This window comes from Brevibacterium sp. (assembly GCF_031179145.1).
In the GTDB taxonomy this organism is placed as follows: domain Bacteria; phylum Actinomycetota; class Actinomycetes; order Actinomycetales; family Brevibacteriaceae; genus Brevibacterium.
Window position 1 is genome coordinate 1 of record NZ_JAPSIB010000006.1, and the last position, 57,671, is coordinate 57,671.

A 57,671-nucleotide genomic window follows, 5' to 3' on the forward strand; every position below is an offset into this window, starting at 1 on the left:
AATGAGGGGTGGAACAACCGCAGAGCAGGCGGAGGTCGGTAAATGAGTCAACGATCGGCTGTGGCGGAGGTTTTCATATGAGTCAACGATGTTTCCTTCCCGGAGGTATTGCAATGAGGCCACAGGGAGATCGGTCAGATCTGAGCAAGAACGGTCATGTGAACAGGTTTCCGGGAGGCCACACTGGACTCATGACGACGAACGGCCGAGATCGCCTCCGGGAGCTCCTCGACGCCGTGCTCGACGAACGTCACACGACGCTCGACGACATGGCAGACGACGCCCACGCTTCGCGCTTCCACTTCGCCCGCACGGTCTCCCGGTTCGCGGGGGAGTCACCCGTGGCGATGCGTCGCCGCGTGATGCTCGAACGTGCCGCCTGGCAGCTGCAGTGCGGGGCGAGCGTCACCGACGCCGCCTGGGCTGCCGGCTACGAATCAGCCGAAGGCTTCAGCCGCGCCTTCGTCAAGGCGTTCGGACACCCGCCGAGCGCTCAGGCGTCCGGCCACTGGCTGCCGAGCCCCAACGGCATTCACTTCCATCCGCCCACCTCACTCTGGGTGCACACCCCGGAGTCCCCGATGAATCCCCTCAGCGAGCAGCTGCTCAGGCATGACCTCGACGACACTGCTCACCTCATCCGCACCGCAGCGACTCTCGGTGCGGACGAGATCCACCACCCGGTGCTTCCCGGCACCATCGTGCTCGAATGGGACGGAGAGGAGGCGTCGATCGGTGCGGTCCTCGAAAGCCTCGTTTACACGAAGGAGGTCTGGCTGGCATCCATCGAAGGTCTCGACCTGCCGGAGCGGCAGACGCAGGCGACGCCCCGATCACTGCTTCATCGGCACGAGGAGCTGACCGGCCGGTGGCTCGTTGCAGTTCGCGACATCGATCGCCGAGGCGCCTGGGACGACCGCCTCGTCGATGCCCTCTGCGATCCGCCGGAGAGCTTCGTGATCAGCGCCGTCTTCGCCCACGTCCTCACCTTCTCCGCCTACCGGCGCCTGCTTGTGCGGCAGATGATGAGGAACCTTGGGCATCGCATCGACGACGGTGACCCGATCATCTGGCTGCGCCGACAGCGCGGTGAACATCCGGAGCCCGAGAGTGAGCATTCCGAACCCTCAGACGACCACACATCTGGACAAGGAGAAGACTCATGAGCAGAACCATCTACTACACGGCCACCACTCTCGACGGCTTCATCGCGGACCCGAACGACTCCCTCGACTGGCTCCTGCGCCAGCCGCAGGGCGAGTCCGGATCGCAGGACGAAAACGGATCGCAAAGCGAGGCCGAGCCGCAGGGCGAGACCCAGAACCAGGACACTGAACAGGGCCGAGAGGACCCTGGAGACTACGAGAGGTTCATCGCCGGCGTCGGAGCCATGGTGATGGGTTCGACCACCTACGAGTGGGTCCTCCGACACGAATCCGGTGTCTGGCCCTATCGAATGCCCACATGGGTGATGACCCACCGGGAACTGACGATGCCGACCAACGCGAACGACGAGGATCGACTGGGCATCCGGTTCGCGCAGGGAAACGTCACCGAGGTGCATGCCGAGATGCGCGGGGCCGCCGCCGGCAAGGACATCTGGGTGGTCGGCGGGGGAGATCTCGCGGGTCAATTCGCCGAGGCGGGTCTGCTCGACGAGGTCATCTCCTCGATCGCTCCGGTCACCCTGGGCGCGGGTCGACCGCTGCTGCCGCGGCGCCTCGACCTCGAACTCGTCGAGACCGGCCGGAACGGCGCCTTCCTCACGGCCCGGCACCGCGTCGTGGGTCCCTTGGCCGAAGACCGCGACTGACCCTGCAAATGTCAGAGGTCTGACCCTGCGAACGTCAGCGGTGCCGAGTGCCGTGTCTGCGAGCGTGAAGCTCAGGGCAGTCGGAGCGCACCGAGCTTGTCGGGGTTCCGGATCACCTGGATGCCGGTGACGACTCCGTCCTCGACCTCGAGCCAGGAGACGGAGTCGATGCCGTGCTTACCGCGGGCGAGGAAAGCAGGTATGCCGTTGACCTCGCAGGTTTGCCAGCGCAGCGAGGCGTTCTCGGGTTTGGCGAGCACACCGGCGATGAACCGGAGCACTTTCGCGGTGCCGGTGATCGGTTTGAGAGCGGCCTTCGCCCGTCCGCCGGCATCCGTGGTCAGCACGACGTCGGGTGCCAGCACCGGCACGACCTCCTCCAGAGGCACGGATCCTTCGGCCGCTGCCAGGAACAGGCGCGTCACTTCCCGGTGGGTGTCGGGGTCGGCGGACTGCCTCGGTGCTCGGGCCTGGACTGCACCCCGGGCGCGGCCGGCCAGTTGCCGCACCGACGCCTCGGACCGACCCAGGGCGTCGGCGACCTCGGAATACGGGAGACCGAAGGCTTCCCGGAGCACGAACGCCGCCCGCTCCAGGTCGGTGAGCGATTCGAGCACGACGAGGAGGGCCAAAGACACCTCGTCGGCGACCTCGGCGATGTGCCCCGGCTCGGACTCCGCATCCGTCGAGACGGGCTCTGGCAGCCAGGGGCCGGGATACTCCTCGCGGCGCCGGTGCTGGGTGCGGGCGATGTTCAAAGCCACACGCGTGACCGCCTTGAGCAGGTACGACCTGGGATCACGGACTTCGTTGAGGTCGACTCCTGTCCAACGCAGCCAGGTCTCCTGTACAGCGTCCTCGCTGTCCTGGACGGTGCCGAGCACCCGGTAGGCCGCGCCCAGCAGCACGCCGCGGTGCTCCTCGAACACGTCGACATGACGATCACCTCTGACCATCCGTCACACCTCAGCTCACTTCACGATTGGGTACCTCACATTCTGCCTTGAATCCCTGACTTGTGAGGCCCATGCCGGCATTCGTGCGCGAGCGGAAGTTCTCCAATGAGACCAGGCTGGCGAGCTCGACGACCTGCGCGTCGGAAAGGTCCTCCCGGAGGCGTGCGACCATCTCATCGGTGACCGTCGGCGGGGTCGCTGTCGCAGCAGCGGCGTACTCCATCACCGCTCGTTCCAGTTCCGTGTAGACGCCGCTGCTGCGCCACTGCGGGACGTCGCGGAGCTTCGCCGCGTCGACTCCCTTGTGATGGTTCTCCCAATAGCCGAAGTCCATGCACCACGAGCATCCGATCTCCTGGGCGACGGTCATCACCGCGAGAGCTTGGAGGTTCTGCGGCAGCTTCTTCCACCGCATCGCCGCCAACTCGAATCCCATGTAGGAGAAGAGGACGGGCCGATGGTGGAAGGCGGCGCGGATGGGGTCGAGGACTTTGCCGTACATTCTCTTCGACACCCAGCCGAACGCCGATTCGAGAGGACCGGACTTGTCCAGGCGGATGCGTGCACTCGAGCGGTCAGGCTGGGGAGGTCGGGTGGGGGTGTTCATGAGCGGTGTCCTTTCTCAGTGATGCGTGTTCACCATGGAGACACCGCTCACGGGGATTCTGTGACACTCTCCGCCGGAATCAGTGTGTTCAGTGTGCGGCTGTCATCCCTTCACCATCTCGGCGCTTCCGCGGTGTATTCCGGGTGGAACTTCTGCATGTATCTGGTGTCATCGCGGTTCCTGATTCCACAGTCGAGGTAGATCTGATGCAGCCGCGCCAACTTCTCACGGTCGAGTTCGACCCCGAGACCCGGTGACGTCGGTACGGGGACTCGACCGTGGGCGAAGCGGAAGGGGGAGCCGGCGATGACGTCGTCCTCCGGGTCCTTCCACGGCCAGTGAGTGTCGCACGCGTAGTCGATGTTGGGAGTGGCTCCCGCCAGATGGAGCATGGCCGCCAAGCTGATCCCCAGGTGGGAATTCGAGTGCATCGACAGGGACATCCCGAAGGTCTCGGCCAGGCCGGCGAGGAGCCCTGATCGTTTGAGACCGCCCCAGAAGTGGTGGTCGGAGAGGATGATGTCGACACTGCCCGCAGCGATCGCAGGGGGCAGCTGGTTGAATGCGACGACGCACATGTTGGTCGCCACTGGCATGGAAACTGCCCGGCGGATCTCGGCCATCGCCTCGATACCGGGAGTCGGGTCCTCGAGATACTCGAGGACCGTCTTCAGTCGTTCCGCAACTTCGATCGAGGTCTCAACGGTCCAGGCGGCGTTCGGGTCGATGCGCAGCGGAGCTCCGGGGAAGCGCTCGGCGAGTGCCTCGATGGCTGCTGCCTCCTCGTCCGGCGGGAACACTCCGCCCTTGAGTTTGAGTGCGGTGAAGCCGTAGTCCGCGACCATTTTCTCGGCCTGTTCGACGATCCCTGCTGGGGTGAGCGCCTCTCCCCAGGAGTCAGCGTCGTGGCCGGGATGCCCTGCCCATTTGTAGAACAAGTAGCCGCTGAACTCCACCGACTCGCGCACCCTGCCGCCGAGCAGCTCGGATACCGGAAGCCCGAGCAGTTTGCCCTGAATGTCGAGGCAGGCGACTTCGAATGGAGAGAAGACGCGGTCAAGGGTCGAGGACTCGGTAATCATCCCACTCATCCCGTGGCCGCCTGAACCGGTGTCAATCTTCAGTGCCTCGGAGACCTCCGACCTGGCCGCGGTGAGAAGGAACGGGTCGAGCCCGATGAGGGCGGTCGAGGCGAGCTCCAGGCGCCGGATGTGCGCGGTGTCGCCGTAGGACTCACCGAGGCCATAGATGCCGACCTCGGTGATGACCTCGATGACGGTCCGCAGAGCATACGGTTCGTGGACTCCCACTGCATTGAGGAGGGGAGGATCGGCGAAGGCCACGGGGGTGACCCGGACATCGACGATCCTCGTCCTCGCCGAGGTGAGCGGGAGAGCGGACGTTCCCTCGGATGCCGTCCGGGTATCCGCCGAAGCGGTCGGGAGCTGTTCAGCCATGGTCGTCGTCCTTCTCAGCTGATCGTCACCGATTCGGTGGTCCAGGCTCGCGCCTGATCACTCAGGGTGATGCCCAAACCCGGGCGGTCGGGGACGAGCATCCGACCGTCCTTCGTCTCCAGCTTTTCGTTGAACAGCGGGTCGAGCCAGTCGAAGTGCTCCACCCATGTCTCCCGTGGGTAGCAGGCGGCGAGGTGAAGGTGGATCTCCATGGCGAAATGGGGAGCGATGTCCAGGGCTGCTTCGTCGGCCAGCGTGAGCAGGCGCATGAACTGGGTGATGCCGCCGACGCGTGGGGCATCGGGCTGGAGGACGTCGCAGGCCCGGGCGTCGATGAGCGCCCCATGCTCGGCCACGGAGGCGAGCATCTCACCGGTGGCGATCGGAGTGTCCAGGGTGCGGGTCAGCCGGGCGTGACCTTCGACGTCGTAGGCGTCGAGCGGCTCTTCGATCCAGACCAGACCGAGGTCGTCGAACGCGCGCCCCATCCGCAGCGCGGTCGCCCGGTCCCACTGCTGATTGGCGTCGACCATCAGAGGTGCATCGCCGATGTGGTCCCGGACCGCAGTGACCCTGCGGATGTCCTCGGAGGAGTCGGGCAGACCGACTTTGATCTTGATTCCGCCGATTCCCTCGGCCAGGGACTGAGAGGCTCGGTCCTTCACCTCGGCGAGGGAGGCGTTGAGGAAACCTCCGGACGTGTTGTAGGTGCGGACGGAATCGCGATGGCTGCCGAGGAATTTCGCCAAGGGGAGGCCGGCGCGCTTGGCTTTGAGATCGTAGAGAGCGATGTCGAGCGCGGCCAGTGCCTGGGTCGCCAGACCCGACCGGCCGACGGAAGCTCCTGCCCACAGCAGTTTGGTGTAGAGCTTGGCGATGTCGTTGGGGTCCTCTCCCAGGGCCGCAGTCGCGATCTCTTTCGCATGCGCGTACTGAGCCGGCCCGCCGGCTCGCTTCGAGTAGGAGAACCCGATTCCCGAGTGGCCTTCAGCAGTCTCCACCTCTGCGAAGAGCATGGCGACCTCGGTCATCGGCTTCTGCCGGCCGGTGAAGACCTTCGCGTCCGAGATTGGCACGGACAGAGGCAGGGGGATCTGGGACAGTGTGATCGAGGTGAGCGCATCCGCGCGATAAGTCATAAGGGCTCCTGGTTCGGACCGATTCGGTCAAAGGACGACGCTCCCCATGACATAGCGGATTGCACTACTTCTCCAATGCCCTTTGGGCATCACTCAATATCGTCTTGGGCTTAGACAGGCATTGATGACCCCCATAAAGTCGCTTCGGTATCGTCAGATTCTCCAAAAAGGAAACCCTCATGGCCCAGTTCTCCCCACAGGAACTCGCCGACCATCTGAAGAATGGTCTGCTGTCGTTCCCCGCCACCGCTTTCGACGCCGAGCTCAACATCGACGAGGAGCGCTACCGCGAGCACATCGCCTGGCAGTCGAGTTACGACGTCGGCGGTCTCTTCGCGGCCGGCGGCACCGGTGAGGGCTTCAGCCTCAGCCCCGGCGAAGCTGCCCGAGTCGTGGCGCTGGCCGTCGCCGAATCCCGTCCCGAGGTTCCTGTGCTCGCCTCCGCCGGAGGCGCCACCGTACAGGCCGTGCGTAACGTCCAAGACGCCGAGGCCGCGGGCGCTGAAGGAGTTCTGGTCCTTCCTCCCTACCTCACCGAGTGCGATCAGGACGGGCTCTACCGTCATGTCGCGGCGATCTGCGAGGCAACGACCACCGGCATCATCGTCTACAACCGAGCGAACGCCGTCTACTCGGCTGAGACCGTCGCCAGGCTCGCCGACAATCATCCGAACTTCATCGGCTTCAAAGATGCGCTCGGCGACATCGAGCATCTGACGAAGGTCTACGCCAAGAACGGAGACCGTCTCTTCTACCTGGGCGGCCTGCCGACGGCCGAAACCTTCGCACTGCCGCTGCTGCAGCTGGGAATGAGCACCTATTCATCGGCGATGTTCAACTTCGTCCCCGAGTTCGCTCTCGACTTCTACTCAGACGTGCGAGCACAGAACCGCGCAGGCGTGACGGACAAGCTCAACCGGTTCGTCCTTCCCTACCTCGAGATCCGCGACCGTGTGAAGGGATACGGCGTCTCGATCGTCAAGGGCGGTCTCAAAGCGATCGGACGCGACTGCGGTCCCGTCCGTCCGCCGCTCCAAGATCTGAGCGAGCAGGACATCGCCGATCTCAAGGCCCTGATCACCTCGGCGGGTATCGTCCCTGAAACCCCGGCAGGTGCGGGCGCACTGAACACAGCGACGGCCTGAACCGACCACCTTCGACGATTGGAATCGCACGTGCAGACGATGACAGAACTCAGCGGACATTCACTGATCGCAGGAACCGAGGTCAGGGGCAATGCGGGGTCGAGTCAGGGGATCGACCCCCGGACGGACTCGGCCCTCGACCCTGCCTACTCCGCGCTCGATGCGGACCAGACCGAGAGCGCGACCCGCGCCGCAGCCGCAGCCTTTCGCAGCTATCGCGTCACTTCGCCCGAGGCCAGGAGCGCATTCCTCGACCGTATCGCCGCGAACATCGAGGCGGTCCGGGCTCCGCTGGTCGAGCGTGCCATGGCCGAGACCGGTCTGCCCGAGGCACGACTGAACGGTGAGGTCTCCCGGACAGTCGGCCAGCTGCGCCTGTTCGCCGAGGTGGTCCGCACCGGACACTTCCACGGTGCCCGGATCGATCCGGCCCGGCCCGATCGGACTCCGCTGCCGCGCCTCGACATCCGCCTGCGCAAGGTGTCTCTCGGTCCCGTCGCCGTCTTCGGTGCCAGCAACTTCCCTTTGGCGTTCTCCGTGGCAGGAGGAGACACCGCCTCGGCGCTCGCGGCCGGCTGTCCCGTGGTGGTCAAAGCCCACAACGCCCACCCGGGAACCAGTGAGATTGTCGGACGCGCCATCACCGCCGCCGTCGCTGACAGCGGGTTCGACCCCGGTGTCTTCTCTCTCGTCTACGGCTCGGGGTCGACGATCGGCCAGCAGCTCGCCGCCGATCCCCGCATCGCGGCCATCGGCTTCACCGGTTCACGATCGGCCGGCCTGGCGCTGAGCGCCACCGCCGAGAACCGACCCGTGCCGATCCCGGTTTATGCCGAGATGAGCTCGATCAACCCCGTCGTCGTGCTCCCCGGAAGCCTGAGCGCGGAAGGACTGGGAGCCGAGGTCCTCGCCTCCCAGTTCATCACCTCGCTGACGGGATCCAGCGGGCAGTTGTGCACCGCACCCGGGCTCGTCTTCGTGCCCACGGGCGAAGCAGGTGACGCGCTCCTCGAGCAGATCGCGAATCAGCTGCCCGAGCAGACAGGGCAGACCATGCTCACTTCGGGCATCGCCCGGGCGTTCGGCGAAGGTGTCGAGAAGCTGCAGTCTCAGCCGGGAGTGCAGACAGTGGCTGCCGGAGTGCCGGGAGAGGGAGCGAACGCGCCCGCTCCCATCGTCCTCACCGCCTCGGCGAAGGATCTCATGGCGAACGAGGCCCTCAGCGAAGAGATCTTCGGGGCCGCCTCCCTGGTCGTCCGCTACCGCGACGTCGAGGAGCTGCAGGCAGCCCTGGAGGGTCTCGAAGGCCAGCTCACCACCACTCTCCAGGCCACGGAATCGGACCTCGGCGTCGCTCGCGACCTCCTGCCCGTGCTCGAAGATCTGTGCGGACGCATCCTCTGGGGCGGATGGCCCACCGGCGTCGAGGTCGGACACGCAATGGTGCACGGGGGACCCTTCCCCGCCACCTCGGCTCCCGCGACCACCTCGGTGGGCAGCCTGGCCATCGAGCGCTTCCTGCGACCAGTCAGCTATCAGTCGCTCCCCGAGGCGCTGCTGCCCGAACCTGTCCGGGGCGACAATCCCTGGTCAGCGATGCAGCTCGTCGACGGCGAAGTGAAAGGATGAACGCCATGACCACGCCATCCGCCGCTGCGGGCCCCGTCATCTCCTCGGTCGAAGTGGTTCCCGTCGCCGGGCACGACTCCATGCTGATGAACCTCTCGGGCGCCCACGGTCCGTTCTTCACGCGCAACATCGCCATCATCACCGACAGCGATGGGCGCACAGGCCTCGGCGAGGTTCCCGGCGGCGAGCCCATCCGAACGACGATCGAGGACGCCTCCGACATCCTCGTCGGTCAGCCGGTGGCGCGTCTGAGGAGCCTGCTGCGGACAGTGGAATCGGCATTCCGCGATCGCGACGCCGGTGGACGCGGCACCCAGACTTTCGACCAGCGCATCGCGATCCATGCTGTCACCGCCATCGAATCCTGCCTGCTCGACCTCCACGGCCAGTTCCTCGGCGTTCCCGTGGCCGAACTCCTCGGGGCCGGCCAGCAGCGCTCGAGCGTTCCCATGCTCGGATACCTCTTCTACGTCGGGGACGCGGAATCGACCGATCTGGGATACCTGCGGGAGCCCGAGGCCGAAGACTGGGATCGTCTGCGACGCGAGAAGGCGATGGACCCCGACTCCGTCGTGGCGCTCGCCGAGGCGGCCCACGCGAAGTACGGATTCCGTGACTTCAAGCTCAAGGGCGGAGTGCTCGACGGTGATGCCGAGGTCGACACAGTCATCGCTCTCAAGGAACGGTTTCCGGATGCGCGGATCACGCTGGATCCGAACGGCGGCTGGCTGCTCGACCAGGCGATCCGCTACGGCAGACGGATGGACGGGGTCGTCGCCTACGCCGAGGATCCGTGTGGTGCTGAGGGCCGGTTCTCCGGCCGCGAGGTGATGGCCGAATTCAAACGGGCCACCGGGCTGCGGACGGCAACGAACATGATCGCGACCGACTGGCGGGAGATGCAGCACGCCGTCCGTGAGGCCGCCGTGGACATTCCGCTGGCCGACCCGCACTTCTGGACCATGGCCGGCTCGGTCCGAGTGGCGCAGATGTGCAACGACTTCGGACTGACGTGGGGTTCGCATTCGAACAATCACTTCGACATCTCTCTGGCCATGTTCACGCAAGTCGGCGCGGCTGCTCCGGGTGAGATCACGGCGCTCGACACGCATTGGATCTGGCAGGACGGGCAGGGGCTGACTCGCGAGCCGCTGCAGATCGTCGACAGCGAGATCGCCGTTCCGCAGGCGCCGGGGCTCGGGATCGAACTCGACCGTGACCGGCTCGCGGCCGCGAACCGCCTGTATCTGGAGCACGGGCTCGGCAGCCGCGACGACGCCGCGGCGATGCAGTATCTCATCGAGGGATGGACATTCGACCCCAAGCGCCCTGCGATGGTCCGGTAGTTACAGACGGCGGGTCGATGGGTCGGCCCGCCGCAGCGGATTCTCAGGGAGGAGAAGGTCGAAAATCGTTGCTGATATCGACCTTTTTCTCCCTGACATTCATCTGAGCCTGCGGGGTGTCGGGCCCGGCCTGCGGACGCGCACGGCCCGACCCTGCGGGGCGTGGCCGGCCGCCTCAGCGGTCTCCGGCTGTTCCCCTGGTTGAGGCGCGGTAGATGACCTCGGTGTCGACCACCTCGGCGAGGGTGTCGGGACTGGCATCCGCGGCGTCGAGGACCCGACTGAGCACGGACATGCATCGGCGGCCGAACTCCCGCGGCCGCAGGTCCACCGCCGTCACGGCGGGATCGGTGTAGCTGAGCACGGGCGAATCGACGGTCGCAGCGACGAGGAGGTCTTCGCCGACCCTGCGCCCGTATTCCGCGGCGGAGGTGATGACGTTGAGCGCCGAACCGTCCGCGAGGGCGAGGATCGCGTCGACCGTTCCGGTGTCGAGCAGATTGCGGGTGGCTCGGCGCGTCGTCTCCTCGAGGCCGTCGAGGCTGGCGTACTCGACGAGCGGATTCAGCTCTCGGTCCGCGCACCACTGGCGGTAGGTGGCTTCGACCGTCATCGACCAAGCCATGGGCACACTCGAGGCGATGATGCCCGGGCGGCGGGCTCCCCTGGCGACGAAATGCTCGAGGAGCTCGACAGTGGAGGCTGCGTGGTCCGACGTCACCAGTCCTGCCACCTCGGCGGAACGTTCAAGCGACTGTGGACTCGAGGGTCGGGGCAGGTCGTCGTCGGACGGTTCCGGGAGTTCCTCGCCGCTGATGACAGGCAGGCCGAGGTCGAGCAGATGACCGATCATGGGGTCTCCACGAGTCGGGTCGAGCATGATGATTCCGTCGGCCTGGAGGCGATTGAGACCTGTCGGGCGGTGAGGTATCAGGGTGACGGTGTGGCCGGACTGCTCGGCTTCGTCGATGACGCCGAACGTCGCCTCCATGTAGTAGCTGAGGGTCGACACGTCCTCGGGCAGGTACACCGCGACCATCCCGGTCCGGGAAGACCGCAGGTTCTGGGCCACCTGGTTCGGTGCGTAGCCGAGTTCCGAGGCGATCCGCAGCACCTTGGTCCGCGTGGCATCTGATACTCCGGGCCGACCGGACAGGGCGAACGATGCGGCGGCGCGAGACACCTCTGCGCGCTCGGCGACCTGTTTGAGGGTGACGCGGCGGTTCGGGGGCATGTGAATGACCGTAGCAGAGCCTCAGGCACCTGTTGCGCCGATCACTTAATCGATTTAGTATGGTCTCCGTCGTTGATCCGTGTCCAGCGCGGAAACCGCGGCACATCGTCATCGCCACTGCAGGGAATCCCCTGACCGGCTCAAAGGAGAGAACGTGTCCCAGCAATCACCCCCGCAGCTCAGGCGGGCGCTCGGCCTGGTCGGGCTGACGCTCTTCGGCCTGTCCTACATGGCCGTCGCCACGGTCTTCACCACGTACGGCATCGTCAACCAGGTGACCGAGGGCAGGCTTCCGCTGGCCTACGTCGTCGCCCTCATCACGATGCTGTTCACCGCCCTGAGCTACGCGGCCATGGTGCAGCGCTTCCCGGTCGCGGGCTCCGCGTACACCTTCGTGCAGCAGTCCTTCGGCGGCACCGCAGGATTCCTCACCGGCTGGGTGCTTCTGCTCGATTACCTCTTCATCCCGATGATCAACTTCATGATCCTCGGCCTCTATGTCGGAACCCAGTTCCCGAGCATCCCGACCCAGGTGTTCTCCCTGATCGCCATCATCCTCATCTACTTCTTCAATGTCCTGGGGATCAAACTGGCCAACAGGTTCAACATCACGACCGTGGCGGTCTCCGTGGCGACCGTAGTGGTCTTCGGGATCCTCGCCCTGAAGATGGCGATCAGCGACCCGAACGCGCCGGGACTGCTCGAGCCCTTCACCGTCGGAGCGCCGGGATTCAGCCCGATCCTCACCGGTGCGGGCATCCTCGCACTGTCCTTCCTCGGCTTCGACGCGGTGTCGACCCTGTCGGAGGAAGCACGCCAGCCGAAGCGGGACATCCCACGTGCCATCATCCTCACCACCCTCATCGGCGGCGGCATCTTCATCCTCATCTCCTGGGTCGGGGCGCTGGCCTACCACCCCGAGGACTGGAGTGCTGTCCCGCAGGCGCTGCTCGACGCGGCCGGTGTGGTGCTCGCCGAGCACGTGGGCGGCCAGGCGCTTGCCGTCGTCATCGTCATCTCCGCGATCGCCGGCTGTCTCGGCTCCGGCTTGGCCGGCCAGGTGTCGGTGTCCCGAATCCTCTACTCGATGGGCCGCGACGGGACGCTGCCGCGCCCATTGGGAATCCTCTCGAAGCGCTTCAAGACCCCCGTGGTGGCGACCACCGTCGTCTCCGTCGTCGCTCTCTCCAGCCTGTTCCTCACCCTCGACCAGGCGGCCTTCATGATCAGCTTCGGGGCGCTCGCCGCCTTCAGCATGGTCAACCTCTCCGTCATCCGCGCCTACCTGTTCCCGCGGACGGGCGCCGCGGCGCGAACCCCCTGGGGCGTGATCCGATACGGAGTCATGCCGCTGATCGGGTTCGGGCTGAGCATCTGGCTGTGGACCTCTCTCGAGCCGTTCACCTGGGTCGTCGGAGCGATCTGGGCGGCTGCCGGTCTCGCGATCCTGCTGGCGAAGACGAACTTCTTCCGTCGCCCGGTCCCCACCCTGAACTTCGACGAGGTCGAACCGACCGATGAACCGACGAACCCCACTCCCGAGCTTGCCGATCACCAGAAAGGTGCCCGCACATGATAGTCAGCCGAACAGCGGACCTCATCGTCCGCGCCTCCGGAATGCACCGGATGACCGATGAGGAGCTCGGCGCCTCGAGTGCGCAGGCCCGCCGTGCCCCAATCGCTGAGGCGCACGAGCCATCCCCCGAGGCTGACAGTCTCCGCGCCGCGGTCGCCGTGTCCGAGGGTGAGATCATCGGCCTCGGCGATTGGACGGACGTCGAGGCGCTCGCAGGGCCGGACACCGAGGTGGTCGCTCTCCAGGGTACGATCGTCCCCGCCTTCACCGACGCCCACGCGCACCCGATCATGAGCCTGTCCCTGGCCAGGGGCGCCGCACTCAAGGAGTGCGCGACTCTCGATGAGGTCGCCGAGGCGCTCCGTGCGGAAGCTGCGGAACGTGGCGCGGACGAATGGGTCCTCGGATGGGGTCTCGATCCGAATGTGTTCGTCGACGGCGCCATCACCAACGACGTTCTGCACGAGGCGCTCGGCCCGGACCGGTTGGCCTACGTCACGCTCTTCGACGCCCACTCGGCGATCGCTTCCGACGCCGCTCTGGCGATCGCGGGGATCACCGGGCCGCGCGCCTATCCGGGGCACTCCTTCGTCGTCGCCGATGACGCAGGGAAGCCGACCGGGCACCTGCTCGAGATGGGTGCCATGAACGAGGTGCAAGCGCACATTCCCGAGCAGGCGCTCGAGGAACGCGTCGCCGGACTCCGCGAGCTGCTGAGCGCCATGGCGGCCAAGGGGATCGCCGAGATCCACGTCATGGATATGAACGATCCGGAGACCGTGGCGCTCCTCACCGCGGCGGAAGAGGAGGCGCCGCTGCCGGTGAAGCTCCGGATCTCCCCGTGGTGCACGCCGACGATGGACGCCGCCGACTGCGCCGAGCTCGTCGAGAAGCAGAGGCTGCACGGTCGGCGATGGCGAGTCGGGGGAGTGAAGTTCTTCATCGACGGCACCGTCGAGGGCGGAACGGCCTGGCTCGAGACTCCCGATTCGAGGGGAGAGGGAACCACCTCGGCGTGGGAGGGAATCGACGCCTACGCGGCGCGCGTCTCTCAGCTCAACTCCGCGGGAGTGCCGACTGCAACCCATGCGATCGGCGAACGAGGGATCAGGGAAGTCGCCGAGACCCTCGCCGCGCTCCCCGACACCGGAGTGCAGCACCGCATCGAGCACATCGAATCCGTGGGCAGGGACGTCATCGATCTGCTGGGGCGGGCCGGGATCGCGGCGAGCATGCAGCCGACCCATTGCACTCACTACACCAGGGCCGATGGGAGCGACGACTGGTCGCAGCGCCTCGGCGAGGATCGCGCACGTCGCGCCTGGTGCACACGCGACGTCCTCGACGCCGGAGCGATCCTGGCGCTGGGGTCGGACTACCCGGTGGCCCCCTTCGACGCCCTGAAGATCATGGCCGACGCCCAGCTGCGCCGTCCGGTCGACGACGCTGCTGCCGCGCCGATCCTGCCCGAGCAGGGGCTGACCGCCGCCGAGGCGCTCGCCGGGTACACGAGAGGCCCGTGGGCCGCGATCGGCGAGCGGGGCGGGTTCCTCGCCGTCGGCGAACCCGCAGCGTTCACGGTGCTCGACGTCGATCCGCTCACCGTGGCCCCCGAGGTGCTGGGCGACGCGACCGTGCTCCTCACGGTCTCCGACGGGCTGGTCACCCACAGCGCCTGAGCCCTGCGCCGCTCGCCGGTTGAGGCGCTGCCCGTTGTGGCGCCGCCGGTGATAGCGCAGTGATTGTCAGGTGGAAGAAGGTCGATTTCGGGCCCGCAGATCGACCCTCTTCCACCTGACAATCTTCTGTCGCCACGACGTGACCTGATCCACATCCCGGGCGATTCGGGCGCGAGGGGGCGCGGGTGTGGTTCGATGCTGTCATGACTGAAGCCATCGACACCCACCGGGCTCGCCTGGCCGCGGGAGAGACCTACAACGGACTGTGGATGATGACGACGAGCTCGGAGCTCGCGAGAATCGGGTCCGCCGCCGGCTTCGACTACGTGTGCCTCGACCTGCAGCACGGCTTCGTCCGCGCCGACGACGTCCCGCGGCTGTCCGACGCGATCCGCGCGAGTGGTTCCGCCCTCGTCACGGCCCGGGTCGCTGCGAACCGGTTCACCGAGATCGGGATGCTCGCCGACGCCGGAGTCGAGGCGATCATCGTCCCGCTCATCTCATCCGCCGCCGAGGCGGAGGCCGCCGCCACAGCCCTCGACTATCCGAGCCGCGGCGGCGAGCGTTCGTGGGGTCCGACCAGCGAACTCATCGCCGGTGCTGTGCAGGACACCCGCGCCGAGCGCCCGCTCCTGTTCGTCATGATCGAGAACGAGGACGGCCTGGCCAACCTCGAGGAGATCTGCGCCGTGCCCGGCGTCGACGGCGTCTACGTCGGCCCCGCGGACCTCGCCTTCGCCGTCGGCACCGTTCCCGGAGAGCCCAACGACGCCCACGCCGAGGCGATCCTGCGGATCCGTGAGACCGCCGACGCTCACGGCAAGGTCCCGGGCATCCACTGCGGCAACGGTGCGGAAGCGCACCTGCGCATGGAGCAGGGATACCGGTTCATCACCTCGGCGGGAGATGTCGGGACGGCCGTCCGCGGGTTCCGCGAGGACCTGCGCGCCGCTCGAGCGTGAGCACGTCCGGCGCTGATCGCGACACCGCGCTGGTCCGCGGGCTCAAGGTCCTCACCCGGATCGCGGAGACGGGGGAGACCAACGCCAAGGAGCTGGCCGCGGACCTCGGGTTGCCGCTGTCGACGACCTACCGATACCTCAAGACCTTGCGCGACTTCGACCTCGTCGAGGAGTTCGACGGCCGGTACCTGCCGAGTTCCCGGCTGAGCTCCTGGTCGGGACACAATCCCACCCGATCCCACCTCCTCGAGGTGGGACACCCCTTCCTGCGCCGGCTCAGCGCGAGGACCGGGCGCACCTCGGTGCTGGCGGTGCGAGAGGGACGCAACGCGGTGTGCCTGCGACAGTTCGCCCCGGACGAGGACGCCGACATCGCGTTCCGCACCTATGAGGTCCTGCCGCTGGACCGCGGCGCCGGTCAGCGGGTGCTGCTCGCCCATGCGCCGTCCCAGATCATCGCCGAGGTGGTCGCCGAGTCCGAGGAACCGCGCGAGAGTCTGCTCTCTGCGCTGCAGGCGATTCGACAGGACGGCTGCGCTCACTCGCGCAGTCAGCTGCGTGCTGGGGCGACGGCGCTCGCCATACCCGTCATCGTCCGCGGTGAAGTCCTGTGCTCGCTGACCTTGGCCGGGCACACGGAGCGCTTCGGTGCGAACACGGTGCGAACGTTGACCCCGATCCTCGCCGAGGCGGTCGAGCAGCTGCGCGGGGAGCTCGAGGAGTCGTGCTGAGGGGCGTTCCCAGCCGTTGAGAACGGAAGTCGCCCGCACCCTTCTCACCTCATACTCTTCAGAGAGCTCTCCGCTCTGGTCGATGCGGGAGGCAACGCGCGAACCGAGCACTGGAGGTCACCAATGGCGCCCCTGACGTCCACCGTCCCCGTCCTTGACGACGACCCCTACTCGGTCGAGATCCTCACCGACCCCTACCCGTTCTTCGACCGCCTCCGTGCCGCCGGCCCGGGCGTCTGGCTGGGGGCCCACGACGTGCACGCCTTCGGCCGCGACGCCGAGGTGCGCGAGATCCTCGAGGACCACCGCACGTTCATCTCCGGCGCCGGCGTCGGCATCGTCAACACCCACCATCACCCGCCCCTGCGCAAACCCGGCATCCTCGAGGTCGATCCACCCATCCACACCCGGATGCGCGCGGCGATGGACGGCGTCATCGCGCCCAGGCGGCTCCGGCCGCGGCGGAAGGACTTCGCTGCGTTCGCCAAGGAGATCATCGACGAGGTGCTCTCGACGAACAACGGTGAGTTCGACGCCGCTCGTCTGGCCGAGAAGTTCGTCCTCCGTGTCTTCGGTGACGCCGTCGGCATCCCGCGCGAGGGCCGCGAAGAGAACCTCCTCGCGCAGGGGGCCGCGAATTTCTCCACGTTCGGGCCCCAGAACGAGATCGCCCGGAGATGGATCGCTTCAGCCGAGGGGACGTATGACTGGGTGCTCGAGAACTGCGCCCGGGAGGTCCTCGACCCGTCCGGGATGGGGTCGCAGATCTGGGAGTTCGCCGACTCCGGCGACATCGACGCCGACGAGGCGACTCTCCTTGTCCGTGCGCTCCTGTCGGCTGGACTCGACACTACGATCTTCGCCATCACCAACACCTTGCGCGTGCTCTCCCTCCATCCTGAGCAGTACGCGAAGATCCACGCTGATCCGCGCAGCGTCAAGTACGCGATCGACGAGTCCTTCCGATTCGAAAGCCCCTTCCAGTCCTTCTACCGCACGACGAGCAGGGACACCGTCCTCGGCGGAGTCGACCTGCCCGCGGACACGAAGGTCCTCGTCTTCCCGGGCTGCGCCAATCGGGACGAGTCGAAGTGGGGCGACGATGCCCACCTCTACGATGTGAGCCGCGACGCCGGCGGCCACCTCACCTTCGGCATGGGCATCCACCAGTGCGTGGGGCAGCCGATCTCACGGATGGAGATGGACGCCCTGCTCTCGGCTTTCGTCACGCGCATCGCGATGATCGAACCCACGGCGGAGGCAGAGCCGCTCATCCACACGACCCTGCGCAGCTACGCCTCGGTGCCCCTGCGCGCGAGAGCCGCCTGAGATTCCACGCACCACCTCGACTGATACTCCTGCACCACCTCGAAAGGACGCCACGTGATCGACACCGCCACCGCCTGCACCCGTGAAGAATTCGCCGGGGAGGACCTTGTTCTCGGACGAGAGTCCGCCACTTTGGACAACCTCGTCGATGTCGCGCGCTTCCGCCGTCGCATCCGACTGGCCCCCGAGGTCGAAGAGCACTGTGCGAAGTCGCGCGCCTGGCTCGACGATGTGATCGCTCGCATGCGCGCTGGTGAGAAGGTCGAGGCGATCTACTCGGTCAACACCGGCTTCGGTTCCCTGGCTGGACGGCAGGCCTTCCCGTCGGCCGATGACGCCGCCGAGCTCTCCCGTCGCCTCATCCTCGCCGACGCCTCCGGGATCGGGCGGATCGTCGACGAGGAGGTCGTGCGGGCGACGATGTTCATCCGAGTCGTCTCACTCATCCAGGGCTACTCGGCGATCTCCTGGGCGCTGGTCGAAGGGCTCGTCGCGATGCTCAACGCCGATGTGTGGCCGGCCGTGCCCGAGTATGGATCGCTCGGCGCCTCGGGCGACCTCATTCCGCTCGCACACATCGCCCTGGTGCTGACCACCGCGCCGGACGGCTCCGAGGAGGTCGAGAACTCCGGCGAGGCCATTCTCGACGGGAGGATCGTGTCCGGCCACGAGGCGATGGCCGCCGCCGGGGTCGCACGCATTCCCGTCGGTGCGAAGGACGGGCTCGCCCTGCTCAACGGGACCTCCTTCTCCCTGGCCCAGACCGCGCTCGCGGCCTGGGACGTCCAGGGTGCGCTCCACACCGCCGAGGTGACGGCGTGCCTGTCGATCGAAGCTCTCCTCGGGTTCGGGGATGCGTTCATCGCCGAACTCCACGAGGCCCGCGGACAGAAGGGGCAGATCGCGGTCGCGCAGCGGATGCGGGAGCTCATGCATGATTCGCAGCTCATCACCGGTGACCGGGACAATGACCCGGTGCGCCAGCCTCCGCAGGACGCCTATTCGCTGCGGTGTGTGCCGCAGGTGTTCGGGCCCATCGCCGACACCCTGGAGTTCGCCTTCGGGATCATCGAGCGCGAGATCAACGCGGCCACCGACAACCCGCTCGTCTTCCCCGATCTGAACCGGGATCTCAAAGCGGTCTCCGGCGGCAACTTCCACGCCGAGTACGTCGCTTTCGCCGCCGACTTCCTCTCGATCGCGGCGACCGAGATCGGCAACATCACCGAACGCCGCATCTTCCGCCTCGACGACGGCACCCTCAACCGGGGACTGCCGGACATGCTCGTCGACTCCGACCAGGTCGGGCTCGACTGCGGGTTCATGCTCCCGCAGTACCTCGCCGCGGCCCTGGTCTCCGACTGCAAGACGCTGGCACATCCGGATTCCGTGGACTCGATCCCCACCTCGGCGAATCAGGAGGACCATGTGTCGATGGCGAACAACGCCGGCAGGCATCTGCGCCAGATCGTCGCCAACGTCGAGGTGGTCGTCGGCGTGGAGCTGCTCATGGCCGTCCAGGCCCTGGAGCTGCGGGTGAAGGCAGGCCGCCCCGACGGCACCGCGGTCTCCGAGTCCGAGCTCTCGACCGCGGCGCGCCGGGTCTCGGCGATGCTGCGCTCGACCCCGGACACGCAGGGCAAGCCGATCGCCCACCTGACCCGCGACGTCGTCCTCTACCCGCAGGTGCGCACGGCTGCTGCCCTGGTCAAGCAGCGGGCGGTGATCGCCGCGGCCGATGCGAAGGGCTGAGGGCCCGAGGCCCGGAGCAGCACCTCCTTCGATGCGTGGTCTTTCTCCAGTCCATAGGCTCAGAGGTCAGTCCTGCTATGACCGGAAGAACGCCCCGTTCTCCGGGTCCACCGTCATCACCTCGGTGCGGAACGTCGGCATGGCCGTGCGCGGCTTGCGCGAGGCTCTGCGCATCGCGCGGGTGCGAGGCCTATTGGAGAGGGTAAACTCTCTTGCTTTTGGTCATTTAGTTCATGATTCATGCTCGATTGACTGATCTCGACGCTGACGAACCGTCAGCTCCTCTAACCCCTCTGACGTGGGCGGATGTCGTCCGGAATGTTCTGTCGAAAGTATCGGAATAGGCGTAACCGGGTTCCGCAGATCCGTCTCCAGTTCCCTCTCAGCGATTCCTAGGATAAATCACGATCTTCACGGCGCAGCGTTGTGGAGCGATTCAGGGAGTGCCTGCCGATCTTCGTCGCCGTGCTCGCTGGAGATGGAATGCGAGGCAGTCGAGCCGAGGAGGCACGAACTGCGTGTGTACTGAAAGGACAGAACATGTCGAATCTACCGAAGTGGCTGGGGCGAACGGCCGTGGCGACCGTCGCGGCCTGCGGAACAGCAGTGTGCGGGCTGATGCTGGCACCTACCGCGTCTGCAGGCGAGGACTCCGGGGTGGGGCCGTTGGGTGCGACGTACGCCCCGGGCGAAGCCTACTACTCAGAGGACGAGGGCGGCTCCGATACGAAAATGATTACGTACGTGCCGTCAGATGGTGCCGACAGCCCGGCGAAGCTTTTCCAAGGGGAAGTGTTCACCCTTCCTGCACCTTCCCAAGAAGAGCGGGGGAACGCCGATGAATACTATTCGCAGTTCGCTGCCAAGATCGAGCCTCTTGCCACTCCGTCGTGCGATACCGGGCTGGCAGAGATTGAGTACAGCCTCGATGTGGCCAATGATGGACCCGCGACTGCTGGCGGTCGCTACTACGCTGCTGCTTCTCATCTCTATCAAGACACGAACGGCGAGAAAGAACGCCTCGACAATGCGACAGAGAACTCGCTTGCGAACGGAGAAACAGCCACTATCAAAGGTGGCGATGTTGTGAGTTTGGAAGCTTTGCAGGCAGGAGATCTCCGTCTGAGCGTGAACCTTTCGGGTTACGGCGAGAACGGGTACTCGAAGTGGTCCGCCGAGAACTTCAAGATCAGCTATGACCTCACCTGCCCGCCGGTGACTCCGGATATCAATGCGTCCACCCCCGTTAATGAGCAACTCGTCATCACCTCGTTCCATGATCAGGTTCGTGCGCTGGATGGACAGGAGATTGACTGGTCGTCATTCACTCTGGTCGATGACAAGGGCGAACCGGTGTCGAACATCGAGCTCACAGAGGGGCGATTCTCATATGACTATGAGAACGGCGAAGTGAGCGTGTACTTCGAGCCGGCCAAGGATTTCACCGGTCCAGTGCCTTCCGTGTCATATCAGGTCGAGTACCTGAGTTGGCCTTATGACGACCTGGAAAATCAGGGATCGATCTCGGTGACCGTCGGTGAAGCCGGCGGAGGCGACGATACCGGCACTTCGGACGGAACGGACACGGGCGCTGCGGATGGAGCCGACTCCGGTGCGCAGGACGGTACGGACACGGGTGCTGAGGACGGTACCGACTCCGGGGCGGAGGACGGGACCGATTCGGGCGCTGAGGATGGCACTGATGCTGGGGCGAAGGACGGCACTGATGTCGGCGCCCAGGACGGGACGGACACGGACGCTGAGGATGGCACCGACTCGGGTGCACAGGACGGAACCGATAGCGGCGCTGCGGACGGCACCGACTCCGGGGCGAAAGACGGAACAGACACCGCCGAAGGCGATGCCGAGGGCACCAACGCCGCAGGTTCTGACGGAGCGAAGGACGGCTCTGACACGAAAGATGGCTCTGACACCAAGGACGGCAACGAGCAGCCTCCGGCGAAGCCGAGCCTGAGCGTCGCCGACCAGTCGGTCGCGGTCAGCGATTTCCTCGACCCGCAGAAGGGTGCCGTACTCAACGTTGCAAACTGCACTGCTGAAGAGGTCCGTTTCCAGGTGTTCGCGAAGAACAAGAACGTCGCGACGTTCGACTCGACCGTTGCCACCGATGACAAGGGCAGTGCCAGCGTCAATGTGTACGGCACCAGCACGGATGCCAGCGCCTACCTCGGCGAATACAGGGTCGAGGCGACCTGTGGCCACGACGTCCTCAAGGGCTCTTTCAGTGTCGTCAGCGATGATGCGAACGCCGGCGAAGGCACAAGCGACAGCGATGGAACGACGGGCGGAAGCAACGGCGGCGGATCGTCACTGCCGCGGACCGGCGCTGAGCTGACCGCTCTGGCAGTCGGCGCGGGACTCCTCATCGCCGGTGCTGTTGCGATCGTCGTGACGCGACGCAGGAATCGAGTCTGACCGTCGGCCGCTGGACCAGTAGTGCGACCGTCGTGAACCTGAGCCTCTGCGGAAGCTGACGGCAACCGATCGAGCACCGAACGGGCCCGCCTCGGGGAATTTCCCGAGGCGGGTTCCTGGTGTGCCGTGGCAAATATCAGCTGAAGTGAACTCTGCCGCTGGTCGATGAGTTTCAACAGCGAGGAGGACCTAGGCTGCCATTCCTTCGGTCTCGTTTTGGTCACAGTTGCAACATCCGTTTTGGGCCTAAGCGCTGCCTACTGTATTGATGGATGAAATCCGAGGCGCCACAGCCAAGGCCGGATTCGGACAGCAACCGGCTTGGACCTGGAGGAGAAGGATGGAGGACGTGCGACCGGACAGTGAGAGACAGGATAGCGCTTGTCCGACCCCTGAACGCATTGATGCTTTGCCGAATCGTCTCTGCGAGTGGGGTTACGACGTTTTACGAGTATCAGCGCCTCGTTCGCCTCGTTTGTCGCTTCCGGCCGGAGCGAGGCGACTTTGCCCCTGAGTTCTAGGAGAAACTGATGGATGTTGCCCTCATCGATGACCATTTCCGGTACGTTGATCCGTCCGTGAGAACTGTGGTCTCGACCGTGCCGACCTTGAGATTCGTCGGTTCGGTCGCCACCGTTGATGAACTGCTCGGTTGGCGTGAGCTTCCCGAGATCGTGCTCCTCGACCTTCGACTGGCAGATGGCTCCTCGCCTGCAACGAACGTCGAACGATTGGCGGGCACCGGGCTCAGAGTGCTGGTGCTCACCTCGGGGGAGGACCCGTACTTGGTGCGGTCGGTGGCGATGAGCGAGATCCATGGACTGGTGCGGAAATCCGCGCCGCTCGAAGTGCTTGCCGAAGCACTGAGGATGGTGATGGAGAACCAGTTGGAGTTTTCTACCGAATGGGCCTCTGCCATTGATACCGATACCCGGCTCGATGAAGCAAGGCTGACAATCCGGGAACAGCAGGTGCTGACGCTGTACGCGCGGGGTCGGAAGGGAGAATCCGTGGCTCGGGAACTCAGAATCTCTTCTGACACGGTCAATGACCACGTCAAGAGCATACGCGCTAAATACTCGGGAATCGGTCGCCCGGCGCCCGACAAAGTCTCGCTCTACCAGCGAGCGGTGCAGGACGGATATCTTCCCGCACCGACCTATTATCCCCTCGCTGGGAGTGTCGACGCCGAAGATCGCCGATCAGGATGAGTTCGACAAGGTGAAGAACTTTCGTCAGCACATTGTGAACGGCGGTGAGAAGAACACATCGCCCGTAAAACTGAGTAGCGCGACTACGGCAGCCGACTCTGCCTCGCCCGCTGCCGGGGTCATCGGCGAGGGCCAAGGTTTCGCTTCCAATCGTCTTTACAGGGTCATGACAGTGCCGCTGGCAAGCACGACGTTGCTCATGCTGGTCGGAACTGCTGGCGCGATCATGTCCCAATCGGCGGTCCTCACCGTACCGTTCACAGTTTTTGCTCTTCTCGTACTTGGAGTACCTTCGCTGTGTCTCGTCGTACTGGGCTTCTCTGCACCTCGCCGAACCCTGCAACGCCTTTGGCAGATGCAGGCTCTCGGCATGGTGGCGATCTTCCTCGGCATCACTGTTGTTGTACCGCAAGGTGGCATTCCCGAGCAGATGCAGCTGACATGGATCGGAGAATTCGTGGTAATTGCAGGTGCATCGGCCATGCTGGTCTTCACCCCGGGACGGGCCGCGATATATGCGGTTGTGCTATCTTCGGTCGTCTTCCTCATTGCTGTTTTCTGGGGTTCAGACGGATTGCAAGGCAGTGCAGTAGCCGCAGCTTTGAGACAGATCTTCTACTCCGCAATGTTCATGTGTCTGCCCGCTGCTCTGATGAGGGCAGGACGTATTCTCGACGAAACGGTCGACGCAGCGGTGGTGGAAGCCCGAGCACAAGCCGAGCGAGAGGCACGCCGCAGCAGTCAGCGCGCGATTCGAATGCTCATCCATGACAGCATCATTGTCGCGATGCTCGCCTACACCACAGCGATCGAGAAGCGAAGCGCGAAGGAGCAAGCCCGTGAAGCGCTGCGTGCGATAGACCGGGGGCTCAAGGACCCCGATGAGCGTCGAGAATCGTCACCGGAACAACTTGTGCGTGAACTCCGTACCCTCACTACCAGCCTCGACCCGACTGCGCGATTCCATTCCTCGATTTCAGGGAGCGACGACTATCCGCATCGGGCCGTGCGTGCAGTGGTCGAATCTGCGGCGGAGGCGTTGCGAAACAGTGTTCGACATGCGCCTCCAGAAGCATCAGTGAATCGAGAGGTTCATGTGAAATTGAGCGAAGAGCTCGTCGAGGTGCTTGTTCTCGACGACGGACCTGGGTTCGAACCAGCATCCATTCCCAGTGTCCGGCTCGGAGTCCGCCACGGAATTCTTGGTCGAATGGACTCCGTTCCCGGGGGCTCAGCTGAGGTCATGAGCCGCCTCGGCTACGGCACCACAGTCGTTCTGCAGTGGCATCGCCCATGAAGCGCTGGATCGACTCTGTTCTGCACCCGAACTTCGACCGGGTGCCCGAAGAAGACGTCGGCCGCTATCTCGGGTTCTTCGGCGTGGTTCCCTGGCTTCTCTATGCCTTGGCTGTTGTTCAAGTCGCCTACTCGCCCTTGGTCGTCATTGGTGTGGAAGAGCTCCGGACGTCGGAACTCACGGTGCTGATCGTGTTGCTCGCATCATTTAGCCTGATCACGTTTCCATCGGTGACTCCGCTGCCGATGTGGAGGACACTGGTGATCCTGGTGGTCGTCGTCTCCTCCGTCGTCATCGTGCTGTGGCCTCAGCCTTATCAGGTTCCTTTGCCACCTACCGCCGGCTGGGAACTCAATCCGTGCTCGCTTCTGCTGTTCTGTCTGGTCTTCCGGGGTCGATTCGTTGCCGGCTGGTTCGGGGGCCTCGCCATGCAGGGGGTGTTCGCCATCTGGAGTATCCAACTGGTCGGAACCCCGTGGTATGGACTCTCATATTCTTATGGGCAGCTATTGCCGCTGGTTGGCGTGACCATGTTTGCCATCGGTCTGCACCGAACGGTGGAACGAATCGTTGCGCATCGCGCTGCGGAGAGGGAGCGCGCGGACAGAGAGTCACGAATGATGGCAGAAGAAGCTCATATGGAGGAAGGACTGGCGGAAGTACGAGAGCTGGCTGGTCCCATCCTCAAGGACATCGCCAGCGGCAGTAATCCGGAGGTGAGCAGAGTTCGTGGACTGGAGGCTGCGTTGCGCGACATGATACGTGGGCGCAGTCTGGCGCGAGAACCGCTGGCGAGCGAATTGCGGGGGGCGCGGGAGAACGGAATGGACATTGTGGTCCTCGACGACAGTGGCGAGGCCGAACTGTCGGAGAATGCGGCTCGAGTGTTGGTGGCATGGGCTGCAGACGAGGTGAGGAATGCGGACGGACGTGAGATGACGTTGCGTCTGACGCTGGAGAACGGAGTGGCACTTGTCACCGCCTCAGTTGACGGCAATCCCAGTAGCGAAACGAGTACGTCAGCGTGAATGGATCGGCGTCGAAGAGCTTTGACGAGGCCCGAAGTCTCCGATCGATTCGTTCGTGGAAAGGCCCGGAATCCCTGGAAGTGGGGATTTTCTGCACTGTGGAGATCCGGAAGGACTCGATTCCAATTGGTCGTCCGCGACGGTGGGCGGAACCGAACGGATTCGGCGAAGATTTCGACGTTCCCCGGAACTGGGGATTCCGTGCCGCTCGGGACTGAGGAAACATCAGAGGTGAACTACTTCAGTAGGGACTGACAGTCCCCGATCGTCTACTAGGCAAGAAACGACAATGAGTGAACACAATGATCGCGAGCCGGCCGATCTGGCCCGCGTTCTGCGGGAGATGCGCCTGCAGTCAGGCAATCCGACTTTGGACAGCATGGCCAAGCGGACCGGACTTTCGCGCACCCTGCTCTCCGACACTTTCAACGGCAAACAGCCGCCGTCGGACAACACTCTTTACCGTCTGGCCCAGGTGTTCGAGACCGAACTCTCCGAACTCCAGGCGCTGCGCGATCGAACCAGAACCGAGAACGTCGACAGGACCGAGCCGAAGAGCCCGGAAGAATCGGAACCGGGTGCCGGTCAGGCAGCCGCGCCACATGCACCGTCAACGGTCACGCTCGAGGCGACCTCACCGAGCGCAGCGTCCGGCGGCGGCCGGTCCAAGTGGCACGCCACCTCCGTGACCTTGGGCAGTCTCGTGCTGTGCAGCGTGCTCGCCGGAATCCTCGGGATCTGCGGCGCGGTGGCCACCACCATGGTCGTTCAGCGCTGGGCGGGCAGCGCCGATCCGGCCGAAGAGCCCGCTACCGGTGTGGACCCGATGGAGTCCGCGTGCCGCGACGACGCGGTGAATGCAGTCGTCGAGAAGCGGATGGACGGGCGCTTCGTCGTGGAGATGATCTACTCGAGCTCATGCTCGGCTGTCTGGGGAAAGGTGACCCGATACGACGCTGGAGCAGGCGGCAACTTCGTCCAGATGCGCATCTTCCGTGCCGAGGACCCGCAGGGTGCCGATGTTCAGGAGCGTCGCTGGGACAACGCCCAATCGGTGCACACTCCGATGATCGTCACCACCGAGGCGAACGCTGAAATCTGCGGCATCGCTGCCGTGCAGGTGGACGGGGACACCCTCGAACTCGGACCACAGGTGTGCATATGACCGCAGAACTGAGATTTGAGACCGACCGGCGGCAGGCGAACGTCCTCGTCGAAGAGTTGCAGCTGCTGCGCCTGCAGGCCGGGAACCCCACTCTCACCGCCATGTCCCACGGGGTGCAGCTGTCTCGTTCCTCCCTGTCGGACACCTTCACGGGAAAGCGTCGGCCGAGCGACAACACCCTGCACCGACTCGCCGACTACTTCGGAGTCGACGTGCTCGAGCTGCTGAAGCTGCGGCAGTTGGCCGAAGAAGCGGCGGCTGAGGCGGTGGGCACCGGGCAAGGTTCGGCTTCTGCCCGCGAGTCGATGACCGTCGAGAGCCTAGTCTCGGCAGACGAGCCCGTCGCGCCGGATGGGCTGGCAGGCAACCCCTTCCCGCCGGGCACGGAACCTGCCCCGCCTCCCCGTTCGACGATTGCCGCGAGGCGGTTTCGGATCCGAGCGCTGGTGACGCTGGTGGTCGTCTTCCTCCTGGTGGCGGCCACGAGTGTGCTGGTGGGGACCGTGCGAGTGTCCGATGGCGGATTCGTGGCCGCCTCCAATACGGTATCCGATCGGCTCCTCGAACCGCGCGATGGAATCAACCCCGTCGTAACCCGATGCACCTCTGATGCGGTCGAACTCGCGTCCGAGGAGAGGCTTGAGGCGACCGTGAGGATCGTTCTCAAACACTCGGCAGACTGTGGCGCTGCCTGGACCGAGGTCGTGCGGCTCGACGGCGACGCCGCAGGTGAGTTCCTCCAGGCCAATGTATTCGACCCGGATGACAAGGCGCGGGCACAGCAGTTGACGATGGAGGACAGGGAGATCGCCTACAGCCCGCTGCTCACCGTGAACATGGCGAACGATACTGTGTGCGGCTTCGGCGTGACCAGTGTCTCCGGCGTCCCGAGGGTGCTGTGGCCGGCCGTCTGCTCGGACGGCAGCAGCACCATCGTGAAAGGCATCGAGTTCGCCGGTGGGGCCTGGATTGCCGAATACAGACCATGAAGGACAGCACGAAGGAGGTGTGGGATGATCGACGGTCAGCATGGTGAGGTGCTGCGGGCGCGACGACGCATGCTCAGCAGCACACTCACCTCGGCGAGTGCACCGGCGCAGACGGCGGAGGTGAACCGGGCACGATGGACCGCCCGGCGGGCCAGACGAGACGCGGATCTACTCGAGGCGGTTCGGACCGTCGACGTGGCACCGAGCCAGGAGGCGCAGCGACAGATCGTCGAGTGGCTGCGGGAGTCCTATGAAGCGCGCGGTGTCGGAGTCCTCGTCGGACTCTTCGGCCACTGCCATCTGGGCACACCCTTCATCGACCACGCTTTCGACCTGAGCGGGCAGATCATGGAGCATTTCACGCCTGCGGACGCGGTGCCGGTTCTCTACCAGCAAGCTCGCCCTTATGCGATGTCAGATGCCTACAGCTATATAGAGATCTACGCCGACGGCCAGATCGTCCCCATTCGTCCCGACGGCAGCGCAGTCGTCTGATACCAGCGCAGTCGTCTAACCGCCTCGGCGTGGGTCGGAGGACCCGGCGACGTCCCTGGACGGACTCCCGACCCTCGACGAGGACACCTTCGACCAGGACACCTATCTGCGGCTGATGCGTCATCTCAACGATGCCTTGGCGACCTTCATGGAGTCATGGAACGAGCAGCTGACCCGAGCGATCGCCTCGGGGCACTCGAAACACGAACTGGGGACGCAGATGGTGCGGCTGCGGCGACTGCTGGGGCCCCGGGTGACGCTGGCGGACTTGCCCACGTGGCCGCCGCAGATCAGGGACGCACTGCGTGAGTCTCTGCGCAGCGACCTCGAGAGCATTCAGCAACAGCTCGAAGAAGCCGTCTGTACGTCGATCGAGGGAGGACGATTCGATCGGGCAGCTCAGGACGGACTCGTCGGAGTGCTCCGGGAGAACTCCCTGACGACACTGCTGAGGAACGAATCTCGGGTGGCCGATGGAGTGCAGGGACAGCACGTGTCCGCCCCCACCTCGACGAGGAGCACCCGCGTCCGGCGACTCATCCTCTGAAGCGCTGCCCACCTGCCGACAACAACCATTCGACTTAACCACGGAGGCTGCCTTGACGAACTTCGCCGACACCCGAGAGGTCCTGTCCAACTACCTTAAAGCCAGGATTCCGCTGGTCGTGATCCGGTCCATGGAACGGTCTCGCTGTGAGGACCTCCTCATCTCCCTGGCGCAGGAGTTCCGGCAGATGCCCTTCTATCTGCACAGCCGGACTGAGGGTATCAAGCAGCTCGGCGACGGGCAGTTGGTGTCCGATGACACCTCCTTGCCGGCGGCGATCGACTTCGCCACCGGGGTATTCAAGAGGACGGAGTTCGCGAACTTCGTCTTCACCGATGTCGAGGAGCTCGAGGACGAGACGTCGACCTCGCGTCATTTCGCGGAACTCGCTCGGCTCGCCGAGACGCGTGGTGACACGCTCATCCTGTTCAGCTCCAAGCCCGTGTGGACGGGGCTCGGCAGGTTGGGCATGAGTGTGACGCTCGATCTGCCGGAGACCGACGAGCTCTACCATGTCATCTCCGGCCTCATCGAGCAGTATCGAGGGCAGGTGAGGATCGACTGGGACGCCGAGGATGTGCGCACCGCCGCGGGCATCCTCACCGGAGTGACCGAGACCGAGGCGCAGAACGTCCTGGCGTCCCTCATCGCCGGAGGAACCCTGACGCGGGACAACCTGCACAAGCTCAGCGAGTACAAGGACCGGATCTTCGGTGATCTGGCGGGTATCGAACGTGTGCCCCTGCGGGAGGACTGCCGCGTCGGGGGACTGGGCAACCTGCGCACCTGGCTGTCTCGGCGCGAGAGGCTGATGTTCGCCGATTACACACAGCTCAAGATCACCCCGCCGCGTGGAGTGCTACTCGTGGGAGTGCCCGGTTGTGGCAAATCGTTGTCGGCGAAGGCCATCGCCCAGGACTGGAAGCTGCCGCTGTATCGACTCGACATGTCCGCGGTGCTCGGGATGTACGTGGGCCAGAGCGAGACCCGACTGCGGGAGGCGTTGCAGACCGCTGATCGGGTCGCCCCATGCGTGCTGTGGATCGACGAGATCGAGAAGGCGCTCGCCAGCGGTGGTGGGGATAGCGGGACCTCGCGGCGATTGATCGGCCAGTTCCTGTTCTGGCTGCAGGAGTCCACGTCGCGGGCCTTCATGGTCGCCACGGCCAACGACATCTCGTCGCTGCCGCCCGAACTCACCCGCAAAGGTCGCTTCGATGAGATCTTCTTCGTCGACCTGCCGGATGCCTGCGACCGCGAGGAGATCCTCAGGATGTACTTCTCGAGCCTGTGCGATTACGAACTCCCGGATCAGTTGGCAACGCGTCTGGTGAGACTGTCGGACACCTTCTCCGGTGCGGAGATCCAGTCGGCCGTCTCCGACATCGGTCAAGCGCTCTTCGCCGACGAGCGTGCCGACATGTATGACGAGGACACAGTCGTCCAGTTCTTCGAGAACACGGTGCCCTTCGCTCAGTCGAACCCTGATGTGCTCGAGAATATTCGCGCCTGGGGGAGGAGCCGGGCGGTCCCCGCCGGCACCGAGCAGACCGATGACACTGCCGGAATGCCGGGCGGCAGCACCGGCCGCCGGATCATCATGACCGTATGACTCGGCGGGGGAATCGATTGATGCGGTCGGCGTGCAGTCGGCCGCTGCCGGGGACGCGAGTGCGAGGACTTCGATGATGGACGGTTACCGAGGCGGGAGGATCATCGCGCTGATCGCGGTCGTTGCGACGACTGCGCTGCTGTTAGTCAGTGCGGGGTTCTTCGGAGCTCGATTGATCTTCGGCGGCGAGGCGACAGCCCGCACCGCACCTGTCGGACTCGAAACGCCGTCCGATGCCGCGGCACAGGGATGGCAGTGCTGACGCTGCCACGGGGCCCGATTCTGGGCCCGACCCGGATTCCCGGGATGGGAGAACGCGCGGATGCGAGCACCTCGGCGAACTCGGACGCGAGTGCCGCGGCGAACTCGAGTTCGGACATCGACGCCGCAGCCACCCTCACTCTCGATGTCGAGGTGGACGAGCCCGGCACCGAGGACCCGGGTACCCAAGTCTCTGACTACCGATTCGATCCTTTATTCATCGAATCCGACGGAATCCCGCGTGAACCCGGCACAGCAACTCGGGGAGCAATCGAAGAACAGATCAAACAGGCGAATGACTGCGTGCCCGTGTCGCAGGAGAACTCCGAAGGGGACTGACCGGTGGAGTGCTCAAGAGAGCTCGCGTTAGGGTAGCGAAAGATGACCTGGCCTCGCACCAGCCGCAACGCTGGAGAGCGCCAGTAGCCCGAGTCCTGACAGTACCCGGGGATCCTCGTTGTCGCCGATCAGGCGTAGCACGATGCTGGTTCACGCCAAGAGGAGGCTGTGAAGAATAGGCACCCCGGCCGTTGACAGAGGTGGACGCCTGCGGTGAATAGGATCAGGGAATCGATTGTCAAAGCCAGCAGACGTACAGATCTCAGTCGATCTGAATCGACCAAGCGAAGCTGGAGTCGATCGATCCGTAGCGCCGCCAGCGTTTTCACCGCGGTGGTGGCATTCGAAACGTTGTTCCTCCTCACGCTCTTCTTACTTCGTGTTTTGACAACCAGGGGGTCGGCAGTTGAGTCCAGGGGCGGCGGATCCGGTCTTGACCAAATGCGTGGACATCTGCGCTCAACGCGCTAATCTGCACCGGGCAGAATCAGTGGATTGGAGAAGCTGCCGTTCATTGAGACTGAACGACAGCTTCTTCTGAGTGGATGATGAATGTACAAATCAGACAGGAACTCCCAGCGCTTCCAAGCGACGTGCCACCTTCTTAGATGCACGCCAACCGCGGCTGTCAACGAGACCCATAACGCTGGTCCAGTGAGACATCCAGATGTAGACCACGGACCGGCCGGAGTCGATTTCTTCGAAATCGATGGAGATGACTGCGCCGTCACCTTTCATTGATCTCCTGCGCCAGTTGATTTTTCCGGGCCCGGAAGAATGTTCCCAGAGGAATCTTCCGAAACAGCTATTGACAGTTTCCTCGATCGTTCGATTATCGGCGTTGACCACGACTTTATATTTGCGGCGAGCGGCTACTGACTGCCAGATCGCAAGAGCGAGTATGAAGAGAAACGCCAGGACGATCATGATCAGTGCGTATGAAGAATCCATTCAAACTCCTTGGTGAACAAGATTCGTGATTGCAAGTGGGTATATTCGTGCACTGAACTCCTTGCATCAGCGCTTCCAATGACCGCCATGTTCAGAGCAGACGCGCCCAGTGGTGCGGCATTGGCTGCATTGCAGGTTCGACCGGCCTCCCCGGCATCCCTGGCAATCATTGAGCGCTCGGAAGCATTTCTCACATTTCATCGCTGTCATCCTTTCGACTGATGTTCATTCGGTTGCTGCCTCTGCGCGCGGACGGATAGTATTCGCCTTTCGCGTTTGAGGATCAGGACTCAAGATATTCTCGAATCCTTGGCAGGCTAACAAGATTGTCCCGAGTGGAGCGTCGGATTCGAATCTGAAATTTCCGAGGTTTTCAATAATTCCGAATGTTCTGATCGTGTGATCCAAGGAGGTCGGCGGCGGGATTTGTCAATGATGTCGTGTTCGACTGCGGCTCAATGAGTGAACCCAAAGCAGATCGAGCGAATCTTCGATGCGTTCAACGTTTCCGGGAATGTCCGATTTGCCGTGGTTGGAGGTTTGGTGCTGCCTGCGCTCAGTAGAATTGCGCCATCATCCTGGTGAACTTTCTCGTTGAGTAGATCTTTCCGGCGACTTCGAGGAAAACTGGAAGCTGGAAACCGCCAGGGCGGAATCGGCGGTGCATTTATTGTCTCCTGCAGTCGAATTTCACTCGCGGCGTCCATCAGCGATTTGATAGGGGGAAAGATTCATGAACAATTTGGTTTTCACAGCATGGTCTGCCGGCAGTTCGCATCAATTCAGACGGCTGCTCGTCATGCAGCCAATGTTGCTTATCCTCGTGCTGCTTGCCGCGTGCGGCACCGATATGGGTCCCCGAACCGGGGGACCTGATGCAGACGCTTCCACCCCTGTGAACTCTGAGTCGAAAAGCGGGAGCACTGCTCGGGCCGAGGCGCCCGCTGAGCCGATTCCCACCGCGATAGTCCTCGACGCATCCGGGTCGATGAAGGCTGACGATGCGCCTGGTCAGCGATTCGCTGCCGCGCAGAAGGCGTTCCAGGGACTGCTTGAGGAGATCCCCGACGGGCAGGCGACATCTTTGCTGACCTATGGGACGGGCACCGGCAGTTCCGACAGCGAAATAACCGAAGGATGCCAGGATGTCACCACTCTCATCGAAGCGGGACCGGTGGATAAGCAGAAGTACCAGGAGACAGTCGATGGCCTCTCGCCATCGGGTTACACGCCGATCGCTTTGGCTCTCCAGAGGGCCAGCGAGCAACTGCCGGAATCGGGGAAGCGTGCGATCATTCTGCTCTCCGATGGAATCGACACGTGTGCCGATGAAGGCGAGAGCCCCGACCCGTGCACGGTGGCGACGGACTTGAGTGCGGACGGTGAGCTCGCTATTCACACAGTGGGTTTCCGGGTGGATGGTCAGACCTCGAAGCAGCTCGAGTGCCTGTCCGAAGCGACGCAGGGCACCAACTGGGACGCCGTCAACGACAAGCAGTTGGATTCCAGACTGGCGCTGACAGTGAACCCGCAGATCGCTGAGTCCACTCTGACTCCTGACGGGTACAAGAACCTGGTGCCCGGGATGAGCGCCGACGAAGCGCGTCAGGCCGGCGGCTTCAGCAATGACATCTCCGATTCGGGGCGAGTGGAGATCATCTATGTCGACTGCACGCTCGTCTTCGTCGACGGCGTCCTGACCGAGATCGTGTCGGAGAGGATCCCGACCCTGGACGGTATCGCCCCCGGTGACGACATTTCCGCCGCCGAGGCGATCTACGCGGATCCCGATCTGCCGACTCAGATCACCGATGATGAAGCGGCTCTCTATACGGCGGATCCGATCGCGGGTACGGGATTCAAGGTCTATTTCGAGGGCGCCGAGGATCAACAGTCCGGCAAGCCACTCAAAGGGAAGATTCTCAAGGTCGCCTTCTGTCAGTGCACCACCACGGACTCCTACTCGGTGGCTGCGCCGCCCGTAGGGATCTTCCCGGGGTGCGAGTTTCAGGATCAGTGTGAAGTCATCGACGCAGTGCAGGTGCAGCACCCGAAGCAGGGAGCGTTGACACTTGTGATGCTCAACCAAGACGAAGGAGTCGACGAGTTCAGCGCTGTCGGCAGCATCTACGCCGTCGATGCCCGCGGGAAGGTGATGGATCTCCAAGGAAACTTGGCGGGGTCGGAATCCGGCGTAGGTTCTGACATCGCAACATATGCGGTTGGGGACCAGCCGCTGGAGCAGAGCTTCCATTTCATGCGGCCGATCACCGATCGTTCGGGCGCTGTCTTCCTTGAGATGCCAACTGATGACGGGTCGATGAGCACGAGTTACGAGATTGACCCAGATGGCTACTTCACAGAACCTCAGTACGAAATCGACTGGGACGCGGTGTTCGCTCTTGGACGGGGTTATGAAGATCAGTACTACGTGCAGCGCTGGGACGGGCTGGACGACCAAGGCTATTACCAAATGACTGTGGGCGAAGGATCTGCTGCAGTCGAATTGCGGAGGGAAGGAGATCGGTATGTGGTCGATTGAGGCGCAGACCAATGGGGTGCGAGCCGAACGGAGCGCTGCGAATAGGAACCGGATGCTCAGAACGTTCACTGCGGTAGCCACTGTCAGCGGCCTCCTGATCTCGGGCTGCGGGATGAGCTCGGCGTCTGAATCGACTTCGGCATCCGATACTCCCGCAGCCTCGACCCCGACGGGCCCGGAGACAGCGGTCATGGAAACGGCGACTCCCGCTTCCCCAGTAGGAGATCCGTCCGCCGAGGCAGGTGAAGTCGACATGCCGACGCCTGCCGCGCCGAAGCCGGGATCGGCAGAGAAGACCGAGAACCCACCGGCAGAGTCGATCGACGGGTGTGACTCCTCGACATGTTCAGTGGCGGACGCAGTGAAATATGAGCATCCCACTCAAGGCCCGGTCACCGTGGCACTCTTCGCGGATTTCACCGAGACTGAAGCCGGCGATTGCAAGATTGCTGTATTCGACGGCGGCGATCGGACAGTGCAGTTGCTTCCGTTCGAGTACCTGACCGCATGGAATATGCGCGATGAGGCACTTGCGGAGATCTTCTACTTCATGGAACCGCCGGTGGACTCAACATCGAATATATTCCTACGAATCCCGGACCATGATGGCTTCGTCGCCTCTGGTCTGCGACCTGTCTCCACGGGGTACTTCGAGCTCTTCGACCTCTCGTACGTTCCAGAGGACTTCAGCGAAGTTTTCAATTCCGAGCCCATGGTGGGTGTCGAATGGGGCGAAATCGACAATGACGGCAACTACACGCTCGAGATTGCTGGCGAGGTGGCGGTGTGGAACGGAAAGAAGTATGTCGCACAGTGACCACCGCAAGCGCAGGACAGGACTTGTCGTTTCAGTCTCGGTGATTGCGGCCGCCCTGATCGTGGTGCTGCTCATTGGGTTCGGCATCGTCAATATCCCGGGAATCATGGGAGGTTCGACCACCTCGGCGAAGGGGACGGTCGGGGAGGACGGCTTTGAGATCACTGCCGGTGAGGTGACGGTCTCCGCTGAAGGAGGCGTTGCCCCATCGGGAACTCCAGTGCACGTCGAGGTTGTCGACGACTTCACACCTACCGGGATCTTCGGGTCTGCGGAACCGGTCAGTTCGGGTGTGGAGGTCCGCCTCGGCGACGATCGTCAACCTCAGTCCGAGGTCCGCATCGAGGTGCCCGTGAGTGCGGAAGGGGATCGGGAGAAGTACTCGGGCGAAGGCGACGCCTCAGATGTCAGTGATCCGTTTGCGGTGCAGGAACACGAAGGTCGAATGCTCCTCGCCGATTTCGAGTACGACGCTGACAGCGGAAAGGGCATCATCCTCGCTACTCAACTGAGTCTGTTCGGATTCGTCCGGGCCTCCTTTGATGCGATTGTCGACTCGTTCACGCAGTCCATCAAGGAGTTCTTCGATATCTCCGTCCCCCGTCCAGACTGTTACCGCGAGGACCTCAGTCTTTCTGAGAAGAAGTTCACTCTCAGATCCAGCGAGCCCGAGGCGGCGTGGCTGTGCCTCGAATCCGGCGCTGAAGGAAAGATCTCACAATCACTGGTGATGAATTCGCCGGGCGCATGGGTCGTGTCATCAGAACCGAACCTGATCAAAGGGACACCGTTGACCTTCGATATCGGGTCTGGACTCATCGCCAGCGTGCTGAGAATCGCGGTCGGCGACGATTCCGATGTCGTGTTCCCCGGTATCACGGCCAACGATCACCATCTCGACGCACCGGACTCTGTCACCCTCACGATGAACGCTCCGCTAACGGTTGTCTGGTCGTTCCTGTCCGTGGCGGCCGTGTTCCTTCCCACTGACAAGATCGATGGTCTGGAGGAGGCCGAATGCTTGTCGCAAGTGGCGATCACCCAAGACGATCCGGCAGGTCAGGTGAAGGCGATGGCTGGTTGCATCGCCGAAGAACTCGGTGGTGTGGGATTGATCTTCGGTCTGATTTCGGCTGCTCCGGGAGCGTTGGCAGCGAATATCAGCGGCATCATTCGCGAGTGGAATGGCGCCACGGAGGTGCGCTACACCCTGGAACCGGATATTCCGACGACAGTGATCAAGGAATACAGTCCGTTCGATCCCGACGGCTCCATCCGTTCCGACGCGCAGTTGAGCGACGACGCCGCTGCTATCACCTATGACGCCGAGATGGCGTCGAAATCAGCGGTGTCCATTGGCAGTGACGTCTTCGATTTGGGAGGCACCGCCGACGGGTCGAGCGCCTGTTGGCAGCATCCCATTGAGGCGAATCGCGTGGTGTGCCTTCGGGATGTGTGGTCGGACGAGTTGTACCTCGCAACGATCGAAGGCGATCTCAACCACGAGCTGGCATTCGACAGTGGAGTCGACGAACCGGTTCTACTGGCGATGGAGCTTGAAGACGGGAGTCGGTGGCAGTTGAGGCGGGGAGGCTCCTGGGGAGGTCGTGCAGATGGGCGAGTCGGAATGTTCCACTGCACAGAACAGTGTGAAGGTCATGAGAGCGATGCGATCCTGTCCGACGACGAACATCAGTTCGGCTATGACAGCTCGTCTGAAACTTGGACCGCGTTTGTCGGTGAGCTCGGCGAAGTTGACGAACACTTCCCATCCCCTGAGGAGATTCCGATCACGGAGGCTTGGTTCGTCAGGTGATCGGGAATCCTGGCCTCTGGAGGAGAGGCAAAGGTTGGTGATTTCAGCGGCCAGGTTGCCGAATGTACTTCTGAACAATCGTTGGCCCCTCGAACTGGGGATTACGCCGCAGATAATAAAAGGACAGAATCATCACGAGGGCGAAGACGTTCTCGTTCGATTTCGGATCTGGCTGAAGGCACTGCAGGAAGTGAAATCAGTGCATTGTCGTGGGGTCCGTTTTCCGTCTGGGTTGGAAGGTTCATTATGTCTAAGATCAGAAGGTTCTGCCTGACCATGAGCGCTGGGCTGCTCGCCACGGGACTGGTTCTTGCGGGCGGCGCGCCAGCGAGTGCTCACAGTAGCAAAGGTTGCACTTTTGACGTTCCCAGGCCGACTTTTAATTGGTCAACGCAGACTGCGGGGTTCAAGGTCACGATGAAATGTGGAAATTTGGGGATGTACGGCGATCGACAGGCTGTTGTCGACTTGCGAGAAGACGACGGTTCTCGCACTCAGTACATCACCCATGGGGTGAAGCGAACGAAAAGCGCAGGAACCTACACGATTTGGGCTTCAGGGGTCAAATGCAACTACGACAGAATTGGAAAGGAAGAACTTTACGTCAACGCCAGGATTGAGACCAGGCTCGGCGGTCAGAGTTACTGGAGCAAGGGACCGAACTATCGAGGTGCAACAATTTCCGTTCCCTGTAAATAGGATGCAAGTTCAGGAATGACTACGACCACGGATCTTCGGGAACTGGCCGAGGGTCCGTGGTCTTTGCTTTCAGTCCTGGCTACATGCGTCCCGGGGTGAACTGACTGCCGCCGTCGGTTTATCGACACTCGGTGTGGGACTGGGTTCGGGCCAACGTCTGACCGTACCGCAACCACTCACTACGGCGGCCCTGAGCGCATCATTCATCGCCACGACGAACTGGGACCACACCGTGGGGTCGTTGACTTCGATGGCGCCGAAGACGCCTTCAACGTGATAATCGCGCTGGAGTATGAGGCGCAGTCGCCAGAACGTGCGAGTCCGGCTTCCTGCACTGATCACAATCCGGCCGTGGTCGGAGGATTCCAGGTAGATGGCCTGCGCCAACGGTGGTAGCAGCTTCGGCTCTGATGCGAGGAGATGAAATGGCTGTTCGCCTGAAGGGTTGACCTGGTCATGGATGAGACGCTTGGCTTCCTCGAGGGAGCACGGCATCGAGAACGTTCTCGCTCGGAACTCGTACGGTAGGTTGAAGATGGGCACGCCTCGGTTCCTTGGTCTGTGTGTTTGAAAACAGCAGATAGATTCACCGTCCATGCTTCCGTACCGCGCCCGCCCCCGACATCCCCACTTCCAGGGGCAGGAGCATAGTCGTCTCGCGCCTCGGCGGCGCCGAGCTGAGCTCACCCGGTCCACTCGCCCGTGTCCCAGGCGCGGCGCAGCACCTCCAGATACGGCTGCAGATCCCAGCCCTGCGCGGCGATCCACTCGGCGTCGAAGTACGTCGGCAGGTAGCGGACGCCTGTATCGCACATGAGGGAGACGATCGAGCCCGGCTCATCCATCGTGCACGCCAGCTTCGTCGCAAGGTAGAGCGCGGTGCCGGTGGACGGTCCGGCGAGTGCTCCGGTGCGATCGCGCAGGAAGTGTGCGGCGGCCACCGAGGCGGCATCCGGCACTGCTGCCATGTGGTCGACCACCTGGGGCAGGAACGAGGGTTCGCAGCGCGGGCGGCCGATGCCTTCGATGCGTGATCCGTGTCCGTTCCACGGGGCCGGCTCGCCATCACGATAGGACCGGAAGAACACCGAGTTCTCCGGATCCACCACCGCGATCCGGGTGTCGAGGCACTGGTAGCGCACATATCGGCCGAGAGTCGCGCTGGTGCCACCCGTACCGGCGCCGACGGTGATCCACCGCGGCACAGGATGCCGTTCTAAGGACATCTGCTCGAAAATCGATTCGGCGATGTTGTTGTTGCCGCGCCAATCCGTCGCACGTTCGGCGAAGGTGAACTGATCGATGTAGTGCCCGCCAGTGTCGGCGGCGAGCCGACGGGCTTCCTCGTAGACCAGCGCCGGGGCCTCGACGAAATGGCAGCGGCCGCCGTAGAACTCGATGAGGTCGACCTTGGACTGACTCGTCGACCGGGCGACCACAGCGGTGAATGGCAGCCCCAGCATGCGAGCGAAGTAGGCCTCGCTCACCGCCGTCGAACCGCTCGAGGCCTCGACGATATGCGTGCCTTCGCCGATCAGCCCACTGCACAGCCCGTAGAGGAACAGCGACCTCGCCAGCCGGTGTTTGAGCGAACCGGTCGGATGGGTCGATTCGTCCTTGAGATAGAGGTCCACGTCCGGCAGACCCGGTATCGGCACGGCCACCAGGTGGGTGTCTGCGGACCGATTCTGATCGGCCCGCAGCTTGCCGATCGCGACGGATGCCCAATCGCGGTCGTTGTGGGCGGGCGAATGCTCGATCATCGGCTCGGCTGTCATGGCCCTATCCTATTGCTCGACGCCGGTGGCCGAGCAGAGCCAGCAGGGCGGATGGCCGGCGGTCACCCTCGACGCGGCAGGATCTGCGCCGTACCGTGGAGGAATGAGCGATCCACTGCCCGAACTCCAGGTCCCCGACTTCCTCCTCAACGACGGAGCAGCGATCCCGGCGATCGGCCTCGGCACCTACAACCTCCGAGGTGACGAAGGCGTCGAGGCGATCGTCGCCGGCATCGCCAACGGCTACCGTCTGCTCGACACTGCGGTGAACTACGAGAACGAGGTCGAGGTGGGCCAGGCCATCACGGCCAGCGGCGTCGACCGTGACGAACTCTTCGTCACGAGCAAGATCCCCGGCCGTCATCACGGCTTCGACGAGGCGATCGCGAGCACCGAGGAATCTCTGTCCAGGCTCGAGCTCGCCTACCTCGACCTCCACCTCATCCACTGGCCCAATCCCAGCGTCGACAAGTACGTCGACACCTGGCGCGGGCTCATCGAACTGCGCGAACGCGGACTCGTCCGCTCGATCGGCGTCTCGAACTTCACCGAACCCATGCTCGAGAGGCTCGTCGAGGAGACCGGCGTAACCCCGGCAGTCAACCAAGTCGAACTCCATCCGTACTTCCCGCAGCCCGAGCTGCTCACGTTCCACCGCGCCATGGGCATCCGGACCGAATCCTGGTCGCCCCTGCGCCGCGCTGGTTCCCTGCTCAGCGAACCCGCCATCATCGAGATCGCCCGGGATCACGAGGTGGTCCCCGCCGAGGTGGTGCTGCGCTGGCATCACGAGATCGGCAGCATCCCGATCCCCAAGTCCGCCGACCCTGCCCGGCAGCTGCTCAATCTCGACATCTTCGACTTCTCCCTCACCCCCGCCGAGGTGGAGGCGATCTCCGGCCTCGCGCGCGGTCGGATGAAGGACCGGGACCCGAACACCCACGAGGAGATGTAGGCCGCTGGTCAGGAACGGCTCGGGTTCTCGGTGGAGCATACCGCTGAGTGCCGGCTTCAGCCGACGGTATGACTCACGCCCGTTTCGACCGCATGGCGTGAAGCTGCTGCACCCCTTCGTCCTCGCTGAGCCGTCGGTACTCATCACTGCCGAGCGGGATCAGGGCGATACGGCTCGCGACGTCATGGTGGAGGCCCCAGCCATGCGTCTTCGGCAGGGGTGAGGCGCGCAGGCAGGCCTGTGATTTGGAGAAGAACTCCTCCCGTGCGGCCTCCCGCTCCTCGTCGGCGATGCCCTTCCGGATCGCATGCACGTCGAACAGCAGGTCATCGGAGGTCAGAGCGTAGGGATCATCGATGAGCAGCTCGTACTGGAGCTGGGCGATCGACTGTTTCTCCCGAGGCGCGGGCACCTTGGGCCCGGTCAGCGCGGAATCCTGGGCCACCCTGATGAATGTGTTCGTGTAGTTGGTCGTCATGACTGCATTATCGGTGGCGCAGCATCTCCGAGGATTGGATAAACGCGACTCATTCCCCCAGCAGCGCCCGGATGTCGTCGGCGCTGATCGTCGAGCTGAACGCCTCACCATCGTCCATGAGGGAGGTGAAGAGTTCGGCCTTCTTCTGCTGCAGGGCGACGACCTTCTCCTCGATGGTGCCTTCGGAGACGAGCCGGTAGACCATGACGTTGCGCGTCTGGCCGATCCGGTGGGTGCGGTCGATCGCCTGCGACTCGGCAGCCGGGTTCCACCACGGGTCCATGAGGAACACGTAGTCCGCCTCGGTGAGGGTGAGGCCGAAGCCACCGGCCTTGAGGCTGATGAGGAACACCGGGGCGCTCCCGCTCCGGAACGACTCGATGACCTTGGCGCGGCTGCGAGTGGAGCCGTCGAGGTAGGCGTAGTCGACTCCACGGGCATCGAGCTGGGCCGCGATCCGGTGGAGGAAACTCGTGAACTGACTGAACACCAGCGCCCGATGACCCTCGGCGATGACATCGTCGAGGTGGTCGAACAGGGCCTCGACCTTGCTCGATCCGACGTCATCGTGCTCCGGATCCACCAGCCCGGGGTCGAGGGCGAGCATCCGCAGCAGCGTCAGCGAGCGGAAGATGGCGAAGCGGTTCCTGTCGAGGTCGTCCATGAGCCCGAGCAGCTTCTTCCGCTCCCGCTGCAGGACCGCGTCATAGAGCTTGCGATGCCTGGGCCCGAGTTCGACGGTGAGCACCTGCTCCTGCTTGTCCGGCAGCTCAGCGGCGACGAGCTCCTTGGTGCGGCGCAGCATGAACGGCCTCACTCTCTTGCGCAGTGTCTCCATCCGCTCCGGCGCCTCACCGGATTCGATCGGACGCACGTACTCCTCGCGGAACTTCATCCGCGACGGAAACAGGCCCGGCGAGACGATCGAACTCAGCGACCACAGATCGGTCAGCGAGTTCTCCATCGGCGTCCCCGTGATCGCCAATCGGAAAGGCGCCTTGACCGCTCGAGCGGCCTGATGGACCTTGGCCGCGTTGTTCTTGACGAACTGGGCCTCGTCGAGGATCAGCCCGGCCCACTCGACCGACTGGAACGCCTCGGCGTCGAGGCGCAGCACCGCGTACGAGGTGATGACGACGTCGGTCGCCTCGATCTCCTCCTCCAGCGGGGTCCGGCGCTTCTTCGACGTGGCGTCGATGACGCGCACCCGCAGGTCGGGGGTGAACTTCGCCGCCTCGAGGTTCCAGTTCCCCACCACCGAGGTGGGGGCGACGACGAGGAACGGATTCGTCTGCGTGGCTCTGGTGTGGGCGATGAGCGCCAGGGTCTGGAGGGTCTTGCCCAGTCCCATGTCGTCGGCGAGGATCCCGCCGAGGTGGTGTTTCCACAGGAACGTCAGCCACCGGAATCCTTCACGCTGGTAGTGGCGCAGATCGGCGTGGACGGTGTCCGGAACATCCACCTCGGTGATCGGATCGACCCCGGACAGGGCACGCACCGATTCCTGCCAGCCGGTGGCTTCGTCGGTCTCGTCGGCGAGGTCCTCGAGCTCAGCCCACAGACCTGCCTGGTAGCGGCTGATCGACGGCTCCTGCGGCGACCATTCGGACAGGGTCTGCGCCTCGGTGAGGAGTTCGCGCAGCTTGTCGAAGCTGGGGTGGTCGAGCGAGAAGAACGTGTGGTCGTCGAGGAGCACGTGATCCTGTCCCGTCGCCAGGGCTCGGAAGAGGTCGACGAAGGGCACGTGTGTCCCGTCGACAGTGACCTCGAAGCCGAGGTCGAACCAGTCGTTGGTGTCTGTTTCGGCGGTCGTGACCTTGACGTGGGGGTCGGCGGAGAGCTCCTGGTACTCGGGTCGGGTGCCCTCGATCTGCACTTCCACCTCGTCGAGGGCTTCGAGCTGCGGCAGCACGCGAGAGGTGAATTCTGCGGTTTCGATGCCGATGAGCTCTTCGCGCGGCTGAGTGCCGATGCTCGGCCAGATCGCGCGCACCTCGGCGAGGACGTCCTTCTCCCGCCGGACATCGCGGTTGTCGTCGGAGACCGGGATCAGGTGCAGGATCCGGTCGGGATTGTGATAGTGCCAGGACCAGCTCAGCTGCAGCCGATTGCTGCGGCCGAACGCGGCGGTGAGGTGAAGGCGCGCGGGCTGGAGTTCGGGGAGGTCGACGGACTCGTCGCTGCTGATGACGGGGGTGCTCAGCCGGACCTGCGGGTAGAGGCTGTCGAAGAACTCTTCGGTGTGCGCCTCGGGCACGTCGATGGGGGCGGGGTTGATGAGCAGCTCGCGCTGCTCGGCGGTCAGGGGTGTGCGGGTCGGGGCGAGGGCGAGGTCGATCCGTGTGCCGTCGACGCTGATGCAGTAGAACCCGTGGTGCCCGATCGGCAGCGCGGCGCCCGCATCGTAAGTCGCCTCCTCGACGACCACCTGGGGTGTCAGACGCAGCCCGTCGGAGCTGCGGGTGGTGTCGATGCGCAGCTGCCCCGGAGGAGATCGGCGGATCGTGAGCCCCTTCGTCAGACCGATGAGGGCGATGTCGAGGTTCGTCGCCCAGTCGAGCAGCGACCACACCAGGGGGCTGTCGAAGGTGTCGAGTTCGAGCTCATCCGTGCGACCGAACGGGGCGGTGTAGACGGCGGCGTGGAGTTCGGCGAACTGGGCGAACCATTCGGACTGCGCCCGGTCGAGATTGAGGCTGGAGCGGCCGCCGACGAGCGTGCCCCAATTGAGGTTCCCTTTGATCCAGTTGTTCTTCTTGCCGGGCATGATTGGGCGCAGCACAAGGCTGGGGAGGACGCCCTTCCGCAGGTCTTCGGCGGTCAGCGGCGTCGTCGACGTGTGCGAATACCAGCTTCTCTGCGGACGGGAGCGCAGCTCGAATCCCAAGCCCAGGGGAATCGTCGGCTGCCGATTGGCGGGCCTGACCGCGAAGCGTTCCAGGCGGGACTGCCACTCCGGAGTCTGCGGTGGCGCGGCCGCTCTGACATCGGCTTGCGTCCGGGCCAGTGAACTCAGCGTCGTCACCCCGGCGGTGCTGGAGAGTTCGCTGATGAGGTGGGCTCGGCTGTGTTCGTTGCCGGCCATGAGGACCGCGGCGACGTGCTTGCAGTTGAATCCGATGGGGCACGTGCAGTCGCCTTCCTCGGGGATCGCCGAGTGCTCGTCCTCGTCGTACTCGACGGAGATCCGGACCCGGTAGGGCTGAGGGGCGTTGCCGGCGACCTCGCCGGTGAGGATCCATTCCTCGTCGCTCCATCGAGCGGACAGGACATGTCCACCCCGCGCATAGGCGGATCCGCGCTGGAATGAGGCCTGGCCGACGAGGGCGATGATCTCCGGAGGCGGAACGAAGGGTGGGGCTGTGCTCACGTCCTCATTGTCGCAGGCGCTCCTGACACGGCGGTCAGAGGCGGGACGGGCCGTGGGGGCGAGATTGCAGTGGGGCGAGGGGGCGCCCGGCGGCGGATCAGAGGTCGAGCGCGATCCGCTTCCCACAGGCGCGGGAGACGCAGATCATCATCGTCTCCTGCGCGGCATGCTCCGCGGGGGAGAGGACCGAGTCGCGATGGTCGGCCTCGCCATCGAGGATCACCGTCTCACACGTCCCGCATGTGCCCTTCCGGCACGAGCTCAGTGTGCGGATGCCCGCTCTGCTGAGCGCATCGATGATCGAGCAGCCGGCCGGGACGTCGACCTCGGACCCGTCGCCGAGCTCGACGACGAAGGGCTGGTCCGATGCCGCGGCGGTGGTTGTTCCGGGGGAAACTGCCGCGAGGTTCTCGTGGTCAGAGCCCGCGGCAGAGCTCAGTGTGTCAGCCGCGGCGGTGGTCCGCTCGGATGCCGCCGAGGTGGTCCCTCCCTGCGAATTCAGGGCGGGCGAATCGGGGGCGGGCGAACCGGCCGGGGTCACCGCGCTGTCGAAGTCTTCGCTGATCACGGTGATCCTCGGGTTGTCGGCGAGCCCGACGTCGATGGCATGCATGAGAGGAACGGGCCCGCACGTGTAGACGGTGACCGCCGTTTCCGGCTTGGACGTACTCGCCGAGGTGGTGGCGCCGGAGGCGGAAGTCGAGGCCATCTCCGCCTTCGCCGTGGCGTCGGCACTGGCGTTCGCGGCCCACTGGAGAACGGTTCCGACGACGTCGGGCCTCCCCGATTCCTCCGTGATGTGAATGGTGACGTTCTCGGTTCCGTAGGTGCGGGCGAGGTCGTCGGCGAAGGCCATCGACTCGTGTCGGCGGCCGACGTAGAGCAGGTGCCAGTCGACTCCCGCCTCGGCGGCCGCTGCGACCATGGCCGTGATCGGGGTGATCCCGATTCCGCCGGCGACGAAGAAGGCGGGCCCGTCCCCGCGGTAGCCGAACGTGTCACGAGGTCCGCGGACCAGCACGGAGGCACACGAAGGAAGGTACTCGTGCAGCCAGGCGGAACCACCCCGGCCGTCCTGTTCGCGGAGGATCGCGATCTGCAGCGAACCCACATCCGAACGAACTCCTGAGCCCGCATCCGGCCGTACGCGCGCACCCACATCTGACCGTGCGCCCGCGCCCACATCCGCCCTTGCGCCTGCACCCACTTGGCTGACGAGCGAGTAATGGCGGATCGCTGGTCCCTCGGGCAAAGGGATCGCCACCTCGAGGTGGGATCCGGGGGTGAAGGGGGCTGTCACCTCGGCGGGGGAGAGCTCAACCAGGAGGACGTCGGGAGTCACCAGCTGTGTCCGCGTGATCGGAACTGGGCGGAATCCCTGGCGGATGAGCATATCGAGGCTCACGCCGTCGAAGGCACCGATCGAAGCGCTGCCGAGCATGGTGGCCGTCATCGGTCCTCCTCTGCCATGTCCCTGTCATACGCAGGGGTCGTGATTCTCAGTTGCTTCGGCTCCGAGGACAACATCTCGAGACCTTCACACCTCCAAGCCTGGGTCTGACAGGACCGCTCGGGCCACAGCAGTTCTCAGCCTGTGAGAACCGGAGGTTTCAGTCACGTGGCCGGACGGCGATCCTCACATAGTCAGTCATCAGCTGCAGGGCTGTGGAACGGGTGATGAGGGGGTCTCGCGCCGCGATCCGATAGCCGAGATAGTCCTCCATGGACATGATCGTCATGGCGATGTCGTGTGCGTCCTGCTGCAGGGCGAAGGCGCCCACGTTCGCCCCCTCGTCGAGAACGGACTCATAGAGACCGACCTGACGGTGGTAGATGGCTCCGACGTCGCTGCGGTTCCTCAGGTCGAAACCGGCGTCGAGGATCGCCATCCAGATCACGCGCCATTCTGCGTCGTCCGGTCCGGCCGGAAGCCCTGCCTCCATCAGCTTCTGGAGCTTCTCGGGGTAGCCGGGGATGGATTCGATGAGTTCGAGCCGATCCTCATAGAAGCGCGCATTCGACCGGGCGGCCAGTTCGGCGATGAGGCTCTCCGCATCGGGGTAGTAGTACCTGATGGCGTTCGCCGTCATACCGAGACGGCTCGCGATCTGGGGGATCGTCAGCTGGGCGAGATCGGCCTCGCCGACCAGTGAGATCGCGGCCTGAAGGATGTCCTCACGGCGTCGGGCCTGTGTATTCGGTCGCGCCACCGCTGCTCCCTTACTCGATTGATCTGCTGCCTGACCAGAGTACAGATACACAGGAGGAGGCACAGGAATGTCTGAGAAATATCGGCAGGAGTCTTGTGCTCCGGCTCACACGGGTCCATTATTTTCACGTGAGGAAAAAAACTGAAGGGGAACTGTGAGAGCTCGAGATCTCGGAATCGAAATCGGTCGGCATTCGACCGGACCACTCAATGCCATCACCGATGTGCCCGGTGTCAACGTCGGTTATGCGACCGTGGGAGGCGTCACCGCCGAGGGGGAGCGCAGCACCGTGAACACCGGCGTGACCGTGATCCTCCCGCATGACGACGTCTGGACCGAGCCGGTGTTCGCCGGAGCCCATCGGCTCAATGGGAGCGGCGAGATGACCGGCCTCGAATGGGTTCGGGAAGCCGGCGAACTCACGTCGCCGATCGCGCTGACCAACACCCACAGCCTCGGGCTCGTCAGGGACGCCCTGGTCAAGGAGCAGGTGAATCGGAGGGGTCCGGGCCCCTACTGGTGCCTGCCCGTTGTCGCGGAGACCTATGACGGAGTGCTCAACGACATCAACGGTCACCATGTCACGGAGCGCCACGTGGCCGAGGCGCTGCGCACCGCCTCGGCGGACCTGCCTGCGGAAGGCAATGTCGGCGGCGGCACGGGAATGATCTGTCACCAATTCAAGGGTGGGTCGGGCACGTCCTCGCGCGTCATCGACACAGCCGAGGGGCGGTACACCGTCGGCGTCTTCGTCCAGGCCAACCATGGCAGGCGAGAGCGGTTGAGCATCAACGGAGTGCCGGTCGGTCGGAGGATCAGCGCCGAGGTGATTCCCACCCCAGAGGTTCCGCGCGGGTTCGAACCCGGTTCCGGGTCGATCGTGGTCGTCGTTGCCACCGATGCGCCGTTTCTGCCTCATCAGTGTTCCAGGCTCGCCCAGCGCGCAGCCCTCGGCGTCGGACGAATGGGAGGTGCTGGGGAACAGTACAGCGGAGACCTCATGCTCGCGTTCTCCACGGGCAATCGAGGGATCCCGCCCTATCTCTGGGACGAGCGGACTGACGTCGAACCCGCGACCATCGGGCTGTCGATGATCGCCCCGCAACTCATGACGAGCTTCTTCGACCTGGTCATCGACGCCACCGAAGAGGCCATCCTCAACTGCCTGGTCTCTGCGACGACGCTCACCGGGCCGACGGGAACCACTGCCCACGCAATCGATCACGAACTGCTGATGACCGCGATGAACGCCTGAGCTCGGCCGGCGAGCGGCGGACGATGCCTCCGCTGCTCCCAGCGCCGCAGGTGATCCCAGCACCGATCCGCACCGAAGCACGACCGCACCACGATCAACATTCCCAGCGTCAAGGAGGCCGCCATGGAAGACATCGACGACAGCACACGACCACCGGCACGGCTCACCGGCCGATTGGGGACAATGGGGATTGTCTTCATGGTCGTCGCCGCAGCTGCCCCGCTGACGGTGATCGGCGGGAACATGCCCTTGGGAATCGGTCTCGGCAATGGGGCAGGCGCTCCTGTCGGATTCCTCATCGCGGCACTCATCCTGCTGCTCTTCTCCGTCGGGTTCGTCGCCATGACTCCGCACGTCCGGCAGGCCGGGGCCTTCTTCTCCTATGTCACCCTGGGTCTCGGGAAGCGGGCGGGCATGGGCATCGCGATCGTCGCCCTCGTCGCCTATACGGCGATTCAAGTGGGAATCTACGGGTACATCGGATGGGCGATCGATGACACCGTCAGCTTCTACAACGGTCCAAGCGTGCCCTAGCCCGTCTATTCCTTCATCGCCCTGCTCATCGTCGCATTCCTCGGCTACCGGCACATCGATCTCAGTGCGAAGGTGCTGGGCGTCGCATTGGTCGCAGAGATCGGAATCGTCGTGATCCTCGATCTCGCGATCCTCGTCCATCCCGGACCTGCAGGGATCACATTCGAGTCGTTCGCACCGAGCACGTTCCTCGAGGGAGCCATCGGAGTCGCCGTGCTCTTCGCCCTGACCGGATTCATCGGTTTCGAATCGACAGCGGTCTTCCGCGACGAGGCACGATCTCCCGAACGCACCATCCCTCGTGCCACCTATGCCGCAGTCCTCATCATCGGCGGTTTCTACGCCTTCACCTGTTGGGCGTTCGTGGTCGCGATCGGGCCGGACTTCGTCGCCGAGGCGGCCCAGCGGACCCTCGACGGCGAGGCGAATATGCTCCTCGACACGACGAACGACCAGCTCGGCCGGATCGGCAGGGATCTCGTCAATGTTCTCCTGCTCACGAGCCTGTTCGCCTGCGTCCTCTCCTTCCACAACGTGATCGCCCGCTATCAGTTCGTGCTGGCGGGAATGAGGGTCCTGCCCGCGGCCCTCGCGCGAGTGCATCCGAAGCACCATTCTCCGTCGGTCTCCTCGGTGGTCCAGACCGTGACGGCGGCCGTCATCGTCGGCGTCTTCGCCGTCTTCGACGTCGATCCTCTGGTCGGGGTGTTCGGGTCGATGGCTGGAGTGGCGACCGTGGGAATGACCATCCTCATGCTGCTGACCTCCGTGGCCGTCATCGTCTTCTTTTCCCGGAATGCACACTTGAGGGACGGGCGGCGGTGGCGGACGATCATCGTGCCGGTCATCGCCTCTCTCGGACTGCTCGCCGCGATGATCATCGTCCTGTCCAACTTCACGCTGGTGACGGGCAACAGCGTGGAACTGAGCACGATGCTCGCCATCGTCCCCTTCGTCGCACTCGTCATCGGCTGGTTCATCGGAGGACGCCAGCGCGCCGAGGTGCCGGCCTCGGGGTAGCTGGTCCACCGGGTCGACCGCAGCGCTGGTGAATGCGGCAGTGGGGCACACCCATTACTGGCTGCGCCCCACTCCTTGTCTCCGCTCAAGCCGGTCCCGGGACCGAGGCGCGCCCCGGCGGCTCGGACCGGCCCCGGCCGCTCGGGCCTCGCCGATCAGGCCTGCGACAGCTCGGGCTGCTTCTGCCCAGTTGACGACTGTGGCGCGGCCGAGGCCCCTGCCTCAGCTGTGGACCCGAGCTCGGCCCCGACCGCTGACTCCGACTCCGGCGAAGTCGAATCCTGTGACGTCGCCTCCGGCGAAGCCGCGCCGTGGGCGTCGGGTTCGAGGCTGAGCTCGTCGAACGGGCTGGCCCCGGTGAGTGCCGCCTGCGCCTGCGCCATGTCGATCTCCTTGGTCCAGCGACCGATGAGGATGGTGGCGACCGCGTTGCCGGTGAAGTTGGTCAGCGCGCGGCACTCCGACATGAACTTGTCGATGCCGACGATGACTCCCATGCCATCGAGGAGTTCGGGGCGATGGGCCTGCAGGCCCGCCGCCAGCGTTGCGAGGCCGGCGCCAGTGACGCCCGCCGCGCCCTTCGACGCGATGATCATGAAGACGAGCAGCGAGATCTGCTGCCCAAGGTCCATCGGCGTTTCCATCGCACTGGAGACGAACAGCGACGCCATCGTCAGGTAGATCGCCGTGCCATCGAGGTTGAACGAGTATCCGGTCGGCACGGTGATGCCCACGACCGCCTTCGACACACCGGCATGCTCCATCTTCGCGATGAGGCGGGGCAGCGCCGATTCCGACGAGGAGGTGGAGAAGATGAGAAGGTACTCGCGGGCCAGGTACTTCATCAGACGGAAGATGTTGAGCCCCGTGACCACCTTGAGGAGGCCGCCGAGCACGATGACGATGAACAGCGCACACGTGAGGTAGAAGGCGCCCATGAGCACGGCCATCGAGGCGATGGCGGCCCAGCCGGTCGCGCCGACGACGGCCGCGATCGCTCCGAACGCACCGATCGGCGCGGCCCACATGATCATCATCATGAGCTTGAATACGACTGCCTGGATGTGGCGGATGCCGTTGAGCACGGGTTCTCCCGCCTTGCCCATGGACTGCAGGGCGAAGCCGACGAGCAGGGCGAGGACCAGAGTCGGGAGCACCGGGAGGTCCCCGGGGATGAGGCTGAGGAGGAAGTCGACGGTGTGGTTGGAATCGCCCGATCCCTCCTCGTACGGCTTGAGCTGCAGGCCCGTGCCCGGGTGGATGATGTTGCCGACCACCAGCCCGACGACCAGGGCGAACGTCGCCATGACGAGGAAGTAGAGCATGGCCAGTCCGCCGACTTTGCCCACGGTCGCGGCCCGGGCCACCGAACCGACGCCGAGGACGATGGTGCAGAAGATGACTGGGGCGATGATCATCTTGATGAGTGCGATGAAGGCCGTGCCGAGGGGTTTGAGGGCCGTCCCGGCATCGGGGAAGACCAGTCCGATCGCCGCGCCGAGCACGACGGCGATGATGACCATGATGTAGAGCCAGTGCGTGCGGTCCTTCTTCCGCGCGGGCGCGCCGGCTGCCGGTCCGGTGCCTGCTGCGCTGGCCTCGGGAACGCGTCCCTCCGGTGCCCCGGGCGCGGTGTGACGTGGCGACATTGCCATCTCTCCTCCTTGAGTGGTGTGTTCGCCGAGGTGATCGCGGCGAAGTGCTCACTCAGACTCCCAAACACGTATGCTCTGCGTCACGGTTGCGTTCATAGTGTTCATGGCGGAAATCTGTGGCGGACCTGGTGCGGGCGAGATTAGTCTTGAGCCGGAAGTCATCACTCAGCGAAGAAGCCATCACTCAACGAAGGAGAAGGACATGAAGCTCAACACTGCGGTTCTGCGCGCCGTCCCCGGTGCTTTCATCCTCAATTCCGGCATCGGCAAGCTCGGCATGGATGAGGAGACCGCCAAGGGCCTGCAGGAAACTGCTGCCAGCGGTGTTCCCTTCGTCAAGAAGATGACTCCGGCCCAGTTCGGGAAGTTCCTCTCCTACGGTGAGATCGCCGTCGGCGCGGCGCTGCTGTGCCCTTTCGTTCCGACGCGGATGGCCGGAGCCGCCCTGACGACCTTCGCCTCGGGGCTCGTCGCCAACTACTTCGCCATTGACAGCATGACCGAGGATGACGGAATCCGTCCCTCGCAGGAGGGCATTCCCCTGGCCAAGGACACGTGGCTGGTGGCGATCGGAACCTCGCTGATGCTCTCCGGCGGGTCCAAGGACTGATTCCCGCGGCCCCTCGGAACCAGCGTCGCAGCGGGCCGCTGGCGCGCCGGCTGTTCGTCATGCAGCTGGTGCTCATCGTCATCGTCTGCGCAGCACTGAGCCTCACCAGCTACGTCTCGAGGATGAACGCGGCACGGGAAGCCACCTCGGCGCGGGTGCTCAGCATCGCCGAGACACTGGCGCACGATCCCTTCGTCATCGCCTCCGTCGACGGCGCTGACCCCTCCGCCGCGCTCCAGCCGTTCGCCCGCACCGTCGTCTCGACGGCCGACGTCGACTTCGTGACGATCATGGACCGCGACCGCACCCGCTACACGCATCCGCGCGCCGAGGAGATCGGCCGGGAGTACATCGGCACCGTCTCGCCCGCGCTGAGCGGCGAGAGCCACGTCGAGGAGTATGTCGGAACGCTCGGCGCCTCGGTGCGCGCGATCGTGCCGATCCTCGACGACAGCGGGAGGGTGACCGCGATGGTCGCCGTGGGCGTCACCCTCGAGACCCTGTCGGTGGCTCAGGCCGCGTCACTGCCGCAGATCATCATTGTCGCGCTCGCCGCCATCGCACTCGGCGGACTCGGCTCATGGATGGTCAGCCGCTATCTGCGACGAGTCACGCTCGGCTACGGCCCGGAACAGCTGAAGAGCCTCTTCGCCTTCTACGACTCGGCTCTGCATTCGCTGCGGGAGGGGCTCATCCTCGTCGACGACGATGGCTGGCTGGTGCTCTACAACGACGAGGCCGCGGCGCTGCTGGGACTGCCCGCATCCGATGATCGGGAACCGGTGTCGCTCGAGGACGTCGACCTCCCGGCATCGATGCGCTCCCTGTTGGCCTCGGGCCGGGTCGCGGTCGACGAAATCCATCTCACCCGCGACCGGGTTCTCGTCGTCAACCAGAAGCAGGCCGGGCAGCCGGACGCCGGCCCGCCGGGACGCGGCCGGGAACAGCTTCGGGGTGACGGAGTCCCCGGCGGGGGCACTGTTGCCACTCTGCGTGATCGCACCGACTTCCAGGAGCTCAGCGGGGAGCTGGCGACGATGACGACACTGGCCGAGGCCCTGCGAGCCCAGACCCACGAGCACGCCAACCGCCTCCACACGGTGTCGACGCTCATCGAGCTCGGCAGGGACCGGGAGGCTCTCGAGTTCGCGGTGCGCGACCAGCAGGAGTCGCAGCGGCTGACCGATTCGTTCGTGGAATCCCTCGACGAACCGTTCATCACGGCGCTGCTGATCGGGAAGGCCGCGCAGGCCCACGAACGCGGGATCGAATTGAGCGTCTCGGCCACGGGCGAGCTGCCTCCCGGCACCCTCGACGCACGCGATCTCGTCACCATCACCGGAAACCTCCTCGACAACGCCTTCGACGCCGCCGCGAACTCCGAGGAGCGTCAGGTCTGGGCGGACTTCGTCGCGGCCGACGGGGAGCTCATCATCTCGATCGCCGACTCCGGACCCGGCATCGACCCCGCCGACGTCGACGCGATCTTCCACCTCGGCGCCTCCGACAAGAGCGCCCCACCGAAGCCGGGCGGGCGCGGTTTCGGGCTGATGCTGGTCCGCCAGGTCGTGACGAGGCTCGGCGGACACGTGGAGGTCGACTCCGACGCGGGAGCCATCTTCACCGTCACCTTGCCGCTGGCGGGGGGTCACCTCGGCGAGGGTGTTCCGCATGATGACGGCACGGACCGCTTCGGCGGGGGTGTTCCGAATGATGACGGCACGGACCGTTTCGGCGGGGGTGCCGGCAATGACACCGGAACCGTGGATGCCGAAGGAGGCGACGATGGACAGTGACCACGAACTGCGGGTGCTCATCGTCGAGGACGATCCGCTCACCGCCGAGGCGCACGCCGACTTCGTCCGCAGGGTGCCCGGTTTCAGCGTCGCCGGAATCGGGCTGAGCGGCGCCGAGGCGCTGGCGACGTTCGACGCCCTCGCCGCCGCGGGCACCCCCGCCGACATCGTCCTGCTCGACATGAACCTCACGGATTCGCACGGGCTCGAGGTGGCCGGTCGGATGAACAGCCGCGGCCTCGGTGCGGACATCATCGCGATCACCGCGGTTCGGCACCTGCAGGTGATCAAATCGGCGATCTCGGTGGGGGTCACGCAGTACCTCATCAAACCCTTCACCTTCGCAGCATTCCGGGAGAAGCTCGAGAACCAACGGGCGTTCCGCCTCAATCTCACCGATGGCGGGCCTCTCGTCACCCAGGCGTCGGTCGACAATGCGCTGCGGGCACTGCGTTCGGCGACTCCGGGCCGGTTGCCGAAGGGCCTGATCGAGGAGACGCTGACCGCAGTGTCGAGCGAAGTCCGGGCAGCGGACACGCCGGTGTCGGCGACGGAGGTCGGCAGGCGCCTCGACCTCTCCCGGGTGACGGTGCGCCGGTACCTCGAGCACCTCGTCGACACCGGGCAGGTTCTCAAGCAGCCTCGGCACGGCACCCCGGGGCGGCCGGAGTACGAGTACCGCTGGGTGTGATTTCGCCGTGGGTCGGCCGGCCCCGCGACGTCGGCGCTGCTGGGTGTAGATTCCGCCGGGCCGGCTCAGTGCAGCGAGGCCGGTGCCGTCAGTTCCGCCGCCGGGTGTGATTCCCAGCGCCTGAGAACGAGTGTTGAAGCCCCCGTCGAGGTGGCGAAAAGTGAGGGCAGCCGAGGTCCGCCAGAGAGGTCTCTCAACGTGGAGGGTTCCCGAGGGGCTCGGCCGACAGATGTCCTCGAGAGAAGGAAACAACGATGTCTCCGTATTGGCTCATCGGCGCCCTCGCCGCCTACTTTCTCATCCTGCTCGGGGTCGCTCTCTACAAGCGGCGCACCGACACCGAGTCCGACTACTTCCTCGGCGGCAACGTCATGCCCGCCTGGATGCTGGCGATGGCGTTCGTCGCCACCTGGTATGGCGGGAACTCCGCGCTGATCTCCGTCGACGAGGCCAACTCGCAGGGAATGGGCTCGTGGTGGGTGCTCGGCGGACCGACCGTCATCGCCGTCGTCGCGCTGTTCGCCCTCGGGCCCGTGATCCGCCGCGCCGGCGCGCTGTCGCAGGACGGCATCATGACCGCCCGCTACAACAAGACCGCCGGCACCGTGCTCTCGATCGTCACCGCGGTCTACCTCATGGTCTGGGGTGCGAGCCAGATGGTCGCGCTGGGCCTGTTCTTCATGGTCTTCTTCAACATCAGCTTCGCCTTCGGAGTGGCGATCGGCATCGTCTTCTCCCTCCTCTACGCGATGATCGGCGGGTTCCGGGCCGTGGTGCTCACCGAGACCGCGCAGTTCGCATTCTTCATGGTTGGTCTCATCGTCTGCCTGGTCGGCGCGATCATCGTCTCCGGTGGACCCGACGCGATCATCCAGACGATCGAGACCAAACGCGACGCCGCGTTCCTCAACCTGTGGGAGGGCTTCGGCCCCAATCTCGGCTACGTCATCGCCTTCGGCCTGGCCTTCACGATCGACCCCGCCGCCTGGCAGCGCCTGCAGGCGACGAAGTCCCCGCGCGAGGCCCGCAAGGTCAGCGCGCACGCGATGATCTACTTCATTCCGCTGTACTTCCTCGTCGTGTTCACCGGCATCGCCTCGATCGCGGCCTTCAACGAACCGCCCGAGGAAGGAATCGTCGCGACCCTGGCTACCAGCCACTTCCTGCCGATCTTCGGCGTCATCGTGTTCATCGGAATCGCCGCGGCGATCATGTCGACGATCTGCACGACCCTCAACCTCTCCTCCCTCTACCTCACCGAGCTGACGACCAAGGCCATCCGCGGCGGGGTGAGCGAGAAGCAGAAAGTGTGGATCGCACGGGCCGCGACCCTCGTGGCCGCGGTCATCGGCTTCATCGTCTCCGTCCAGCTGCCGAGCGCGCTCAAACTCCTGGCCCTCGCCTCGGAGATGCTCGCCGCCGGCGTGTTCTTCCCGCTGGTCCTCGGCTTCTTCTGGCGCCGCGCAAACTCCGCCGGTGCGATCGCCTCGATCATCGGCGGAGGCGGCTTCATCGTCTACGGCTTCCTCGTCGAGCTCGGGGTCGGCCTCCCGCACTTCTGGGCCGAGGGTGCGGTGACCCGCGTGCTCATCGGACTTGGCATCAGTCTCGCCCTCTACATCGGAGTCTCGCTGGCGACCACACCCGAGTATGCGAAGGCCGATGCGTTCCTCGCCGGGGGCCGCCGAGGCGCCGACGAAAACAGTGACGCGGACCCTCGCAGAGGTGCGGACCCTCACCGAGGTGCGGGGGAGGAAACCGCCGTCGTGCAGTGAGGTGAGAGGCTCGCCGAGGAGGCTCCTGCTTCTCAGGCCGGGCCTCATCACTTTTGGAACTATGCATCTGTTCCGGAACAGATGCATAGTTCCAAAAGTGATGAAAGATCAGACGGTCCTGCCGGCTCGGGCGTCGGCGATGTCCATCTGGGCGACCGCACAGGCGAGACCGCGGTGATTGCGGGTCGTGAAGACCATGACGAACGAGACGATCACGAGGATGGAGAGCAGCAACCCGGCGATCGGCAGGTCGAGGGAGAACAGGACCGTGTAACCGCCGATGCCGACGATGAACCGCAGGAGGCGAGAGGCCGGGCGGGGGAGACTGTGGCCCGCCGGAGTGATGAAGACGATGCGCTCGCCGAGCGTGACTCCGGTCGTCAGCACGGACACCAGCTGCGCGACGAATGGCAGGGCGAATGCGCTGACCCTCACCCAGAAGCCGGGCTCATCGACCGGGGACTGCCCGGCCAGCATCTCGACGGCGGAGAAGATGATGAGCACCGCCCACGAGCTCAGCCACACGATGAGCACGTCACAGGCGACGCCGATCAGCCGGCGGGTGGCGGTGATCGGACGGGGAGTCTCCGGATCACGGCTGTCTGCGGATGACGGGAGAGTCTCGTCCGCCAGTGGGAGGACGAGCAGGGCGATGAGTGATCCGGCCACTGCGCCGAGCGTGTTGAGCATGAGATCGTCGACGTCGAACACCCGATAGGCGCATGAGTAGAGCCCCCAGACGCCGGTGAACTGGGTCAGCTCGATGAGCAGTGATACGAGCGCACCGCTGATCGTCGCCACGACCAGGCCTCGACCGGCGAGCTGTCTGAGGAACCACCCCAGCGGCATGAACAGGACGACGTTGAGGGTCGCCTGCAGGACCGCGGGATTCGACACGAGTGCACTGAGGCTGCTCGTGTCGTAGTCGAAGATGTCGGCGACGAATTGGAACGGTCGCAGCTGCATGGGAGCGCAGGTCACATCCGTTGGGTCAGGCAGCGGCAGCAGCGTATAGGTCCACAACGACATCGCATAGATGAGCGCGGCGAACCAGGACGCTGTGCGCCAGAGGGTCATTTGACCGCGTCGCCGGTAGCTGATGGCGACGAATGGTACGAATGCGAGAACCGCCAGACCGCATCCGACGAAGACTGCCACCACTGCCGGGATCGCGAAGTTACCCATGCGTACATCGTATTAGGGGCGGTCCGGATTGCGGGGCCTCACTCCGATGTGAGTGTCTCGGCTCCGTTCTCGATCTGGTCCATCACTTCTGGAACTATGCATCTGTTCCGGAACAGATGCATAGTTCCAGAAGTGATGAAAGTTCAGTTCGCCCAGACGCGCACTCCCGCGGGATCGATGCTGACCTCGACCTCGGAGCCTTCGTGCAGACCCACGGCGTCGCGGGAGAGCAGCAGCGCGCGGATCTCTGGACCGCCATTCGCGGAGACGATGACCTCGGCGGTGGGGCCGAGGAAGACGATGCGATCGACCGTCGCGCGGCCGGCGGCCGAGGTCGGTGCAGCATCCGCGGCGCAGACTGACACCGCTTCGGCGGCGATCGCGGCCGTGACGTTGACGCCGGTTCTGGGCGCGGCATCGATGGCGGTTCCGATCGTGGTTCCGATGGTTGCGCTGGAGGCACCACCAGGCACGTGAATGTCGACGCCGGTCAACGCGAGGCCCGCGACCTCGAGGACATGGTCCTGCGGCGAGGTGCTGGTAACCGCGTCACTCGCGCCCAGCGCGTCACCCGCGCCCAGCACGTCACCCGCGCCCAGCACGTCACTCGCGGCCGGCACGCTCGTTTTGCCCGCACCAACGCCAGCCCCAGCCGCCTCGGCGACCCGCAGCACTCCGGGGAAGTGCTGGACGCCCATGAACCCCGCGACGAACGGCGAGGCCGGATTACGGTACATCCGTTCCGGGGTGTCACGCTGCTGGATTTCTCCGTCGTTGAGCAGGACGACCTGATCGGCCA

48 protein-coding genes (1 of these 48 running past the window's edge) are annotated in these 57,671 nt (G+C 64.5%); 33 read left to right on the forward strand and 15 right to left on the reverse strand.

Features of this window, described 5'->3' with window-relative positions; genetic code table 11:
* Positions 1-191 precede the first annotated feature (191 nt).
* Both RIT73_RS06135 and RIT73_RS06140 read left to right on the forward strand, forming a co-directional pair.
* A complete protein-coding gene (locus RIT73_RS06135; RefSeq protein WP_309131182.1) occupies positions 192-1,166 on the forward strand; it encodes a helix-turn-helix domain-containing protein in 975 nt (324 codons plus the stop codon).
* Positions 1,163-1,813 (forward strand): dihydrofolate reductase family protein, encoded by a 651-nt coding sequence (locus tag RIT73_RS06140; RefSeq protein WP_309131183.1) that lies wholly within the window; start codon positions 1,163-1,165, stop codon positions 1,811-1,813. Before RIT73_RS06135 ends, RIT73_RS06140 begins: the two co-directional genes overlap by 4 nt.
* A gap of 71 nt (positions 1,814-1,884) precedes the next feature.
* On the opposite strand, the gene sigJ is transcribed toward RIT73_RS06140, so the two are convergent.
* The 4 genes from sigJ to RIT73_RS06160 all read right to left on the reverse strand — a co-directional run bounded on the left by sigJ (position 1,885) and on the right by RIT73_RS06160 (position 5,972).
* Positions 1,885-2,769: an RNA polymerase sigma factor SigJ gene (gene sigJ / locus RIT73_RS06145; RefSeq protein ID WP_309131184.1), complete on the reverse strand. Its 885-nt coding sequence runs from the start codon at positions 2,767-2,769 to the stop codon at positions 1,885-1,887.
* A gap of 10 nt (positions 2,770-2,779) precedes the next feature.
* Entirely contained in the window at positions 2,780-3,376 is a 597-nt protein-coding gene (locus RIT73_RS06150) for a carboxymuconolactone decarboxylase family protein (protein WP_309131185.1), read from the reverse strand.
* Positions 3,377-3,486: 110 nt separating this feature from the next.
* On the reverse strand, positions 3,487-4,833 hold the full coding sequence (locus tag RIT73_RS06155; protein ID WP_309131186.1) for a glucarate dehydratase family protein: 1,347 nt from the start codon (positions 4,831-4,833) through the stop codon (positions 3,487-3,489).
* A 14-nt stretch (positions 4,834-4,847) separates the two neighbouring features.
* Complete coding sequence (locus tag RIT73_RS06160) at positions 4,848-5,972, reverse strand: mandelate racemase/muconate lactonizing enzyme family protein (protein WP_309131187.1); 1,125 nt, start codon at positions 5,970-5,972, stop codon at positions 4,848-4,850.
* 179 nt (positions 5,973-6,151) lie between these two features.
* Between RIT73_RS06160 and RIT73_RS06165 the strand changes: the two genes are divergently transcribed.
* The 3 genes from RIT73_RS06165 to RIT73_RS06175 are packed head-to-tail and all read left to right on the forward strand — an operon-like array spanning position 6,152 to position 10,092.
* Positions 6,152-7,117 carry a 5-dehydro-4-deoxyglucarate dehydratase gene (locus RIT73_RS06165; RefSeq protein ID WP_309131188.1) on the forward strand — a complete coding sequence of 322 codons (966 nt, stop codon included), beginning with the start codon at positions 6,152-6,154 and terminating at the stop codon, positions 7,115-7,117.
* A 39-nt stretch (positions 7,118-7,156) separates the two neighbouring features.
* Positions 7,157-8,746 carry an aldehyde dehydrogenase (NADP(+)) gene (locus RIT73_RS06170; protein WP_309131189.1) on the forward strand — a complete coding sequence of 530 codons (1,590 nt, stop codon included), beginning with the start codon at positions 7,157-7,159 and terminating at the stop codon, positions 8,744-8,746.
* A 5-nt stretch (positions 8,747-8,751) separates the two neighbouring features.
* Positions 8,752-10,092, forward strand: coding sequence for an enolase C-terminal domain-like protein (locus RIT73_RS06175; RefSeq protein ID WP_309131190.1), 1,341 nt, complete (start codon positions 8,752-8,754; stop codon positions 10,090-10,092).
* Between the two features lie 175 nt (positions 10,093-10,267).
* On the opposite strand, the gene RIT73_RS06180 is transcribed toward RIT73_RS06175, so the two are convergent.
* Positions 10,268-11,326, reverse strand: coding sequence for a LacI family DNA-binding transcriptional regulator (locus RIT73_RS06180; protein WP_309131191.1), 1,059 nt, complete (start codon positions 11,324-11,326; stop codon positions 10,268-10,270).
* Between the two features lie 154 nt (positions 11,327-11,480).
* Here RIT73_RS06180 and RIT73_RS06185 point away from each other — a divergent pair, with 154 nt between their 5' ends.
* The 17 genes from RIT73_RS06185 (at position 11,481) to RIT73_RS06265 (ending at position 30,735) form a co-directional block, all read left to right on the forward strand.
* A complete protein-coding gene (locus RIT73_RS06185) occupies positions 11,481-12,902 on the forward strand; it encodes an APC family permease (RefSeq protein WP_309131192.1) in 1,422 nt (473 codons plus the stop codon).
* Positions 12,899-14,581 carry an amidohydrolase family protein gene (locus RIT73_RS06190; protein ID WP_309131193.1) on the forward strand — a complete coding sequence of 561 codons (1,683 nt, stop codon included), beginning with the start codon at positions 12,899-12,901 and terminating at the stop codon, positions 14,579-14,581. The genes RIT73_RS06185 and RIT73_RS06190 overlap by 4 nt, the downstream gene beginning before the upstream one ends.
* A 203-nt stretch (positions 14,582-14,784) precedes the next feature.
* Complete coding sequence (locus RIT73_RS06195) at positions 14,785-15,543, forward strand: aldolase/citrate lyase family protein (RefSeq protein ID WP_309131194.1); 759 nt, start codon at positions 14,785-14,787, stop codon at positions 15,541-15,543.
* Positions 15,540-16,274 carry a helix-turn-helix domain-containing protein gene (locus RIT73_RS06200; RefSeq protein WP_309131195.1) on the forward strand — a complete coding sequence of 245 codons (735 nt, stop codon included), beginning with the start codon at positions 15,540-15,542 and terminating at the stop codon, positions 16,272-16,274. The genes RIT73_RS06195 and RIT73_RS06200 overlap by 4 nt, the downstream gene beginning before the upstream one ends.
* A gap of 123 nt (positions 16,275-16,397) precedes the next feature.
* The gene (locus RIT73_RS06205; RefSeq protein ID WP_309131196.1) at positions 16,398-17,603 is read left to right on the forward strand and encodes a cytochrome P450; all 1,206 of its coding nucleotides are present in this window, start codon (positions 16,398-16,400) and stop codon (positions 17,601-17,603) included.
* A gap of 54 nt (positions 17,604-17,657) precedes the next feature.
* Complete coding sequence (gene hutH, locus RIT73_RS06210) at positions 17,658-19,355, forward strand: aromatic amino acid lyase (RefSeq protein ID WP_309131197.1); 1,698 nt, start codon at positions 17,658-17,660, stop codon at positions 19,353-19,355.
* A 576-nt stretch (positions 19,356-19,931) separates the two neighbouring features.
* Positions 19,932-21,791, forward strand: a complete 1,860-nt coding sequence (locus RIT73_RS06215; protein ID WP_309131198.1) for an LPXTG cell wall anchor domain-containing protein — start codon at positions 19,932-19,934, stop codon at positions 21,789-21,791.
* A gap of 587 nt (positions 21,792-22,378) precedes the next feature.
* Positions 22,379-23,002, forward strand: a complete 624-nt coding sequence (locus RIT73_RS06220) for a LuxR C-terminal-related transcriptional regulator (RefSeq protein WP_309131199.1) — start codon at positions 22,379-22,381, stop codon at positions 23,000-23,002.
* Positions 22,971-24,299, forward strand: a complete 1,329-nt coding sequence (locus RIT73_RS06225; RefSeq protein ID WP_309131200.1) for a hypothetical protein — start codon at positions 22,971-22,973, stop codon at positions 24,297-24,299. Before RIT73_RS06220 ends, RIT73_RS06225 begins: the two co-directional genes overlap by 32 nt.
* Positions 24,296-25,327 (forward strand): hypothetical protein, encoded by a 1,032-nt coding sequence (locus RIT73_RS06230; RefSeq protein ID WP_309131201.1) that lies wholly within the window; start codon positions 24,296-24,298, stop codon positions 25,325-25,327. The genes RIT73_RS06225 and RIT73_RS06230 overlap by 4 nt, the downstream gene beginning before the upstream one ends.
* 289 nt (positions 25,328-25,616) lie before the next feature.
* Positions 25,617-26,492 (forward strand): DUF2690 domain-containing protein, encoded by an 876-nt coding sequence (locus RIT73_RS06235; RefSeq protein ID WP_309131202.1) that lies wholly within the window; start codon positions 25,617-25,619, stop codon positions 26,490-26,492.
* The gene (locus RIT73_RS06240; protein WP_309131203.1) at positions 26,489-27,481 is read left to right on the forward strand and encodes a DUF2690 domain-containing protein; all 993 of its coding nucleotides are present in this window, start codon (positions 26,489-26,491) and stop codon (positions 27,479-27,481) included. The genes RIT73_RS06235 and RIT73_RS06240 overlap by 4 nt, the downstream gene beginning before the upstream one ends.
* 24 nt (positions 27,482-27,505) lie before the next feature.
* Complete coding sequence (locus tag RIT73_RS06245) at positions 27,506-27,976, forward strand: hypothetical protein (protein WP_309131204.1); 471 nt, start codon at positions 27,506-27,508, stop codon at positions 27,974-27,976.
* 115 nt (positions 27,977-28,091) lie between these two features.
* On the forward strand, positions 28,092-28,523 hold the full coding sequence (locus RIT73_RS06250; protein ID WP_309131205.1) for a hypothetical protein: 432 nt from the start codon (positions 28,092-28,094) through the stop codon (positions 28,521-28,523).
* Positions 28,524-28,575: 52 nt separating this feature from the next.
* A complete protein-coding gene (locus RIT73_RS06255; RefSeq protein ID WP_309131206.1) occupies positions 28,576-30,135 on the forward strand; it encodes an AAA family ATPase in 1,560 nt (519 codons plus the stop codon).
* A gap of 76 nt (positions 30,136-30,211) precedes the next feature.
* On the forward strand, positions 30,212-30,397 hold the full coding sequence (locus RIT73_RS06260) for a hypothetical protein (protein WP_309131207.1): 186 nt from the start codon (positions 30,212-30,214) through the stop codon (positions 30,395-30,397).
* 44 nt (positions 30,398-30,441) lie between these two features.
* A complete protein-coding gene (locus RIT73_RS06265; protein ID WP_309131208.1) occupies positions 30,442-30,735 on the forward strand; it encodes a hypothetical protein in 294 nt (97 codons plus the stop codon).
* A 561-nt stretch (positions 30,736-31,296) separates the two neighbouring features.
* On the opposite strand, the gene RIT73_RS06270 is transcribed toward RIT73_RS06265, so the two are convergent.
* Positions 31,297-31,686 (reverse strand): hypothetical protein, encoded by a 390-nt coding sequence (locus RIT73_RS06270; protein WP_309131209.1) that lies wholly within the window; start codon positions 31,684-31,686, stop codon positions 31,297-31,299.
* Between the two features lie 733 nt (positions 31,687-32,419).
* On the opposite strand from RIT73_RS06270, the gene RIT73_RS06275 reads away from it, so the two are divergent.
* The 3 genes from RIT73_RS06275 (at position 32,420) to RIT73_RS06285 (ending at position 36,861) form a co-directional block, all read left to right on the forward strand.
* Entirely contained in the window at positions 32,420-34,228 is a 1,809-nt protein-coding gene (locus RIT73_RS06275) for a VWA domain-containing protein (RefSeq protein ID WP_309131210.1), read from the forward strand.
* Positions 34,229-34,418: 190 nt separating this feature from the next.
* Positions 34,419-35,045, forward strand: coding sequence for a hypothetical protein (locus RIT73_RS06280; RefSeq protein ID WP_309131211.1), 627 nt, complete (start codon positions 34,419-34,421; stop codon positions 35,043-35,045).
* Positions 35,032-36,861, forward strand: a complete 1,830-nt coding sequence (locus tag RIT73_RS06285) for a hypothetical protein (RefSeq protein WP_309131212.1) — start codon at positions 35,032-35,034, stop codon at positions 36,859-36,861. Before RIT73_RS06280 ends, RIT73_RS06285 begins: the two co-directional genes overlap by 14 nt.
* A gap of 768 nt (positions 36,862-37,629) precedes the next feature.
* Here the strand turns inward: RIT73_RS06285 and RIT73_RS06290 are convergent.
* Both RIT73_RS06290 and RIT73_RS06295 read right to left on the reverse strand, forming a co-directional pair.
* A complete protein-coding gene (locus RIT73_RS06290; RefSeq protein WP_309131213.1) occupies positions 37,630-38,103 on the reverse strand; it encodes a hypothetical protein in 474 nt (157 codons plus the stop codon).
* Between the two features lie 140 nt (positions 38,104-38,243).
* Positions 38,244-39,338, reverse strand: coding sequence for a PLP-dependent cysteine synthase family protein (locus RIT73_RS06295; protein ID WP_309131214.1), 1,095 nt, complete (start codon positions 39,336-39,338; stop codon positions 38,244-38,246).
* A gap of 103 nt (positions 39,339-39,441) precedes the next feature.
* Between RIT73_RS06295 and RIT73_RS06300 the strand changes: the two genes are divergently transcribed.
* A complete protein-coding gene (locus RIT73_RS06300; RefSeq protein WP_309131313.1) occupies positions 39,442-40,293 on the forward strand; it encodes an aldo/keto reductase in 852 nt (283 codons plus the stop codon).
* A 73-nt stretch (positions 40,294-40,366) separates the two neighbouring features.
* Here the strand turns inward: RIT73_RS06300 and RIT73_RS06305 are convergent, their stop codons facing one another.
* From RIT73_RS06305 to RIT73_RS06320, 4 genes are all read right to left on the reverse strand, one after another.
* Entirely contained in the window at positions 40,367-40,771 is a 405-nt protein-coding gene (locus tag RIT73_RS06305; protein ID WP_309131215.1) for a DUF6157 family protein, read from the reverse strand.
* Positions 40,772-40,820: 49 nt separating this feature from the next.
* A complete protein-coding gene (locus RIT73_RS06310; protein WP_309131216.1) occupies positions 40,821-44,141 on the reverse strand; it encodes an SNF2-related protein in 3,321 nt (1,106 codons plus the stop codon).
* A 97-nt stretch (positions 44,142-44,238) separates the two neighbouring features.
* A complete protein-coding gene (locus tag RIT73_RS06315) occupies positions 44,239-45,594 on the reverse strand; it encodes an iron-sulfur cluster-binding domain-containing protein (protein ID WP_309131217.1) in 1,356 nt (451 codons plus the stop codon).
* 157 nt (positions 45,595-45,751) lie between these two features.
* Entirely contained in the window at positions 45,752-46,351 is a 600-nt protein-coding gene (locus RIT73_RS06320) for a TetR family transcriptional regulator (RefSeq protein ID WP_309131218.1), read from the reverse strand.
* Positions 46,352-46,505: 154 nt separating this feature from the next.
* Between RIT73_RS06320 and RIT73_RS06325 the strand changes: the two genes are divergently transcribed.
* The 3 genes from RIT73_RS06325 (at position 46,506) to RIT73_RS06335 (ending at position 49,160) form a co-directional block, all read left to right on the forward strand.
* Positions 46,506-47,606 (forward strand): P1 family peptidase, encoded by a 1,101-nt coding sequence (locus tag RIT73_RS06325; RefSeq protein WP_309131219.1) that lies wholly within the window; start codon positions 46,506-46,508, stop codon positions 47,604-47,606.
* A 123-nt stretch (positions 47,607-47,729) separates the two neighbouring features.
* A complete protein-coding gene (locus RIT73_RS06330) occupies positions 47,730-48,140 on the forward strand; it encodes a hypothetical protein (RefSeq protein WP_309131220.1) in 411 nt (136 codons plus the stop codon).
* A gap of 27 nt (positions 48,141-48,167) precedes the next feature.
* Positions 48,168-49,160: an APC family permease gene (locus RIT73_RS06335; protein ID WP_309131314.1), complete on the forward strand. Its 993-nt coding sequence runs from the start codon at positions 48,168-48,170 to the stop codon at positions 49,158-49,160.
* A gap of 155 nt (positions 49,161-49,315) precedes the next feature.
* Here RIT73_RS06335 and RIT73_RS06340 read toward each other — a convergent pair whose 3' ends face one another.
* Positions 49,316-50,683, reverse strand: coding sequence for a cation:dicarboxylate symporter family transporter (locus RIT73_RS06340; protein WP_309131315.1), 1,368 nt, complete (start codon positions 50,681-50,683; stop codon positions 49,316-49,318).
* Between the two features lie 334 nt (positions 50,684-51,017).
* Between RIT73_RS06340 and RIT73_RS06345 the strand changes: the two genes are divergently transcribed.
* The 4 genes from RIT73_RS06345 (at position 51,018) to RIT73_RS06360 (ending at position 55,687) form a co-directional block, all read left to right on the forward strand.
* Positions 51,018-51,425, forward strand: a complete 408-nt coding sequence (locus tag RIT73_RS06345) for a hypothetical protein (RefSeq protein WP_309131221.1) — start codon at positions 51,018-51,020, stop codon at positions 51,423-51,425.
* Positions 51,426-51,484: 59 nt separating this feature from the next.
* A complete protein-coding gene (locus tag RIT73_RS06350; protein ID WP_309131316.1) occupies positions 51,485-53,221 on the forward strand; it encodes a sensor histidine kinase in 1,737 nt (578 codons plus the stop codon).
* The gene (locus RIT73_RS06355) at positions 53,211-53,912 is read left to right on the forward strand and encodes a response regulator (RefSeq protein ID WP_309131222.1); all 702 of its coding nucleotides are present in this window, start codon (positions 53,211-53,213) and stop codon (positions 53,910-53,912) included. The genes RIT73_RS06350 and RIT73_RS06355 overlap by 11 nt, the downstream gene beginning before the upstream one ends.
* Positions 53,913-54,166: 254 nt before the next feature.
* Complete coding sequence (locus RIT73_RS06360) at positions 54,167-55,687, forward strand: sodium:solute symporter family protein (RefSeq protein WP_309131223.1); 1,521 nt, start codon at positions 54,167-54,169, stop codon at positions 55,685-55,687.
* A 108-nt stretch (positions 55,688-55,795) separates the two neighbouring features.
* Here the strand turns inward: RIT73_RS06360 and RIT73_RS06365 are convergent, their stop codons facing one another.
* Entirely contained in the window at positions 55,796-56,872 is a 1,077-nt protein-coding gene (locus RIT73_RS06365) for a VanZ family protein (RefSeq protein WP_309131224.1), read from the reverse strand.
* A 143-nt stretch (positions 56,873-57,015) separates the two neighbouring features.
* Positions 57,016-57,671, reverse strand: partial view of an ABC transporter ATP-binding protein gene (locus RIT73_RS06370; RefSeq protein ID WP_309131225.1) — the 3' portion only. 598 nt of this gene lie beyond the right edge of the window; 656 of the gene's 1,254 nt are visible here — the last part of the coding sequence; its start codon lies off the right edge, out of view — the gene reads right to left on this strand; the stop codon is at positions 57,016-57,018.

Coding starts and splice junctions, on each gene's coding strand:
- RIT73_RS06280 (WP_309131211.1), top strand. CDS start 34,419: ATGGAAACGGCGACTCCCGCTTCCCCAGTAGGAGATCCGTCCGCCGAG.
- RIT73_RS06270 (WP_309131209.1), bottom strand. CDS start 31,686: ATGGATTCTTCATACGCACTGATCATGATCGTCCTGGCGTTTCTCTTC.
- RIT73_RS06250 (WP_309131205.1), top strand. CDS start 28,092: ATGCGTCATCTCAACGATGCCTTGGCGACCTTCATGGAGTCATGGAAC.
- RIT73_RS06315 (WP_309131217.1), bottom strand. CDS start 45,594: ATGACGGCCACCATGCTCGGCAGCGCTTCGATCGGTGCCTTCGACGGC.
- RIT73_RS06240 (WP_309131203.1), top strand. CDS start 26,489: ATGACCGCAGAACTGAGATTTGAGACCGACCGGCGGCAGGCGAACGTC.
- RIT73_RS06140 (WP_309131183.1), top strand. CDS start 1,163: ATGAGCAGAACCATCTACTACACGGCCACCACTCTCGACGGCTTCATC.
- sigJ (WP_309131184.1), bottom strand. CDS start 2,769: ATGGTCAGAGGTGATCGTCATGTCGACGTGTTCGAGGAGCACCGCGGC.
- RIT73_RS06305 (WP_309131215.1), bottom strand. CDS start 40,771: ATGACGACCAACTACACGAACACATTCATCAGGGTGGCCCAGGATTCC.
- RIT73_RS06345 (WP_309131221.1), top strand. CDS start 51,018: ATGAAGCTCAACACTGCGGTTCTGCGCGCCGTCCCCGGTGCTTTCATC.
- RIT73_RS06245 (WP_309131204.1), top strand. CDS start 27,506: ATGATCGACGGTCAGCATGGTGAGGTGCTGCGGGCGCGACGACGCATG.
- RIT73_RS06190 (WP_309131193.1), top strand. CDS start 12,899: ATGATAGTCAGCCGAACAGCGGACCTCATCGTCCGCGCCTCCGGAATG.
- RIT73_RS06135 (WP_309131182.1), top strand. CDS start 192: ATGACGACGAACGGCCGAGATCGCCTCCGGGAGCTCCTCGACGCCGTG.
- RIT73_RS06160 (WP_309131187.1), bottom strand. CDS start 5,972: ATGACTTATCGCGCGGATGCGCTCACCTCGATCACACTGTCCCAGATC.
- RIT73_RS06265 (WP_309131208.1), top strand. CDS start 30,442: ATGGGAGAACGCGCGGATGCGAGCACCTCGGCGAACTCGGACGCGAGT.
- RIT73_RS06165 (WP_309131188.1), top strand. CDS start 6,152: ATGGCCCAGTTCTCCCCACAGGAACTCGCCGACCATCTGAAGAATGGT.
- RIT73_RS06195 (WP_309131194.1), top strand. CDS start 14,785: ATGACTGAAGCCATCGACACCCACCGGGCTCGCCTGGCCGCGGGAGAG.
- RIT73_RS06365 (WP_309131224.1), bottom strand. CDS start 56,872: ATGGGTAACTTCGCGATCCCGGCAGTGGTGGCAGTCTTCGTCGGATGC.
- RIT73_RS06260 (WP_309131207.1), top strand. CDS start 30,212: ATGGACGGTTACCGAGGCGGGAGGATCATCGCGCTGATCGCGGTCGTT.
- RIT73_RS06340 (WP_309131315.1), bottom strand. CDS start 50,683: ATGGTCATCATCGCCGTCGTGCTCGGCGCGGCGATCGGACTGGTCTTC.
- RIT73_RS06285 (WP_309131212.1), top strand. CDS start 35,032: ATGTCGCACAGTGACCACCGCAAGCGCAGGACAGGACTTGTCGTTTCA.
- RIT73_RS06275 (WP_309131210.1), top strand. CDS start 32,420: ATGAACAATTTGGTTTTCACAGCATGGTCTGCCGGCAGTTCGCATCAA.
- RIT73_RS06235 (WP_309131202.1), top strand. CDS start 25,617: ATGAGTGAACACAATGATCGCGAGCCGGCCGATCTGGCCCGCGTTCTG.
- RIT73_RS06350 (WP_309131316.1), top strand. CDS start 51,485: ATGCAGCTGGTGCTCATCGTCATCGTCTGCGCAGCACTGAGCCTCACC.
- RIT73_RS06150 (WP_309131185.1), bottom strand. CDS start 3,376: ATGAACACCCCCACCCGACCTCCCCAGCCTGACCGCTCGAGTGCACGC.
- RIT73_RS06170 (WP_309131189.1), top strand. CDS start 7,157: ATGACAGAACTCAGCGGACATTCACTGATCGCAGGAACCGAGGTCAGG.
- RIT73_RS06175 (WP_309131190.1), top strand. CDS start 8,752: ATGACCACGCCATCCGCCGCTGCGGGCCCCGTCATCTCCTCGGTCGAA.
- RIT73_RS06180 (WP_309131191.1), bottom strand. CDS start 11,326: ATGCCCCCGAACCGCCGCGTCACCCTCAAACAGGTCGCCGAGCGCGCA.
- RIT73_RS06155 (WP_309131186.1), bottom strand. CDS start 4,833: ATGGCTGAACAGCTCCCGACCGCTTCGGCGGATACCCGGACGGCATCC.
- RIT73_RS06300 (WP_309131313.1), top strand. CDS start 39,442: ATGAGCGATCCACTGCCCGAACTCCAGGTCCCCGACTTCCTCCTCAAC.
- RIT73_RS06205 (WP_309131196.1), top strand. CDS start 16,398: ATGGCGCCCCTGACGTCCACCGTCCCCGTCCTTGACGACGACCCCTAC.
- RIT73_RS06330 (WP_309131220.1), top strand. CDS start 47,730: ATGGAAGACATCGACGACAGCACACGACCACCGGCACGGCTCACCGGC.
- RIT73_RS06360 (WP_309131223.1), top strand. CDS start 54,167: ATGTCTCCGTATTGGCTCATCGGCGCCCTCGCCGCCTACTTTCTCATC.
- RIT73_RS06230 (WP_309131201.1), top strand. CDS start 24,296: ATGAAGCGCTGGATCGACTCTGTTCTGCACCCGAACTTCGACCGGGTG.
- RIT73_RS06295 (WP_309131214.1), bottom strand. CDS start 39,338: ATGACAGCCGAGCCGATGATCGAGCATTCGCCCGCCCACAACGACCGC.
- RIT73_RS06355 (WP_309131222.1), top strand. CDS start 53,211: ATGGACAGTGACCACGAACTGCGGGTGCTCATCGTCGAGGACGATCCG.